General features: G+C 65.8%; 56 protein-coding genes and 1 tRNA gene (1 of these 57 cut by a window edge). 35 read left to right on the top strand and 22 right to left on the bottom strand.

Annotated elements, in window-relative coordinates; genetic code table 11:
• Positions 1-22, top strand: partial view of a hypothetical protein gene (locus BMX96_RS17635; RefSeq protein ID WP_073129521.1) — the 3' end only. The gene continues 350 nt to the left of window position 1, outside the view; only the last 22 of its 372 coding nucleotides appear in the window; the start codon falls outside the window, past its left edge; the stop codon is at positions 20-22.
• A gap of 4 nt (positions 23-26) precedes the next feature.
• On the opposite strand, the gene BMX96_RS17630 is transcribed toward BMX96_RS17635, so the two are convergent.
• Positions 27-701: an SDR family oxidoreductase gene (locus BMX96_RS17630; protein WP_091846672.1), complete on the bottom strand. Its 675-nt coding sequence runs from the start codon at positions 699-701 to the stop codon at positions 27-29.
• 163 nt (positions 702-864) lie between these two features.
• Between BMX96_RS17630 and nrdR the strand changes: the two genes are divergently transcribed.
• Together nrdR and ribD are read left to right on the top strand one after the other, a co-directional pair.
• Positions 865-1,332 carry a transcriptional regulator NrdR gene (gene nrdR / locus BMX96_RS17625; protein ID WP_073129519.1) on the top strand — a complete coding sequence of 156 codons (468 nt, stop codon included), beginning with the start codon at positions 865-867 and terminating at the stop codon, positions 1,330-1,332.
• 14 nt (positions 1,333-1,346) lie between these two features.
• The gene (gene ribD / locus BMX96_RS17620) at positions 1,347-2,414 is read left to right on the top strand and encodes a bifunctional diaminohydroxyphosphoribosylaminopyrimidine deaminase/5-amino-6-(5-phosphoribosylamino)uracil reductase RibD (RefSeq protein ID WP_091846704.1); all 1,068 of its coding nucleotides are present in this window, start codon (positions 1,347-1,349) and stop codon (positions 2,412-2,414) included.
• On the opposite strand, the gene BMX96_RS17615 is transcribed toward ribD, so the two are convergent.
• From BMX96_RS17615 to BMX96_RS17605, 3 genes are all read right to left on the bottom strand, one after another.
• Positions 2,411-4,426, bottom strand: coding sequence for a capsular polysaccharide biosynthesis protein (locus BMX96_RS17615; RefSeq protein WP_236737123.1), 2,016 nt, complete (start codon positions 4,424-4,426; stop codon positions 2,411-2,413). The two genes, ribD and BMX96_RS17615, sit on opposite strands and share 4 nt — an antisense overlap.
• A gap of 4 nt (positions 4,427-4,430) precedes the next feature.
• On the bottom strand, positions 4,431-5,561 hold the full coding sequence (locus BMX96_RS17610; protein ID WP_236737122.1) for a polysaccharide biosynthesis/export family protein: 1,131 nt from the start codon (positions 5,559-5,561) through the stop codon (positions 4,431-4,433).
• Between the two features lie 87 nt (positions 5,562-5,648).
• Positions 5,649-6,962, bottom strand: a complete 1,314-nt coding sequence (locus BMX96_RS17605) for a capsule biosynthesis protein (protein ID WP_091846671.1) — start codon at positions 6,960-6,962, stop codon at positions 5,649-5,651.
• Between the two features lie 134 nt (positions 6,963-7,096).
• Between BMX96_RS17605 and BMX96_RS17600 the strand changes: the two genes are divergently transcribed.
• The 5 genes from BMX96_RS17600 (at position 7,097) to BMX96_RS17580 (ending at position 11,290) form a co-directional block, all read left to right on the top strand.
• A complete protein-coding gene (locus tag BMX96_RS17600) occupies positions 7,097-7,699 on the top strand; it encodes a riboflavin synthase (RefSeq protein ID WP_091846670.1) in 603 nt (200 codons plus the stop codon).
• A gap of 87 nt (positions 7,700-7,786) precedes the next feature.
• Entirely contained in the window at positions 7,787-8,191 is a 405-nt protein-coding gene (locus BMX96_RS17595) for a DUF4864 domain-containing protein (protein WP_091846669.1), read from the top strand.
• A gap of 107 nt (positions 8,192-8,298) precedes the next feature.
• Entirely contained in the window at positions 8,299-10,590 is a 2,292-nt protein-coding gene (locus BMX96_RS17590; protein ID WP_091846668.1) for a glycosyl hydrolase family 28-related protein, read from the top strand.
• A 55-nt stretch (positions 10,591-10,645) separates the two neighbouring features.
• Entirely contained in the window at positions 10,646-10,921 is a 276-nt protein-coding gene (locus BMX96_RS17585) for a GlsB/YeaQ/YmgE family stress response membrane protein (protein WP_073129513.1), read from the top strand.
• A gap of 84 nt (positions 10,922-11,005) precedes the next feature.
• Positions 11,006-11,290: a hypothetical protein gene (locus BMX96_RS17580; protein ID WP_091846667.1), complete on the top strand. Its 285-nt coding sequence runs from the start codon at positions 11,006-11,008 to the stop codon at positions 11,288-11,290.
• A gap of 70 nt (positions 11,291-11,360) precedes the next feature.
• Here the strand turns inward: BMX96_RS17580 and katG are convergent, their stop codons facing one another.
• Positions 11,361-13,565 (bottom strand): catalase/peroxidase HPI, encoded by a 2,205-nt coding sequence (gene katG / locus BMX96_RS17575; protein ID WP_091846703.1) that lies wholly within the window; start codon positions 13,563-13,565, stop codon positions 11,361-11,363.
• A 123-nt stretch (positions 13,566-13,688) separates the two neighbouring features.
• On the opposite strand from katG, the gene BMX96_RS17570 reads away from it, so the two are divergent.
• Both BMX96_RS17570 and BMX96_RS19420 read left to right on the top strand, forming a co-directional pair.
• Entirely contained in the window at positions 13,689-14,600 is a 912-nt protein-coding gene (locus BMX96_RS17570; protein WP_091846666.1) for a hydrogen peroxide-inducible genes activator, read from the top strand.
• Positions 14,601-14,625: 25 nt separating this feature from the next.
• On the top strand, positions 14,626-15,396 hold the full coding sequence (locus tag BMX96_RS19420) for a HEPN domain-containing protein (RefSeq protein ID WP_139210139.1): 771 nt from the start codon (positions 14,626-14,628) through the stop codon (positions 15,394-15,396).
• Here BMX96_RS19420 and uvrB read toward each other — a convergent pair whose 3' ends face one another.
• Positions 15,397-17,595, bottom strand: coding sequence for an excinuclease ABC subunit UvrB (gene uvrB, locus BMX96_RS17565; RefSeq protein ID WP_091846665.1), 2,199 nt, complete (start codon positions 17,593-17,595; stop codon positions 15,397-15,399).
• A 391-nt stretch (positions 17,596-17,986) separates the two neighbouring features.
• On the opposite strand from uvrB, the gene BMX96_RS17560 reads away from it, so the two are divergent.
• Positions 17,987-18,298 (top strand): ETC complex I subunit, encoded by a 312-nt coding sequence (locus BMX96_RS17560; protein ID WP_091846664.1) that lies wholly within the window; start codon positions 17,987-17,989, stop codon positions 18,296-18,298.
• A 72-nt stretch (positions 18,299-18,370) separates the two neighbouring features.
• On the opposite strand, the gene BMX96_RS17555 is transcribed toward BMX96_RS17560, so the two are convergent.
• Positions 18,371-18,895 (bottom strand): superoxide dismutase family protein, encoded by a 525-nt coding sequence (locus BMX96_RS17555; RefSeq protein ID WP_091846663.1) that lies wholly within the window; start codon positions 18,893-18,895, stop codon positions 18,371-18,373.
• 99 nt (positions 18,896-18,994) lie between these two features.
• Here BMX96_RS17555 and BMX96_RS17550 point away from each other — a divergent pair.
• Positions 18,995-19,071: transfer RNA gene (locus tag BMX96_RS17550), tRNA-Arg, on the top strand.
• A 43-nt stretch (positions 19,072-19,114) separates the two neighbouring features.
• Here BMX96_RS17550 and BMX96_RS17545 read toward each other — a convergent pair.
• Entirely contained in the window at positions 19,115-21,001 is a 1,887-nt protein-coding gene (locus tag BMX96_RS17545) for a bifunctional sugar phosphate isomerase/epimerase/4-hydroxyphenylpyruvate dioxygenase family protein (protein WP_091846662.1), read from the bottom strand.
• A 60-nt stretch (positions 21,002-21,061) separates the two neighbouring features.
• Complete coding sequence (locus BMX96_RS17540) at positions 21,062-21,922, bottom strand: shikimate dehydrogenase (RefSeq protein WP_091846661.1); 861 nt, start codon at positions 21,920-21,922, stop codon at positions 21,062-21,064.
• Positions 21,923-22,064: 142 nt separating this feature from the next.
• Between BMX96_RS17540 and BMX96_RS17535 the strand changes: the two genes are divergently transcribed.
• Together BMX96_RS17535 and BMX96_RS19715 are read left to right on the top strand one after the other, a co-directional pair.
• Entirely contained in the window at positions 22,065-22,718 is a 654-nt protein-coding gene (locus tag BMX96_RS17535) for a TetR/AcrR family transcriptional regulator (RefSeq protein WP_091846660.1), read from the top strand.
• A 268-nt stretch (positions 22,719-22,986) separates the two neighbouring features.
• The gene (locus tag BMX96_RS19715) at positions 22,987-24,684 is read left to right on the top strand and encodes a calcium-binding protein (RefSeq protein WP_175481784.1); all 1,698 of its coding nucleotides are present in this window, start codon (positions 22,987-22,989) and stop codon (positions 24,682-24,684) included.
• 96 nt (positions 24,685-24,780) lie between these two features.
• Here BMX96_RS19715 and BMX96_RS17525 read toward each other — a convergent pair whose 3' ends face one another.
• The 3 genes from BMX96_RS17525 to BMX96_RS17515 form a co-directional block, all read right to left on the bottom strand.
• Positions 24,781-25,842, bottom strand: a complete 1,062-nt coding sequence (locus BMX96_RS17525) for a YeeE/YedE family protein (protein ID WP_091846701.1) — start codon at positions 25,840-25,842, stop codon at positions 24,781-24,783.
• Positions 25,843-25,860: 18 nt separating this feature from the next.
• A complete protein-coding gene (locus tag BMX96_RS17520) occupies positions 25,861-26,190 on the bottom strand; it encodes an ArsR/SmtB family transcription factor (protein ID WP_236737121.1) in 330 nt (109 codons plus the stop codon).
• Between the two features lie 98 nt (positions 26,191-26,288).
• The gene (locus BMX96_RS17515; RefSeq protein ID WP_091846658.1) at positions 26,289-26,669 is read right to left on the bottom strand and encodes a thioredoxin domain-containing protein; all 381 of its coding nucleotides are present in this window, start codon (positions 26,667-26,669) and stop codon (positions 26,289-26,291) included.
• A gap of 75 nt (positions 26,670-26,744) precedes the next feature.
• Between BMX96_RS17515 and BMX96_RS17510 the strand changes: the two genes are divergently transcribed.
• From BMX96_RS17510 to hemA, 14 genes are all read left to right on the top strand, one after another.
• Positions 26,745-27,485 (top strand): cytochrome c biogenesis CcdA family protein, encoded by a 741-nt coding sequence (locus tag BMX96_RS17510; RefSeq protein WP_091846657.1) that lies wholly within the window; start codon positions 26,745-26,747, stop codon positions 27,483-27,485.
• Between the two features lie 11 nt (positions 27,486-27,496).
• The gene (locus tag BMX96_RS17505; RefSeq protein ID WP_091846656.1) at positions 27,497-28,087 is read left to right on the top strand and encodes a thioredoxin family protein; all 591 of its coding nucleotides are present in this window, start codon (positions 27,497-27,499) and stop codon (positions 28,085-28,087) included.
• Between the two features lie 108 nt (positions 28,088-28,195).
• A complete protein-coding gene (soxX, locus tag BMX96_RS17500; protein ID WP_091846655.1) occupies positions 28,196-28,678 on the top strand; it encodes a sulfur oxidation c-type cytochrome SoxX in 483 nt (160 codons plus the stop codon).
• A gap of 4 nt (positions 28,679-28,682) precedes the next feature.
• The gene (gene soxY, locus BMX96_RS17495; protein WP_091846654.1) at positions 28,683-29,099 is read left to right on the top strand and encodes a thiosulfate oxidation carrier protein SoxY; all 417 of its coding nucleotides are present in this window, start codon (positions 28,683-28,685) and stop codon (positions 29,097-29,099) included.
• Positions 29,100-29,124: 25 nt separating this feature from the next.
• A complete protein-coding gene (gene soxZ / locus BMX96_RS17490) occupies positions 29,125-29,454 on the top strand; it encodes a thiosulfate oxidation carrier complex protein SoxZ (protein WP_091846653.1) in 330 nt (109 codons plus the stop codon).
• Between the two features lie 28 nt (positions 29,455-29,482).
• Positions 29,483-30,319 carry a sulfur oxidation c-type cytochrome SoxA gene (gene soxA, locus BMX96_RS17485; protein WP_091846652.1) on the top strand — a complete coding sequence of 279 codons (837 nt, stop codon included), beginning with the start codon at positions 29,483-29,485 and terminating at the stop codon, positions 30,317-30,319.
• A 93-nt stretch (positions 30,320-30,412) separates the two neighbouring features.
• Entirely contained in the window at positions 30,413-32,107 is a 1,695-nt protein-coding gene (soxB, locus tag BMX96_RS17480; protein ID WP_091846651.1) for a thiosulfohydrolase SoxB, read from the top strand.
• Positions 32,108-32,123: 16 nt separating this feature from the next.
• The gene (soxC, locus tag BMX96_RS17475; RefSeq protein WP_407944683.1) at positions 32,124-33,374 is read left to right on the top strand and encodes a sulfite dehydrogenase; all 1,251 of its coding nucleotides are present in this window, start codon (positions 32,124-32,126) and stop codon (positions 33,372-33,374) included.
• Positions 33,358-34,776, top strand: a complete 1,419-nt coding sequence (locus BMX96_RS17470; protein ID WP_330220656.1) for a c-type cytochrome — start codon at positions 33,358-33,360, stop codon at positions 34,774-34,776. Before soxC ends, BMX96_RS17470 begins: the two co-directional genes overlap by 17 nt.
• A gap of 28 nt (positions 34,777-34,804) precedes the next feature.
• The gene (locus tag BMX96_RS17465; RefSeq protein ID WP_175481783.1) at positions 34,805-35,110 is read left to right on the top strand and encodes a c-type cytochrome; all 306 of its coding nucleotides are present in this window, start codon (positions 34,805-34,807) and stop codon (positions 35,108-35,110) included.
• A gap of 33 nt (positions 35,111-35,143) precedes the next feature.
• Positions 35,144-36,418, top strand: a complete 1,275-nt coding sequence (locus BMX96_RS17460; protein WP_091846648.1) for an NAD(P)/FAD-dependent oxidoreductase — start codon at positions 35,144-35,146, stop codon at positions 36,416-36,418.
• Positions 36,419-36,495: 77 nt separating this feature from the next.
• Positions 36,496-36,954 carry a DsrE family protein gene (locus tag BMX96_RS17455; RefSeq protein WP_091846647.1) on the top strand — a complete coding sequence of 153 codons (459 nt, stop codon included), beginning with the start codon at positions 36,496-36,498 and terminating at the stop codon, positions 36,952-36,954.
• Between the two features lie 91 nt (positions 36,955-37,045).
• Entirely contained in the window at positions 37,046-37,480 is a 435-nt protein-coding gene (locus BMX96_RS17450) for a DUF302 domain-containing protein (protein ID WP_091846646.1), read from the top strand.
• A complete protein-coding gene (hemA, locus tag BMX96_RS17445; protein WP_091846645.1) occupies positions 37,477-38,700 on the top strand; it encodes a 5-aminolevulinate synthase in 1,224 nt (407 codons plus the stop codon). The genes BMX96_RS17450 and hemA overlap by 4 nt, the downstream gene beginning before the upstream one ends.
• 3 nt (positions 38,701-38,703) lie before the next feature.
• Here hemA and BMX96_RS17440 read toward each other — a convergent pair whose 3' ends face one another.
• The 7 genes from BMX96_RS17440 to BMX96_RS17410 all read right to left on the bottom strand — a co-directional run bounded on the left by BMX96_RS17440 (position 38,704) and on the right by BMX96_RS17410 (position 45,142).
• Positions 38,704-39,612 carry an MBL fold metallo-hydrolase gene (locus tag BMX96_RS17440; RefSeq protein ID WP_091846644.1) on the bottom strand — a complete coding sequence of 303 codons (909 nt, stop codon included), beginning with the start codon at positions 39,610-39,612 and terminating at the stop codon, positions 38,704-38,706.
• Positions 39,613-39,874: 262 nt separating this feature from the next.
• Complete coding sequence (locus tag BMX96_RS17435) at positions 39,875-40,807, bottom strand: branched-chain amino acid ABC transporter permease (RefSeq protein ID WP_091846699.1); 933 nt, start codon at positions 40,805-40,807, stop codon at positions 39,875-39,877.
• A 70-nt stretch (positions 40,808-40,877) separates the two neighbouring features.
• Positions 40,878-41,765 carry a branched-chain amino acid ABC transporter permease gene (locus BMX96_RS17430; protein ID WP_091846643.1) on the bottom strand — a complete coding sequence of 296 codons (888 nt, stop codon included), beginning with the start codon at positions 41,763-41,765 and terminating at the stop codon, positions 40,878-40,880.
• A gap of 4 nt (positions 41,766-41,769) precedes the next feature.
• Positions 41,770-42,474, bottom strand: coding sequence for an ABC transporter ATP-binding protein (locus tag BMX96_RS17425; RefSeq protein ID WP_091846642.1), 705 nt, complete (start codon positions 42,472-42,474; stop codon positions 41,770-41,772).
• Entirely contained in the window at positions 42,467-43,255 is a 789-nt protein-coding gene (locus BMX96_RS17420) for an ABC transporter ATP-binding protein (protein ID WP_091846641.1), read from the bottom strand. Before BMX96_RS17420 ends, BMX96_RS17425 begins: the two co-directional genes overlap by 8 nt.
• Positions 43,252-43,851 carry a glutathione S-transferase N-terminal domain-containing protein gene (locus BMX96_RS17415; RefSeq protein ID WP_175481782.1) on the bottom strand — a complete coding sequence of 200 codons (600 nt, stop codon included), beginning with the start codon at positions 43,849-43,851 and terminating at the stop codon, positions 43,252-43,254. Before BMX96_RS17415 ends, BMX96_RS17420 begins: the two co-directional genes overlap by 4 nt.
• A gap of 85 nt (positions 43,852-43,936) precedes the next feature.
• Positions 43,937-45,142, bottom strand: a complete 1,206-nt coding sequence (locus tag BMX96_RS17410) for an ABC transporter substrate-binding protein (protein ID WP_091846639.1) — start codon at positions 45,140-45,142, stop codon at positions 43,937-43,939.
• A gap of 432 nt (positions 45,143-45,574) precedes the next feature.
• Here BMX96_RS17410 and citF point away from each other — a divergent pair, with 432 nt between their 5' ends.
• Together citF and BMX96_RS17400 are read left to right on the top strand one after the other, a co-directional pair.
• Positions 45,575-47,071, top strand: a complete 1,497-nt coding sequence (gene citF / locus BMX96_RS17405; RefSeq protein ID WP_091846698.1) for a citrate lyase subunit alpha — start codon at positions 45,575-45,577, stop codon at positions 47,069-47,071.
• Positions 47,072-47,078: 7 nt separating this feature from the next.
• Positions 47,079-48,575 carry a fumarate hydratase gene (locus BMX96_RS17400; RefSeq protein ID WP_091846638.1) on the top strand — a complete coding sequence of 499 codons (1,497 nt, stop codon included), beginning with the start codon at positions 47,079-47,081 and terminating at the stop codon, positions 48,573-48,575.
• A gap of 2 nt (positions 48,576-48,577) precedes the next feature.
• Here BMX96_RS17400 and BMX96_RS17395 read toward each other — a convergent pair whose 3' ends face one another.
• Genes BMX96_RS17395 through BMX96_RS17385 form a run of 3 tightly spaced genes read right to left on the bottom strand, consistent with a single transcriptional unit; the run spans position 48,578 to position 50,758 of the window.
• Positions 48,578-49,381 (bottom strand): HpcH/HpaI aldolase/citrate lyase family protein, encoded by an 804-nt coding sequence (locus BMX96_RS17395; RefSeq protein ID WP_091846637.1) that lies wholly within the window; start codon positions 49,379-49,381, stop codon positions 48,578-48,580.
• Positions 49,381-49,806, bottom strand: coding sequence for an ester cyclase (locus tag BMX96_RS17390; protein WP_175481781.1), 426 nt, complete (start codon positions 49,804-49,806; stop codon positions 49,381-49,383). Before BMX96_RS17390 ends, BMX96_RS17395 begins: the two co-directional genes overlap by 1 nt.
• A 25-nt stretch (positions 49,807-49,831) precedes the next feature.
• Positions 49,832-50,758, bottom strand: coding sequence for a glutathione S-transferase family protein (locus BMX96_RS17385; protein WP_091846635.1), 927 nt, complete (start codon positions 50,756-50,758; stop codon positions 49,832-49,834).
• A gap of 265 nt (positions 50,759-51,023) precedes the next feature.
• Between BMX96_RS17385 and BMX96_RS17380 the strand changes: the two genes are divergently transcribed.
• The 5 genes from BMX96_RS17380 to BMX96_RS17360 form a co-directional block, all read left to right on the top strand.
• Positions 51,024-51,902 carry a LysR family transcriptional regulator gene (locus BMX96_RS17380; protein WP_330220655.1) on the top strand — a complete coding sequence of 293 codons (879 nt, stop codon included), beginning with the start codon at positions 51,024-51,026 and terminating at the stop codon, positions 51,900-51,902.
• A 108-nt stretch (positions 51,903-52,010) separates the two neighbouring features.
• On the top strand, positions 52,011-52,808 hold the full coding sequence (locus tag BMX96_RS17375; RefSeq protein ID WP_091846634.1) for an SDR family NAD(P)-dependent oxidoreductase: 798 nt from the start codon (positions 52,011-52,013) through the stop codon (positions 52,806-52,808).
• A gap of 30 nt (positions 52,809-52,838) precedes the next feature.
• The gene (locus BMX96_RS17370; protein WP_091846633.1) at positions 52,839-54,287 is read left to right on the top strand and encodes an aldehyde dehydrogenase family protein; all 1,449 of its coding nucleotides are present in this window, start codon (positions 52,839-52,841) and stop codon (positions 54,285-54,287) included.
• A 191-nt stretch (positions 54,288-54,478) separates the two neighbouring features.
• Positions 54,479-55,774, top strand: a complete 1,296-nt coding sequence (locus BMX96_RS17365; RefSeq protein WP_091846632.1) for an ABC transporter substrate-binding protein — start codon at positions 54,479-54,481, stop codon at positions 55,772-55,774.
• A 119-nt stretch (positions 55,775-55,893) separates the two neighbouring features.
• On the top strand, positions 55,894-56,146 hold a 253-nt coding region (locus tag BMX96_RS17360; RefSeq protein WP_175481780.1), incomplete at its 3' end, for a transposase.

Below are 56,146 nucleotides of genomic sequence, written 5' to 3'. Positions count from 1 at the left end.
CAGCCCGGCCGCGCGACGCTAGGGCTTCAGTTCTGCGGCATGAGGAAAATCTCGCGCACCGCCGCGCGCGGATCGGCCTTGATCGCGTGCATCACCGCGTCGGCCACGTCCTCGGGCTGAAGCTTGTCGGGCTTTCCTTCGTCGAAGAAGGGCGTATCGACCATGCCCGGCGCGATGACGGTGCAGCGCCCGCCCCATTCGCGCATCTCCTCGGCCATGTTGCCGGCGTAGCCGTGCACGAACCACTTGGTCGCGCCGTAGATCGAGCCCGAGATGTGGCGCCGCCCGGCGGCCGAGCCGGTCAGGATCAGCGTGCCTTTCGTCTTCTTCAGGGCCGGGATGACCGCGCGCGCGGTCCAGAGCAGGCCCATGACGTTCACGTCGACCATGCCGCGCATGTCGTCGGCGTCGCCTTCGACGGTGCCCGCTTTCTTCATGCCGCGCCCGGCATTGGCGAAGCCCGCATCGATGCCCCCGAAATGCGACTCGGCCCTGGTCACCGCGTCTTCCAGCGCCCCCAGGTCGGTCACGTCGCCGGGCAGGGCCAGGGCCGCATCGCCCAGCTCGTCCACGAGCACGCCAAGCTTGTCCTCGGACCGGGCGAACAGCGCCACGTTCCAGCCGCCCGCGACCGCCGCGCGGGCCGTCGCCGCGCCGATGCCCGAGCTTGCGCCGGTGATGAACAAGGTCTTATTTGCCATGGGTCGCTCCTGTGATGTTGTCTGTCTGCGCACGGGCAACGCGGGGCCCAGGGCACCGGTTCACGGAAGCCTATCTAGCGACGGAAATTCCGGGCTACCCAAGCTCTGCGGGGCTGCCTATAGTGGTCGTGTCCAACGGCTGACCGAACCCAAGGAATTCCGCATGCGCTGTCCTTTCTGCGGCAATATCGACACCCAGGTTAAGGATTCGCGCCCGGCCGAAGACCACGTGGCGATCCGACGTCGCCGGTTCTGCCCGGCTTGCGCGGGACGGTTCACCACCTACGAACGGGTGCAGCTGCGTGATCTGGTCGTGGTCAAGACCAACGGCCGGCGCGAGGATTTCGACCGCGACAAGCTGGAACGCTCGGTCCGGATTTCGATGCAGAAACGCCCGGTCGAGCCCGAGCGGGTGGACCAGATGATCTCGGGCATCGTGCGGCGGCTGGAATCCATGGGCGACACCGACATCCCGTCGAAGGTCATCGGCGAGATCGTAATGGAAAGCCTCGCCCGCATCGACACGGTCGCTTACGTGCGGTTCGCCAGCGTTTACAAGAATTTCCAGGCGCCCGACGATTTCGACAAGTTCGTCAGCGAACTGCGTCCGCCCGCACAGCCGGAAGAGTGATCGACGCGGCCTTCATGGCGCACGCGCTGTCCCTTGGACGGCGCGGTCTTGGTCAGGCGTGGCCGAATCCCGCCGTGGGCTGCGTCGTGGTCAAGGACGGGCGCGTCGTCGGCCGCGGCTGGACCCAGCCCGGCGGCCGCCCTCATGCGGAGACCATGGCGCTGGAGCAGGCCGGCGACGCCGCGCGCGGCGCCGATGTCTTCGTCACGCTCGAACCCTGCGCCCATCACGGGCGGACGCCGCCTTGCGCCGACGCGCTGATCCGGTCGGGCGTCGCGCGCGTCATCACCACCATGCAGGATCCCGATCCGCGCGTGGCGGGGCGGGGGCATGCGCGATTGCGCGAGGCGGGGATCGAGGTGGAGATCGGTGTCGGCGAAGCGGCGGCACGGGCCGACCAGGCGGGCTATCTCACGCGGATCGGGCAGGGGCGGCCGCGCCTGACGCTGAAGCTGGCGACATCGTTCGACGGACGCATCGCCACGGCCAGCGGTGAGTCACGCTGGATCACCGGACCCGGCGCGCGGCGGGCCGTTCACGCCCAACGGATGATCCATGACGCGGTGCTCGTCGGGGGCGGCACGGCGCGTGCGGACGACCCGATGCTGACCGTGCGGGATCTGGGCGTGGCTCGCCAGCCCGTGCGCATCGTCGCCGCTCGGCGGCTCGACCTGCCACTGGGCGGGCGGCTCGAAGGCAGCGCGAATGACGGTCTGTGGCTTTGCCATGGCCCCGACGCGCCGCAGGACCGCCGCGACCACTGGGCGGGACTTGGCGCGCGCCTGATCGAGCTGCCGCTGGACCGGGGGCGGGTCGACCCCGCGGCCTTGCTGAACGCCATGGGCAACGCGGGGCTGACCCGCGTGTTTTGCGAAGGCGGCGGCAGCTTCGGCGCCGCCCTTTTGCAGGCTGGGCTGGTGGACCGGCTGGTGGGGTTCACCGCCGGCGTCGCCCTGGGCGCCGAGGGCCAGCCGTCGCTGGGCGCGCTGGGCCTGTCGGCCCTGGCCGATGCACCACGGTTCGCGCTGGAGGATGTGCGCCCGGTGGGCGGCGACGTCATGGCGACCTGGACCCGCGCCTAGCGCCAGAGATGCGCCTGTGACGCCAGCGCGCCCTGGGCCTTGGCCAGCAGGCGGTTCAGCGGCGAGCGGGGCAGGGCCTTTCCCGCGGCCAGCCGGTCGACGGCGACCTCGACGGGACAGGGTGTGCCGGTCACCGGATCGTGGTAGCGCGGGTAGCCGATCAGCACCGCGTGAACCAGTTGGGCGAGGCTCGGACGCGCCACGCGCCGGGCGGGCACGCGCCCCAGGTCGGTCGTCAGGCCCCAGCCCGCGTAGAACGGCGTGCCCAGGCAGGTGACCGGCACGCCGCGCAGCAGCGCCTCGAACCCGACGGTGGATGTCATGGTCCATACGGCGTCCACGGCCCGCAGAAGCGCGGCCGCATCGGTGCCCGCCAACACAAGGTCGGCGTCTTCGGCCGGTATTGCGCCCTCGCGCAGGCCGGGCTCCACGTCCGGGTGTGGCTTGTAGACCAGGAAGGCATCCGGGTTCTCGGCCCTGGTCCGCGCGAGCAGAGCCGCGTTGTCCGAAACCGCGTCGGTGCCGAGGCGGATCGAGGCGTCGTCGGCCACCTGGCCCGGCACCAGGATCACGTGCCGGTCGCGCGGGAGGTCTGGGAGGGCGTTGCTGCCGATATTGTACTTGGTCAGCCCCTCGGCCGTCAGGCGCGCAATCAGACGCCGCGCGCGTTCGACCTCGGCGGGCTTCAACTCGACGCTGCGGGCGATGAGATGCTCCAGCCGCGAGGGGCGGGTGGGGTCGTAGTAGATGCCCTCGGGATCGACGACCAACGACAGCGGGGGCACCAGGTCCGCGCCCAGCCCGCGCGAGCGCAGAAGCCCGTCCTCGACCCGGTGGATCGCCGCAGTGGCCAGCGACGGCGGCAGTTTTCCCGCCCAGCACATGACGCGCCGTCCGGTCTCGTCCGCGCGGGGGATCAGGCGGTCCGGATTGGGTTCGAAGACCATCGCGCGGTGGCGGCCGAAGACCTGTTGCAAAGGTCCGCGCTTCCACAGCCGCATGCCGCCCGCGACCCATCCGTGGCGATCCTCGCGCCAGGCCCGCGCCTCGGCGGCCAGCGCATCAAGCGTATCCTCGATCTCGCACAGCCGGTCGCGATGGGGGTCATACCAGAGCGGATACTCGATCAACGCGCCCGCCACGAGCTGTGCGCGGGTCAGCTTGCGTTCCCGCCGGGGCTGGGGGTTCTCGTCCTGCGTCAGGCCCCAGCCGCCGTAGAAAGGTTGTCCGAAGATGCGCGGTCGATGGCCCGCCAGGATCGCCTCGAATCCCATCTGGCTGGTCACCGCGTAGACCGCAACGGCGCCCTCAAGCAGGCTCCAGGGCGACACGGGCGTGTCCAGGAGGGTGGTCTTGCCGTCCTTGTCCTTTTCCGAGAAATGTCCGTCGCGGAAGCCTTGGATCGTTTCGGGATGGGTCTTGATGACGATGCGGGCGCCAGGGTTCTCGATCCGGGCGAAGGCCAGCATCTCGGCGAACAGCTCCTCGGATCCGGCCCCGTGGGTGATCGATGCGTCGCCGCGCGTCTGGTCAACAACCAGGACGTAGCCCGGGTCGGGCAGGGGCAGGTCGGGGTCCACGGCGCAGTATTTCGTCAGGTGATCGCGGCGGAGGCGGTCGATCACGTCGCGCGCGCGGTCCAGCAGAACGGTGTCGTCCAGTGCGGCACTCGCCAGCATGGTTTCCAGATCGGATGGCTGACTACTGTCGAAATGAACGCCGCTGCGATCCAGCAGCAGGCCCAGGGGCGGCGCGCCTGTGCGACCGGGGTGGAGCGATCGCAGGAAGGCATCCTCGACCCGAACCAACGGCACGCCGTAGCGGGCCGCCATGGCCTCGCCCCGGTGGGCGGTGGGCGAGCGGCCCCACATGGCCACGGCGTCGCCGTCCCCGGGCAGCCCAGTGGTCAGGCGAAGGCCGGCCAGGGTCAGGATGCGGCGCACGCGCGCGTTCAGGAACCCGCCATTATAGGCGAACAGCCTTTGGCCCCGCTCAGACGGCCCGTCGGCCACGCTCCTACCCGCCGAGCGAGTCGATGTTGCTGGCGGTCGCGGCGGTGCCGGTGATGGCCGACAGCGTCTTCTGCCACTGGGTATAGGGCGCTTCGGTCACGTAGACGGTGTCGCCATCGCGAATGGCGAAATCGCGCGCCTCGAACATGCCGTTCGGCGCGGTGAGATCCAGGACGTAGACCATGCGCTGGGTGCCCCGCAGGTCATCGCGGGCCAGCACCTGTTCGGCGATGACCTCGGCCTCGTTGCGGAAGACGAAAACGCCGGTGGGGTCGGCCAGGTTGGTGTTCAGTCCGCCCACCAGCGCGATAGCCTCGATGGCCGAGATCGTCTGCCGGTCGAAGGGCACCAGCTGCTGGGTGCCGGTGGCACCCAACGCGCTGAAGCTGCGCTGGTCCTGTTCGACAAGGATCTTGTCGCCGCCGCGCAGGGCGATGTCGAAATGCGGGTTCTCGTAGAGATCCTGGAACCAGACCTTTTCCTGCCGGCCGTGGCGCACCACGGTGACTTGCGCGGTCTCGTTCGGGATGGCGATGCCGCCCGCCCGGGCCAGCATGGCTGTCAGCGTGCGGGTGGGACGTTCAATGGCATAGACACCCTGTGCGCCGACGCCGCCGGTGACTGAAACGGTGGTGCCATCGCCCTGGAGACGCCGGACCAGCACCTGCGGCTCGGGCGTCTGGCTGTCGAGCCGGTCGGTGATGATGCGCCGGATGGCCTCGGGCGTGTTGCCGGCGGCCCTGACCCGGCCCGCGTAGGGCACGAAGATGAAGCCATTGCCATCGACCTGCACCTCTTCCAGCACCGCTGAAGGCGCCCCTTCGGGCACCAGAAGGCCGTCCTCGACATTCTCATAGATCGTCAGACCCAGCGTGTCGCCCGGCCGGATTGTGTCGGATCCCAGAACGCCTGCATTGACGAAGGCGCTGGTGAAACCCAGCGAAGGATAGACTGCCGTTGCCCGGGTGACCCTGGAGTTGACGGAAACGATGAAGGCGTCACCTTCGCGCTGGACGGATCCGGCGAAGATTTCGCGTTTGGTGGGGCCGCTGCGCGGCAGGCCGCACCCGGCCAGGACGGCCAGCACGGCAAGCGCCGCAACGGGCTTGCCCCAGCGGGAATGTTGAATCTTCACTGCCCGGTCTCCTCGACCTGTTTATTCTGGCTCGGCTTTTTGGGGCCGAGCCTAGACCGGTTGTCGTATTATTAAAAGTCTGGTGGCCTATTGCGCTCTGGTCACGACGCGCAACTGTTGCCTTGGGGCCGCGCGACCCTTCTGCAAAAGCTCATAGGGGTCGTCGCGCGCCAGCATGAGATCGACAACCTGGCGCAGCAACTGCTGCCGTCCTTTGGCCGAGTAGAAGGACCCTGGGATCTGGCTGGTTTCCAGCAGGAAACGGCGGTAATCGCGATAGGCGCGGGCATCCGGGCTGTCGGGCCAACGGAAGAAGTCCGCCAGCGGCTGGTCTGAGACGAATTCGGGCTTGGCGTAGACGGCCGCGCCGAACACCTTCAGCGGCAGGCCCCGCCACAGGACCTGCTGCGCGGCGGTCGAGTTCACCGTCACGGCCGAGCGGGCATGGTCAAGCAACTGCGCGAGCTTGCCACCGCGCAGGAAATGCACCCGGTTCGACACGCCGCGATCGGCGGCGCGGCGGCGGATATGGGCGCGCAGGTCGACCCGTCCGTCTTCGAGCGGGTGGGCTTTGATCACGAGGTGGTGGTGACCGGGCGCACCGGCGGCAAATCCGTCGATCAGCAGGTCCAGGAACTCGGTCATGGTGCCAAACGGAGAATGCGACTGGAAGTTGCTGTCGTGTTCCAGCTGCAGAAGCGCCACGTGGTAGGGATAGCCGCCGCCGCGCACCCGCGCGGTCGCGATGACCCGGTCGGCCCAGAGCGCCGGCATCAGCAGAAGCCGCTTCAGATACAGCCGGAATTCTTGCGCGACGCTGAGCGCGCGATGCGGGCGGAAGTTGCGATAGCGCCGGTTCATCAGCAGCACGAAGGCGTGGTAGGCGGCGCCGTAGAAGATGTGCTGGCGCATGTCGCCCCAATGGGCAGGGGCCTCGGGCTGCTCGCCCGCCGAAGCGGCCAGCGCCTGCTGCATCCCCGTGACGTCCATCCCGGTCAGCGCCGAGTTGCCGTTCGAGCCGCCCCGCTCGTAAGTGACCCAGTACGGCCTCAGGTATCCTTCCTCAAAAACGTGGATGGTCAGGCCAAGCGTGCGGGCGGCGACGATGGCCTCGGCGTGGATCGCGCGCGCTTCGCCGTAAAGGACGATATCGGTGATTCCGTGCTGCGCCACGAGATCGCGGAAGGTCCGCGGCCAGGCCTCGGGCGGATCGCGGTAGGCGATGTAGCGGTCGGCGTCGGGCCAGAACGCCTGGTCCCCGCGGTTGAAGCCCACGCGCCAGCAACGCGCGCCGGCCAGCGACAGCATCCGGCCCAGCCGACCGAAAAAGGGTCCGTGCGGCCCCTGCAGGAACAGGAACCGCCTTTGGCCCGGGACGTGGATATCACCGCTCATCTTCATGGTTCCCGCCACTCAATCACCGGGATCGTGGCGTGGAAAGGTGGTTATTTAATGTCCCGGATGGTGCAGCCCTTGTCACCGCTGCCCCGCGCGGGCCATATCCGCGGCAGGACCCCACCACGAAGGAGCGGCGCATGTTCACCGGACTGATCACCGATATCGGCGAGGTTCTGAAGGTCGAGCGTCCCCATGACCTGCGCGCGCGCATCGCCACCTCCTACGACATCGCGACCGTGCCGCTGGGCGCGTCCATCGCCTGCGACGGCGTCTGCCTGACCGTTACCGACACCGGCACCGACCCGCGCGGATGGTTCGAGGTCGAGATCAGCGCCGAGACCGTGTCGAAGACCAATATCGGCGACACGGGCTGGGCGCCCGGCACGCGGCTGAACCTGGAACGCAGCCTGCGCGTGGGCGACGAGCTGGGCGGGCACATCGTGTCGGGCCACGTGGATGGCGTCGCGACGATCACCGGCATGGAAGAGATCGACGGCTCGACCCGCTTCACCATCGAGGCGCCCGAGGCGCTGGCCAGGTACATCGCGCCCAAGGGCTCGATCGCGCTGGACGGCACCTCGCTGACCGTGAACGCCGTCGACGGGGAGTCCTTCGACGTGAACCTGATCCCCCACTCCAAGCAGGTCACGACCTGGGGCGCGCGCAAGGTGGGCGACCGGCTGAACCTCGAGATCGACACGCTGGCCCGCTACGTGGCGCGCCTGTCACAGATGAGCTGACAGGCACCCCGACACCAATCGTCGCATGGGCAGATCCGAAACTTGCGCCATCATCCTTGCGTGTCTCTGAGCGTAGGAGGATCGCCCATGAAACCGCTGTTTACCGCCTGTCTCGCCGCCGCGCTGGTCGTGCCCGTGGTCGCACCGGCCGAGGATGCCGCCATCGAAGGGGTCATCAGCGCCCAGATCGATGCCTTCCGGGCCGATGATTTCGCCACCGCTTTCACCTATGCCTCGCCCATGATCAAGGGCATGTTCGGCACGCCCGAACGGTTCGGCCAGATGGTGCAGCAAGGCTATCCCATGGTCTATCGGCCCGAGGACGTGACCTTCCTCGATGCCCGGCCGCTGGGCGACCGGGTGCAGCAGCGGGTGATGATGCGTGACACGGGCGGCGCGCTGCACGTCCTGGAATATGAGATGATCGAGACCGCGGACGGGTGGCAGATCAACGGCGTGCGCCTGCTGCGCGCCCCCCAGGTTGGCGCCTGAGCCCACCGCACGCAGGTCGCAGGCCGCATTAACGCCCGCCTGCCTATCCCTTGTCCCCGATGCGGCCCGGTCTTCCCGGGGCGCGCGCCATTCACGCGGGGACCACCATGAACAAGACCATCACCGACGGCATCGTGCTGATGCCGACGCCTTTCGCCGCCGGGCTCGACGTGTGGTCCAGCGGGAACGGCACCGCCGGATCGCCCACCTATGAAAATGCGTCCAACGCGGCCTTCGTCCCCGCCGACCAGGATTTCGGCGGCGCGCTGGAACTTCTGAAGACCCAAGCCACGCAGTGGCTGCGCTACATGATCCGCACCCCGATCGAGCCGGGCTGCTACCTGCGCATCACCGCGCGGGTGAAGGCGGTGTCGGGCAACCTTCCCTCCGTGCGCATCGCCGGTTGGGCGGGGCGCGGCAATGATGTGGCCGTGGACGGCATCCCCGAAACCGGGCCGTCGGTGCCGTTGACCAGCTACGGCGAGGTGGTCGAGGTCTCGGCCATCGTGGGGCCAGGCGCGCGTGGCGGCGTCGATATGGTCTGGGGGGGCGCGCCCACCTACGGCTATTTCGGGCTGGACCTGATCGGGCCGTCGGGCGGCGTGGTGCGCATCGACGACCTGGTGATCGAGGACATCACCGGCGCCTACCTGCGCAAAGTGATCCCCGTGGTCGATGTGGTCGATTTCGGGGCCAAGGGCGACGGGGTGACCGACGACTCGGCCGCGTTCGAGGCCGCCGATGCCGCGTCGGCAGGGCGCGAGATCATCGTGCCTGCCGGGACCTACTACCTCGGGCAGGACGTGACCATCGACACCCGCATCCGGTTCGAGGGCATGGTGACCCAACCCCGCAACCGGCGGTTCCTGCTGCGCAAGAACTTCGACCTGGCAAGCTATATCGACGCCTTCGGGGACGAGGTGGAAGCCTTCAAGAAGGCGTTCCAGGCCTTGCTGTCCAACGCGGATCACGAGTCGCTGGACTTGGGCGGACGTCGCATCGACGTGTTCGGCCCCATCGACATGGCCGAGGCCGCGAACGAGACCGTGTTCGAGATCCGGCGCGTCATCCGCAACGGCCAATTCAACGTCAAGTCCGGCACCGGCTGGAACTTGGGTACCGTCACCGCCACGGCGCAATACAACCCGGCCTCCAATCCAACGCGCCTCTCAAATGTGAGCAACCTCGCCACGATTGAGGTCGGCGCGCGGGTCGAGGGCACGGGCGTCGGCCGCGAAGTCTTCGTCCGGTCCAGAAATCTGAGCGCGGGCACGATCGAGTTGTCGGCGCCGCTTTGGGGTGCGGCGGCCAACCAGAGCTATACCTTCACGCGTTATCGCTACGTGCTCGACTTCTCGGGCTTCACCAAGATGTCGAAATTCACCATCGACGACGTGGATTTCCAGATGGACGGCAAGGCCAGCGGCATCCTGCTGCCGCCCCTGGGCGAGACCTTCCAGATCCGGGACGTGTCGATGACCAAGCCCAGCCATCGCGGCATCACCAGCCACGGGCGGGGCTGCCAGGACCTGATGGTCGACCGCTGCCTGTTCGTGTCCGACGAACAGCCCGTCGCCGCGCCGCAACGCATCAGCGTCGGCTTCAACGTGAACGCCAACGACGCCAAGATCCGCGACAGCCGGTTCCAGCGGTTCGGCACGACCATGGTGCTGAACGGCTCGGGCCACATCATCGTCGGCAACCACTGGTTCCAGGGCGACAACACCCCCGACGGGCCCCTGACGGCGGGTTGCGTGTTCACCCAGACCAACCCGAAAACGATCATCACCGGCAACTACATCGACAATTGCCACATCGAGATGTCGAACCAGTACGAGCCGTTCCCGGATTTCGCGAACCAGTTCAGCTTTGGCGGGCTCAGCCTGACCGGCAACATCTTCAACGCGCTGAACGCGGCCGACTGGTTCACCTTCATCGTGGTGAAGCCCTTCGGCACCGGTCATTTCATCCAGGGGCTCAGCGTCACGGGCAACACGTTCCGGTCGATCAACGGTCCGCTGAACCGGGTCGAACGGGTGGACGACTCGATCGCGCCGCTGGACGCGTCGCGGCACAGGGTGATCGACTTCTCGGCCAACAGCTTCAACAACATCCTGCAGGAAACCATCAACCCGGTGACGCTGGAATTCACCCAAGGCTCGGCCGCGCAGAACTGGACGCTCGATCCCGGCCCGTGGCTGCCCTTCGGCGCCTGGAGCCGGACGGTCCCCGGTGTGGCCGCGCAGGGCAGCATCACCGACAGCGGCGGGTCTGCCGTCTACGACATGCCAGCCGCCACGCCGCTGGAGGGACCCGCCAACAACCGCGTGCGCCTGCGCTGGAGCAAGGCGGTGAAGGGCAAGGTGCAACTGACGGTGCGCTGCGACAGGCCCTATTGAGGGAACCCGGAACACCCCTCGTGCGCTGTGCGAACGGACGCATGAGGGGACCGCTATGGAACAGATCCTGGACGTGATCGGCGCGACGGCGCTGATCCTGCTTGTTGTCATCGGCGCGGTGGCAGGGCTCATCGCCGGCGCCTTGGCCGGCCGGCAACGGCTTCTCTACCTGATCGCCGGCATCGCGGGGGCGGTCGCGCTGCCGTTCATCCTGGCCGCGCTGGGCCTTGGCATCCTCGCGGCCGGTGGATTGCTGGTCATCCTGATCACGGCGCTGATCGGGGCGGTGGTGGTCCTGGCGCTGGTGCGGGCCTTGCGCGGCAAAGATTAATTCGCATCGCGCGAGACTTTTTGGAACATCCCGTGCTTCCGCGCGTAATTGCCGCAGATGTTATAACCAAAAGGTGAGAGCGTTATGAAACGCGGAGTTCTTGCCGCCCTCCTTGTGGCGGTCATCGTGGCCCTGTTGGCCTTCTACTTCATCGACGTGGACGTGACCGACGAGGGCGCGTTGCCAGATGTCGACGTGGACGTCTCGGCCGAGCCGGGCGAAATGCCCGAGGTCGATGTTCAGACCGGCTCGGTCGATGTGGGCACCGAGACCGAAACGGTCGAGGTTCCCGACGTGGATGTCGAGGTTGATACCGAAGAGGCCGAAGTCACCGTGCCGTCGGTCGATGTCGAGCCCGCGCCGGAGTAATCTCGGCACAGATATCAATCAAAAAAAGGCACCCCGCGGGGTGCCTTTTTCATTTTCGAAGGCGTGGCGATCAGGCCGCCAGGTCGAACCGGTCGGCGTTCATCACCTTGACCCACGCCGCCACGAAGTCGCGGACGAAGCGCTCGCCCGAGTCCGCCTGGGCATAGACCTCGGAGATCGCGCGCAGCTGGCTGTTCGAGCCGAACACGAGGTCGCAGCGGGTGCCGGTCCAGCGGTCGGCGCCGGTCTTGCGGTCGCGGCCTTGGTAGGTGCCCGCCGCCTCGTCGGCCACGGCCCACTCGGTGCCCATGTCCAGCAGGTTGACGAAGAAGTCGTTCGTCAGCTGGCCGGGACGGTCGGTCAGCACGCCATGCGCCGTGCCGCCGGTGTTGCCGCCCAGCACCCGCAGGCCGCCCACCAGCACCGTCATTTCGGGCGCGGTCAGCGTCAGCAGTTGTGCACGGTCGACCATCAGCTCCTCGGGGGACGAGGTGAAGGCCCGCTCCTGGTAGTTGCGGAAACCGTCGGACTTGGGCTCGAGCGGCTCGAAGCTTTCGGCGTCGGTCTGCTCCTCGGTGGCGTCACCGCGGCCCGGAGCGAACGGCACCTCGATGTCGAAGCCCGCGTCGCGCGCGGCCTTTTCCACCGCGGCCGAGCCACCCAGCACGATGAGGTCGGCCAGCGACACGTCGCCGTCGAAGCCGTCCTTGATGCCTTCCAGCACCGGCAGCACCTTGTCGAGATTCGCGGGGTCGTTCGCGGCCCAGCCGCGCTGGGGCGCCAGCCGCACGCGCGCACCGTTGGCACCGCCGCGCTTGTCGGACCCACGGAAGGACGAGGCCGAGGCCCAGGCCGCCCGCACCAGTTCCGACACCGACAGGCCGCTGTCCAGGATCTTGCCCTTCAGCTCGGCCACCTGCGCGTCCGTCAGGCTGGGGCCGGCGGGGATCGGATCCTGCCAGATCAGGTCCTCGTCCGGGACTTCGTCACCCAGGTAGCGGACCTTCGGACCCATGTCGCGGTGCGTCAGCTTGAACCACGCGCGGGCATACGCATCGGCGAACTTGTCGGGATTGGCCAGGAAATCCTCGCTGATCTTGCGATAGGCGGGATCCACCTTCATCGCCATGTCGGCGGTGGTCATCATCGGCGCGTGGCGGACGTTGTCGCGATGGGCGTCGGGCACGGCGTCGGCCATGGCGTCGCCCTTGGGCTTCCACTGGTGCGCGCCGGCGGGCGACTTGGTCAGTTCCCACTCGTTGCCCAGCAGCGTTTCGAAATAGCCCATGTCCCACTTGATCGGGTTGGGGGTCCAGGCGCCCTCGATCCCGCTGGTGGTGGTGTGCTCGGCCATGCCGGTCTCGAACGCGTTCTTCCAGCCGAAGCCCATCGACTCCATGGGTGCGCCCTCGGGCTCGGAGCCGACGAGCCCCGCGTCACCCGCGCCGTGCGCCTTGCCGAAGGTGTGGCCGCCGGCGGTCAGCGCGACGGTTTCCTCGTCGTTCATGGCCATCTTGGCGAAGGTCTCGCGGATGTCCTCGGCCGATTTCATCGGGTCCGGCTCGCCGTTGCGGCCCTCGGGGTTCACGTAGATCAGGCCCATCTGCACGGCGGCCAGCGGGTTTTCCAGGAACCGCCCCTCGCCGTCATGCGAGGTATAGCGGATGTCCTTGGTGCCCAGCCACTCGTCTTCCATGCCCCAGTAGATGTCTTCCTCGGGCTCGAAGATGTCCTCGCGACCGCCGCCGAAACCGAAGGTCTTGAAGCCCATGGTCTCCATCGCGACGTTGCCGGTCAGGATGAACAGGTCGGCCCACGAGATCGCGTCGCCGTATTTCTGCTTGATCGGCCACAGCAGGCGGCGGGCCTTGTCGAGGTTGCCGTTGTCGGGCCACGAGTTCAGGGGCGCGAACCGCTGGGACCCGCTGGACGAGCCACCGCGCCCGTCGGCCGTGCGGTAGGTGCCGGCGCTGTGCCAGGCCATGCGCACGAAGAAGGGGCCATAGTGGCCATAGTCCGCAGGCCACCAGTCCTGGCTGTCGGTCATCAGGTCTGCCAGGTCCTTCTTCAGCGCCTTCAGGTCCAGCGCCTTGAACTTCTCGGCGTAGTTGAAGCTGGGCGCATAGGGCGTCGTTTCCGGCAGGTTCTGGTGCAGGATCCGCAGGTTCAGCTGGTTGGGCCACCAGTCGCGGTTGCTGCGCGCCTTCTGGTTCGACTGGGTGCCGTGGATCACGGGGCAGCCGCCGTTGCCGCGCGGGCTGTCGCTTCCGTCCATCATGGGGTCTCTCCGCTCTTGTTGATCGTTCGGGGCAGGGGGCCTGCCTGTCTGGAATCGTTCTAACAGGCGTGGGCCATGAGGGAAACTTGTGCTTTGCTATATTTCCCATAACTTCAAGTTATGAAGAACCTGACCCTCAAGCAGTTGCGCTATTTCGAGGCGCTGGCCGACCAGGCCCATTTCGGCCGCGCGGCCGATGTGACGGCGATCTCGCAGCCCGCCCTGTCGGTCCAGATCCGCGAGCTCGAGACGCAGCTGGGCGGGCCGCTGTTCGAACGCGGCGGCCGGTCCGTGACCCTGACCGCGCTGGGCGAGGCGCTGCGCCCCCGCATCCGCGCCGTGCTGCAATCGGTGGACGATCTGGGCGACGCGGCGCGCGGGGCAGGGGGCGGCCTGCGCGGGCGGCTGCGGCTGGGGATCATCCCGACCATCGCGCCCTACCTGCTGCCGCGGCTCATGGGGCAGCTGGCGCGCGGCTGGCCGGACCTGGCCATCGACATCCGCGAAACGGTGACCTCGGCCCTGCTGCGCGAGTTGTCCGAGGGCCGGATCGACTGCGCCATCGTGGCCCTGCCCATCGGCGAGCCGGCCTTTACCGAGGTGCCGTTGTTCTCCGAGCCCTTCGTGCTGGTCCGCCCCGAGGCCGACGCGGACCGCCCCATGCCCGGCCGGGACGAGCTGCGCGAGATGCGCCTGCTGCTGCTGGACGAAGGCCACTGCTTCCGCGACCAGGCGCTGTCCTTCTGCGATCTCGACCGCGCCCATACCGCGCTGGGCCTCGACGCCACGTCGCTGTCGACGCTCGTGCAGATGGTCGGCGCGGGCATGGGCGTGACTTTGATCCCCGAGATGGCGGTGGAGGTCGAAACCCGCGCCGCCCCGGTCTCGGTGGGCCGGTTCAACGAGCCCCAGCCCGCGCGGACGGTGGGCATGATCTGGCGCAAGACGACCCCGCTGGCGGGGGCGTTGGAGGAGATGGCGGGAGATTTGTTCCAACAAAAATGGATGCGTTTTGTTGAAACTGGCCGCTAAGGATTTTTTCGGTTAATCTCGAATTATGAACGGACAATTGACTTTATTTGCGAGCTTGGAGCAAGCCGAAGCCCCCGCGAGCAACCTGGCCATTCCACAAATCGCCGGAGAGCAAGTAGGTGGCTCCGATGCCGGTAGCCAAGCTTTCCGTCAGTTTGGGAAGAACGAGTCCGACATCAAGAGGCTACTAGATCTTCACCGAAAGGAAGGGGGTAAAGGCCCCGGGCGCAGACGTGGGTTGGAAGTTTTGAACAAGTCAGCAATCGTTTTGATTACAGCGTTTTGGGAAGCATACTGTGAGGACGTTTTATCGGAAGCACTTCTGTACCTTACTGAGCACGCAAGCAACGCGTCACTGCTGCCCAGAGACATTCGCAATCGAGTCGCAACTGAGTTGAAAAGGGAGGAAAATCATCAGGCGGTTTGGAGTTTGTCAGGAGATGGGTGGCGGACCCACCTCTTGGAGAGATTCGATCTGATGAAAGAGCAGCGCGCCCGCAAGCTGAACACTCCGAAGGCGACGCAAATCGATGATCTTTTCCTGACCGGTCTTGGATTGAAAAATATCTCAGAGTCTTGGCTGATTGCTCCGGGGAAAGATGCTAATTGGAGTCGAGAAAAGCTTGACAAATTCGTGAGCCTTCGCGGCGCCATCGCTCACAGAGGAGTGGATGGCGACAGTGTTACAAAAAAGTTGGTCGACGAATATTTCTCCGTAATCCGCAGACTTGTGGCCAAGACGGATGACGCAGTGAAGGAGCACATTGAAAAAGCTCTTGCCTCCAATCCTTGGTGATTACTTCTTCCGCCGCTTCACATTCCCCCCGCGTTGCCCCGGTCGCCCCGCCGTACTCCGCCCGGACGCCTTCGTGGACGCCTCCGACGCGGCCTCGACGGCGGATTGGCGGGCCATGGGGTCGTCGGATACGGCGAGGTCCACGGCCTCCAGCCGCTTGACCTCGTCGCGCAGGCGGGCGGCTTCCTCGAATTCCAGGTTCTCCGCCGCCTTGCGCATGTCGGCGCGCAGGCCGTCCAGCACCGCCTGCAGGTTCGAGCCCTGCGCCTTCGGGTCGATCTTTGCCGTCACGCGGTTCATGTCCACGTCGCCCTTGTAAAGCCCGGCGAGGATATCCTCGACGTTCTTCTTCACCGTGGCGGGCGTGATCCCGTGCTCCTCGTTATAGGCGATCTGCTTCTCGCGGCGGCGCTCGGTCTCGCGCATGGCGCGCTCCATCGAGCCGGTGATGCGATCGGCATACATGATGACACGGCCGTCGGCGTTCCTCGCGGCGCGGCCGATGGTCTGGATCAACGAGGTCTCCGATCGCAGGAAGCCCTCCTTGTCGGCATCCAGGATCGCCACCAGCCCGCATTCGGGAATATCCAGCCCCTCGCGCAGCAGATTGATGCCGATCAGCACGTCGAACGCGCCGAGACGCAGGTCGCGCAGGATCTCGATCCGCTCGATCGTGTCGATGTCCGAGTGCATGTAGCGGACCTTGATGCCCTGCTCGTGCAGGTACTCGGTCAGGTCCTCGGCCATGCGCTTGGTCAGCGTGGTGCAGAGCGTGCGCATGCCCTGCTCGGTCACGCGGCGGATCTCGTCCAGCAGATCATCGACCTGGGTTTCGACCGGCCGGATCTCGACCTGCGGGTCCAGAAGACCCGTGGGGCGGATCACCTGTTCGGTGAAGACACCGCCGGTCTGTTCCAGCTCCCACGCGGCGGGGGTGGCCGACACGAACACCGACTGGGGCCGCATGGCGTCCCATTCCTCGAACTTCAACGGGCGGTTGTCCATGCAGCTGGGCAGGCGGAACCCGTGCTCGGCCAGCGTGAACTTGCGGCGATAGTCGCCCCGGTACATGCCGCCGATCTGCGGCACGCTGACGTGGGATTCGTCGGCGAAGACGATGGCATTGTCGGGAATGAACTCGAACAGGGTGGGGGGCGGCTCGCCCGGCGCGCGACCCGTGAGATAGCGCGAGTAGTTCTCGATCCCGTTGCAGACGCCGGTGGCCTCCAGCATCTCGATGTCGAAATTGGTGCGCTGTTCCAGCCGCTGCGCCTCGAGCAGCTTGCCGTCGCCCACCAGCTGGTCCAGCCGCTGCTTCAGCTCTTTCTTGATGTTGATGACCGCCTGCTTCATCGTCGGCTTCGGCGTCACGTAGTGGCTGTTGGCATAGACGCGGATGCGGTCGAAGCTGCCGGTCTTCTCGCCGGTCAGAGGATCGAACTCGGTAATGCTTTCAAGCTCTTCCCCGAAGAAGCTCAACTTCCACGCCCGGTCCTCCAGGTGCGCCGGGAAGATTTCCAGGCTGTCGCCCCGCACGCGGAAGCTGCCGCGCTGGAACGCCTGGTCGTTGCGGCGGTATTGCTGCGCCACGAGGTCGGCCATGACCGCCCGCTGGTCGTAGGATTTGCCCACGTGCAGGTCCTGGGTCATGGCGCCGTAGGTCTCGACCGAGCCGATGCCGTAGATGCACGACACGGAAGCCACGATGATCACGTCGTCCCGTTCGAGCAGCGCCCGGGTGGCCGAGTGGCGCATCCGGTCGATCTGTTCATTGATCTGGCTTTCCTTCTCGATGAAGGTGTCGGACCGCGGCACGTAGGCTTCGGGCTGGTAGTAGTCGTAGTAGCTGACGAAGTACTCGACGGCGTTGTCTGGGAAGAATCCCTTGAATTCGCCGTAAAGCTGTGCGGCCAAGGTCTTGTTCGGCGCCAGGATGATCGCGGGGCGCTGAGTTTCCTCGATAATCTTGGCCATGGTGTAGGTTTTGCCGGTGCCTGTCGCGCCCAGCAGCACCTGGTCGCGCTCGCCGTCCCGCACGCCCTGGCTGAGCTCGGCGATTGCGGTGGGCTGGTCGCCCGCCGGCTGGAACTCGGAATTCATGCGGAAGGCGATGCCGCCTTCCAGCTTTTCGCGGGTTTCCACGGGCGGCGCGGGGGCGGTCAGCTGTGCGTCGGACTTGTCGGAATGGGCGTAGGGCATGGGCAACCTCGGGCTGGTCGCCCATAACTTGGGCCTTTCCACGTCACCCACAACCCCGCTTGGGCGGGATGCTGCCATCCGCGGGGCCGCGACCTGCGGCATTTTCGCTCAAACTCGCCAAAAGGTTGAATCGCCTCTTGCGGCTCGCCGATTTTCGGAGTTGAGTGGAGATGCAAGCAGCAATCCCAAGCGGTCGGGTCCTGCATTCCCCACCCATTTACCGGGGCCTGATCGCACCCCCTCATTCTCTTGCAGCGGGCCACCTGTTCAATTTCGAACAGGTGGCCTTTCCTTTGCCGACCAACCGTGCATGGACCCGGCTTGTGATCTTGCCACGCGGACCTTTTGCCGCCATTTAGACGCCAGTGATCTGACTTCACCGGAGGAGCCCATGCCCGCCCGCATCTATCGCCCCGCAAAGACCGCCATGTCGTCGGGCACCGCCAAGACACTGGAGTGGGTGCTGGAATACACGCCAGACGAGGCGCGCGCCGTCGACCCGCTCATGGGCTGGACCAGTTCCCGAGACACGCAAAGCCAGGTTCGACTGCGCTTCGCCACTGAACAGGACGCCCGCGATTATGCCGAATCCAACGGTATCGACGCCATCGTGACCAAGCCCAAGACTCGCCGCGCGAATATCCGGCCCGGCGGATACGGCGAGAATTTCGCGACATCGCGGCGTGGTGCCTGGACTCACTAATCGGTCCTCGAGCCCCCAATAGGAAAGGGCAGCCCGCGGGCTGCCCTTTTGCGTTTCTCATGATCCATTGCGTCACTCGGCGGCGGCGAAGGTGCCGCAGGCAATCCGCTCGCCCGCGTCGCCGGCGGGTTGCGACATGTAATCGTCGGCGCGCGCATGGACGATGAAGGCCGCTCCGTCCTCGTCCATCATCATCTCTTCGACATCGAGAAGCGGCGCGAAGACCTCGACATTCAGATCGCCGTCTTCCCCGACGATTCCGTTGGGCAGATCGCCGGGATGCGGCCCGCCCGCATCGAAGACACCGTGCTGCGCGTCGCCTGCGATATGGCCGCCCGCGCTGGTGAAATCGTCGGCCGAGCAATCGCCGGTCTCGTGCAGGTGGATGCCATGCGCGCCTTCGGGCAGGTCCGTCAGTGCGACGATGACCAGGGGCGTGCCCGATGCGGTCTGGTTGACGGTGACGGTTCCGATGGAATTGCCGTCCCGGTTCTGCACTTCGGCCCGCGTTTCGAGCATCACGTGCTCTTCGGCGAAGACAGGGGCGGTGAATGCGGCAGTCACGGCGAGGGCCGCGGCGGTGGTAAAGCGTTTCATACTGAACTCCGGTTTGAAGGTTTGGCGGCACAACGGAGGTCTGCCCGCGCTTGTTCCGCTTGCCCGCCAGGGCAGATCGACGCTACACCGCGCTGCAGCGGTCCCTTAGCTCAACTGGATAGAGCAGCTGACTTCTAATCAGCAGGTTCGGGGTTCGAGTCCTCGAGGGATCGCCAGACAATTCAAAGAGCCAGGGCCGCGCCGCGTCGCGATGTGCCCTTACTGCCGCGGCATGTTCAGCGGCCGCGCGAGCCGCTTTTGCGCCGCTATGCGGAATGGCGCGTTGGCTTCTCCGTAACGGTGATAGCCGGGCTCTCGCTGGACAATCTCGACGAACAAGCCGCCGGGCAGGGCGTGGGAATACATCTGGAAGAAGGATGCGTCGCCGATGCGGTCGTAAAGGATGTTGGCCCCGCGCAGCCGGTCCAGAAGGCCCCGCGGCAGATCGAACCGGGCGTCGAGATCGTCGTAGTAGTTCGCCGGGATCGGCAGCGGGTTGAAACCGCGGGCGGCCAACGCGTCGGCGCTCGCGAAGATGTCGTCGGTCGCCAGGGCGATCTGGTGGACCGATGCGCCGAAACTGTCGGCGAGAAAGCTGCCCGCCAGTGTCCGGTGGCTTTCGGTGGCGTTCAGCGTCACGCGCAGACCGCCGCTTCGGCTGGTCACGTCCTGCGCGCGGATCACGCCGTTCGGGTCGATCACGTCAAGGATGGGCGAGCGGTCCATGTCGAACAATGCGGTATAGAACAGCGACCAGATCAGCATTTCCTCGTGGCTCATCGTTTGGTCAAGATGGTCCACATGCGTCAGGCCCGCGCCAACCTCGTCCTGTCCGGTGGGGACGAATTCGTCCGACCAGACGCGATCCAGGCCGCTGGTTCCGTCCACGAAATGCAGGACCGAGCCCGCGAGCCCGCGGATCGCGGGCAGGGTCAGGACACCGACGCCCAAAGGCTGCTGAAACGGGTCGGCGCCAAGCGCTTGTGCGCGGGCCAGCGCGTCGGCGCTGGACCCGACCATGATTCCGATATCGCAGACATTGGTCCCGCGCATGGTCCAGGCACTTGCGGCATGCCCCTCGGTTTCGGCGTTGACGACGATGCGGATGTCACCCTGCGTCCAGAGGTCGAGCGCCTTGTCGCGATGCCGCCCCGTGCGCGTGAACCCGAGCGTGGAAAGAGCGGAAGACAGCGTCTCGACCTCCGGTCCGCGGGCGGCGACCTCGATGAAACCCACACCCTCGGCCGCGATGCGGGGCGGTATGTCGGGCAGCCCTTGGCCGATTTCGGGCTCGGCCCGCCGCACGTCGTCCATCAGGGCGACCAGGCTGCGATGGCCGTCGCGCGCGATGGGTTTGGGCGCACCGCCGCGAAACTGATCGTTGAAAATCTCCAGCGAAATCGGCCCGGCGTAGCCGGTGGCCATGACGGCCCGCATGAAGCGCGCGACATCGAGATCGCCCTCGCCCGGCATGTTGCGGAAGTGGCGCGACCAGTAGAGCAGGTCCATGTCGATCAGCGGTGCGTCGGCGAGCTGGACGAAGAAGATCCGGTCGCCCGGGATCGCGCGAATGCTTTCGGGGTCGATCTTGCGGCCGAGCGTGTGAAAGCTGTCGAGGATCAGTCCCACCGCCTCGTGGTCGGCGCGGCGCACGATTTCCCACGCGTCGCGATGGTCGTCGATGTGGCGCCCCCAGGCCAGCGCCTCGTATCCCACCCGCAGGCCGCGGGCCTTCGCGATCTCGCCGAGTTCGGCCAGGTCGTCGGCGGCCCGGTCGATCCCGCCCAAGCTGCGCGGATGGGAAGAGGAACAGATCAGCATCAGGTCGGTGCCCAGCTCGGCCATCGTGTCGAACTTGTGCCTGGCGCGGTCGAAGGCTTTCGAGCGCAGCGGCTCGGGCAGGCATTCGAAATCGCGGAAGGGCTGGAACAGCGTGATCTCGAGCCCGTGGTCCCGCACCATCCGCCCGACCTCGCGGGGGCCGCCGTCATGGGCGATGAAGTCCTGCTCGAAGATTTCGACCCCGTCGAACCCGGCCTGGGCGATGGCCTCGAGCTTCTCTTCGAGCGTTCCGGCGATGGAGACGGTGGCGATGGAGGTGCGCATGTCAGGACCTCGGAAGGAAGGGGCGCAAAGTCAGGAACATCGGGCCGGGCGGCATGATCGTCACCTGTCGAAAGCGTCGAAGGTCGCCTTCATCCGATCGGGATCGGCGGGCCTGCCGGTGAAGAGCTCGAATGCGCGCACGGCCTGGAACACCGCCATTCCGCCGCCGGACAGGACCCGGCACCCCTTGGCGCGCGCCGAGGCCAGAAGCTGCGTTTCCAGCGGGAAATAGACGATGTCCGCGACCCATTGATCGGGCGTGATCAGGTCGGTGTCGATGGCTGTCCCGGGCAGTTTCGCCATGCCCATGGGCGTCGCGTTCACCACACCGTTCGGGCGTTTGCCGGCAAACAGGGTGGCGGCATCATTCACGGCGTCGGCAGCGCAACCGGGCCGGTTGCGTGACACCTGGGCCGCCAGCGATGCCGCCCGGTCCCCGTCGCTGTCAAGGATCGACAAGCGCGACACTCCGCAATCGGCCAGCGCGTGGGCCACGGCGACCCCGGCGCCGCCCGCGCCCAGCAGCAGCACATGATCGGTCGCCGCGTCGGGCAGGCCGCGCCGAAAGCTTTCGGCAAAGCCCCACAGATCGGTGTTATGACCGATGCGCCGCCCGCCGCGCAGGATCACGGTGTTCGCCGCACCGACCGCCCGCGCGTTGGGTGACAAATCGTGCAGCAGCGCCATCACCTCGACCTTGTAAGGGTAGGTGACGTTCAACCCGTCAAGACCGTCGGCCTCTGCCTCGGCAAGCACGTCGGCGAGCGGTATATCACCACGCTCATCAAGATCGATGAGGCGATAGTCGCCGGTCATTCCCTGGGCCCGCGCCTCGGCCTCGTGCATGGCGGGGGTGCGGGACAAGGCGATGCCACGGCCCACGAGGCCGGCGCGCAAGCTGCTGTCGGATCTGGGGTGCATGTCATGGGCCACGTTGAATCCTCCCACGAGGGAATTGTTTCATGTCAAAATGAACCATGCGGTTAACATCGTCAAGGAATTTGATCCGGGCGGTTAATTATGGTTCTGTGATGCTGAAACACTGGAAGGATCGAAAGGCGACATGCCGGACAGGGCGCGGAGATGGAAACAGGACCCGGCAGCGGTAAAGGCCGACATCCTGGCCGCCGCACGCCGCGAGTTCGCCGCGAACGGGTTTGCGGGCGCGCGGGTGGAGCGGATCGTGGAGGGCACGAAGACCTCGAAGCGAATGCTGTTTTACTATTTTGGCGGCAAGGAAGGACTGTACCGCGCCGTGCTGGCGGATGCCTACGAGCAGATACGCGCGCAGGAAGAGGCGCTCGACCTCGGCGGGCTGGAGCCCGCCGAGGCGCTTGCCAAACTTGTGCGCTTCACCTTCGACCATCACCGCGCCAATCCCGATTTCATCCGGCTGGTCATGATCGAGAATATCCACCACGGCCGTCATCTGGCCGAGATCCCGCAGATCGGCGACACCAACCGCGCGGTGATCGATCAGCTCGAACGGATCTGCGCGGAAGGTATCGCCAGCGGTCTGTTCCGCGACGACGCGTCGGCCATCGCGCTGCACTGGCAGATCAGCGCGCTCAGCTTTTTCAACGTCTCGAACCGCGTGACCTTCGAGATCAGTTTCGGCGACGCGCTTTTCACCGAAAGCGCGCAGATCGGAATGCGCGAACAGGTCGTCAATTCGATCCTCGGAAGCGTCTTGAACCCTGTCTTGCCCGAAGAATGATCGAGGCGCTGCCGCGCCGGCTGTCTGCATTGAAGGTGCGACGAGATCAGACGGGGAAGTGATGCCTCTCGCAACATCGTGCCGCCTCGAGTGCACCGGGAACCAAGGCGAGCCCGCGCGGGTCCCGGTCGCATGTGCCGAACCGACGTGCTCGAACATGGACGATCTGATCATGTGAGGTGTTGCATACCGAAGGCCGTGGGCTGCCCTGACAGCGGATCCACCAATGTAACCGGGAATCCTCAATCAGGTCTGCCTGGTACCATGAATGCGCGATCAAAGGGGAAGTCGGTCGCCCTTTTTGCAAGTGTGCGCCCGGAGTCGTCTTCCGTTCCAAGGGCCAGTATCCATGACCGCATACACTTTCTCCGCCATCATGGTCCGTTTCGTCCCCGGCAGCGGTCCAGACATCCTCGAGGCCGGCCCCCTCGAAGTGACTTTGGATGTGGGCGAGGGAACGACGTCGTTCTACTACGTGGTGGATTTTGTAACGGCGAACAGCTTTGCTGCGATCACCACCGATCTCTTGATCGAGCAGGTAAGTTTCGTGTCTCAAACAGCAGGTACCGAAACGCTGGGCGCACCTTCCCTGGAGGCCTTCGGTCAAATCCGTCACGACAATGGCGACAATGCAGATCCGAGTGTCTCCCTGGTTTATGGGTTGCAATACGATTGGGGCCCGGCTTCTGACGCATACACTCTGCTATTCTTTCTGATTGATGGGGATCCGCTTCCCAGCATTGACCTCAATAGTGAGATGCTGCCGTTGATCGGCGAATACGGGCGCCCGCCCGAACCCTACGGACAGACGGGGACCATCGACCTTTCGACGGCGGCCGGATTGCTCGGACCGACCGAACCGGGTGGTCCGCTGCTGCACGACGACCCGACCGGGACCGAGGGTCCGGACAGTCTGACCGGCACCGATGCGGCCGACCTGATCGATGGGTTGGGCGGCAACGACACACTGGACGGGGGCGACGGTGATGACGTGATCGTCGGCGGTGCGGGCGACGACAATCTGCGGGACGGCGCCGGCAACGATACCGTGGTCGGCGATGATGGCGAGGACACCTTCTATAATTTCGGCGGCCAGGACGTCTTCGAGGGCGGCGCGGGCCGTGACCGCCTGGTCACCGATCTTACCGGTTTGGCCAACGACATTTTGGCGGTAGATCTCGAAGCGGGCACCCACGGTCGGTACCAAAGCGATATCGGCCAAGATACTCTGGTCGGGATCGAGGACTTCATTGCCATCGGCGATTGGGATGTGCGGGCGGCGGGCTCCAGCGTCGCGAACCTCCTGGAGACCGATGCCGGCAACGACTTTCTGAATGGACGTGGAGGCGACGATAGCTTGCGCGCCGGTGACGGCCAGGACACGCTTGTCGGCGGCGCGGGCAACGACACGATCCTGGGTGGCGCGACGGCGGCCGATCTGCGCGACGTGGTCTACGGCGGCGACGGCGATGACATCATCGACGGCGGCTACGGCAATGACGAGCTGCGGGGCGACGCCGGCAACGACGATATCGCCGGCGGCTTCGGCGCCGATACGGTGATCGGCGGGACCGGCGACGACACGCTGACCGGGTCGGCTTTCGGCGACGAGATCTTCGGCGGCGACGGGTTCGACTTCATCAATGGCGGGTTCGGCAGCGACCGGGTCAATGGCGGGGCCGGCGGCGACCGGTTCTTCCACCTCGGGATCGCGGATCACGGCAACGACTGGATCCAGGATTACGACGCGGCCGAGGGCGACGTCCTGGTCTATGGCGGTAGCGCCACGGCCGACCAGTTCCAGGTGAATATCGCCACCACCCCCACAGCCGGGGATGCGGGCGTGGACGAGGCCTTCGTGATCTATCGACCCACGGGCCAGATCCTCTGGGCGCTGGTGGACGGCGACGGGCAGGACGCCATCAACCTGAGCCTCGGCGGGCAGGTGTTCGACCTGACGATCTGACGCGCGGGCTCGCATCCTGGGCGGCTCTTGCGGTGCCGCCGCAAACAGGGGGGAACCAGCACCTTCATCGCCGGTGACGTCCGACCACGCGAGCGGTCAGCCCGGTTGGCGTAGGGGCCAGCCTTCGATGACCTGGCGAAGACCAATCGCGGTTCCGATGTAGATCGCCCCGAGTGTCAGTGGCGCCGACACGGCGAGCAACGAGAACGCTGAAAGCCCCTGGCCGATCGAACATCCGGCTGCGGTCACGGCGCCCCACCCCATGAGCGCGGCGCCGAATATCTGGCGGCGCAGTTCGCGCGGGTCGTCACAGGCTTCCCACCGGAACCGGCTATTCGCAAGCGATCCGATGGCCGCGCCGAAGACGATCCCGCAGACCGAGCCGATCCCGAAGCTCAGGCGGCTGCCCGAGGAGGTCATGGCATAAAGGATCGTCTCGCCGACCGGGGCCGAAAAGGTGTGCGAGACGACAGGCAACCCGTCGAAGCCCGCCGTCGCCAACCATTGGGTTCCGGCCCAGGCCGACGCGATGACAAGTCCCACCAGCGCGCCCCATCCGACTTGCGCCATGTTCATTCCGGCCCCGCGCGCGCCGCGCAGGGTCAGGGCAAGGATCATGAGCCCCGCGACCAGCCCGATCGCGACGGGCGACACCCCGGTCACGCCGCCGAGGATCTGGGCGAATCCCTGAGGCTCGGATGCGGCGGGCCGATCAAAGAGCGCGACACGAAAATGCGACAGCGGACCCGCCAGCGTGAAGTAGGCCGAGATCCCCATGACCAGCACGATTACGAACGAGCGCAGTTCCCCACCGCCGAGCCGGGCAAGTGCCCCGAATCCGCAGTTGCCGGACATGGCCATGCCGTAGCCGAAGACGAGCCCGCCCAGGATGGCGGCCGGCAGGCTGAAGCTTTGGGCGATATAGAAGCTCGACATCGGGTCGAACCGGCCGGTTCCGATGAGTGCGAAGCTCGCAAGGACGGCGACGGCGATGGCAACACCCCACATCCGCAAGCGCGCTGAGGAGCCGCCATAGATCTGGTCTTCGATGGCGCCGAGCGTGCAGAACCTGCCGAGACGTGCCGCCAACCCGAGGACGATGCCGCCGCCAAGGCCCATGAGTGCTGCCAGTCCCGGCTCGCCGATCGTGTCGATCATCATTCCCCCCGTGCGAGCCTATTTGCAGAACAGGTCGTACACGACATCCATGATCCGCACGGCGCGTTCGTCCGTCAAGGAGTAGAAGATCTGCTTTCCTTCGCGCCGCGCCTGCACGAGATTTTCTTGCCGAAGCCGCATCAGCTGCTGCGATACCGCGGCCTGCCGCGCCGACAGAAGCTGTTCCAGTTCAGTCACCGACTTCTCGCCGGTGGCGAGATGGCAGAGGATCATCAAACGGCCTTCATGTCCCAACGCCTTCAGAAAGTCGGCCGCGCTGCGCGCGTTACGCGCCATCTCGTCGAATTCCGCGACGGTCGTGTTCTCGCCGAACTTGGGTAGTGCCACAGGAAAGTTCCCCACTCGTGGTCGCAGCGGCGACCCCACTTCCTCCGGGTATAGACGCCGCGGCGCAGAACCGCAATTTCGGTGCGTTGCGAGATCCCTCATCGCGGGTGTTTTTCCGGCGAGCCAGCGACCGGACCGGCGTCGGACAGCATCCGTTCGATCACCGCCCAGAAAAAATCTTCGCCCGGGTAGCCTTCCAGCCGGGCGATCTCGTCGCCGTCATCGATCAGAATGAAGGTCGGTGTCAGTCGCGGGGGCGAAGCGAGCGTCAGGTCAACGGGAACCGGCGCGTTCAGGTCAATCCGGCGCAAGGGGGCTTCGGCCCCGATCTCGGTCTTTGGATAGGCCGGCGCGATCTCGGCGTCCCACCGTTCACACCAGACGCAGCCGTGCTGTTCTACCATTACCAACTCCCGCTCGGCCCAGGCGGGCAGGGCGGTCAGCAGGCCAAGGCACGTGGCAAGCAGAGGCAGACGCATGGCGGAGTTTCCAGATTACACCTTGACGCAATACATATTCTGAATTTTTTATACGTCAAAGCGGGAGGGAGTAAAATGTTCGACGTCAGCGCGGGCGGCGCCCTTTTCGCGGGGCTGCTGTCCTTCCTGTCACCTTGTATCCTGCCCATGGTACCGTTCTACTTGGGATACTTGGCGGGCGGATCGCTGCAGGCCGTGGGTCCCGACGGTCGCGTTCCCGCCGTACTGCGCACGCGGGCGGTGTTCGGTGGGCTGTGCTTCGCGGCCGGGGTGATCACGATCTTCGTGGCGCTGGGGGCGTCAGCTTCGACCGCCGGACAGCTTCTGCGGCAGTGGTTCGACGTGCTCCGCTGGATCGCGGCGGGACTGATCTTCGCCATGGGCCTGCACTTTCTGGGCGTGCTGCGCATCCCCGTCCTCTATCGCCAATTCCGCGCCGAGCCGGGCGATGTGTCGAACCTGTCGCTGGCCGGGGCCTACGTGGTGGGGCTGGCCTTTGCCTTCGGCTGGACGCCCTGCGTGGGCCCGGTGCTGGCCGCGATCCTGTTCACGGCGGCAGGGACCGACAGCGCCGCGCGCGGCGCATTCCTCCTGTTCACATACGGCGTCGGGATGACCGCGCCTTTCGTGCTGGCTGCCGCTTTCGTAGGCCCTTTCACGCGCTTCATGACGCGGTTCCGCCGCCATCTGGGCACCGTCGAAAAGATCATGGGAGCATTGCTCATCCTCTTTGCGGTCCTGATCGCCACCAATTCGGTGAACGCCATCGCCCAGTGGATGATCGAGACCTTCCCGATTTTCAGCCGCTACGGATAAGGAGATTTACCATGCTTCGATACGCGATGACGATCCTGGCCGCGCTGGCGCTGACGACCCTACCCGCCTTGGCCGACGGGCAGCGTGAGCCGGTGCTGGGCGATGACGGCCTGCACAAGGCCCCCTGGATGCAGGATACGTTCCGCGTTCTGCGCGAGGACCTGGAAGATGCCGAAGCGCAGGGCAAGCGCCTGCTGCTCATGATCGAGCAGCGCGGCTGCATCTACTGCAAAAAGATGCACGAAGAGGTTTTCGTCGTGCCCGAGATCGACCGCATGCTGTCCGAGGATTTCTACGTCGTCCAGATCAACATGTTCGGCGATGTCGAGGTCGTCGATTTCGACGGTGCGGCAATGTCCGAGAAGGACGCGGTCCGCCGCTGGGGGGCGATGTTCACGCCGACGCTCATGTTCTTTCCCGAATCGGCCGAAGACATCCCCAGTGACGCCACTGCGAGCGACGCGGCGATCGTGACGATGCCGGGCGCCTTCAGCGCCTCCACGACCCGGAACCTTCTGACCTTTGTTTTGGAAAAAGGCTACGAAACCGACGAGCCGTTCCAGAAGTACCATGCAAGAAAGCTTGAGGAACGAGAGGGTTAGAGGATCCGAACAGATTTTGTATTCGTAATGTGAAATCTGTTCTTGATCCGCGGTGCATCGGTCGAATACCGTTGCACACAAGGTGATCCAACACCCGAGGGAGGAAACATGAAAGCTGGAATCTGCCACGCGGCAGGGGTGGTGGCGCTTGTTCTGGCGCCAATCTCGGCCCCCGCAGCGCCTGCACCTTCGGACGTCGTCTACGACGAATACGGCTCGGTCGCCGAGTCCCTGACCGGCGCGGCCGGCGATCCCGTCAAGGGCGCCGATGTCATGGCCAACCGGGGCCTGGGCAACTGCGTCGCCTGCCACCTGGTCAGTGATCTGGACGAGGTGCCGTTTCACGGCGAGGTGGGGCCGGCACTTGACGGTGTGGCCGACCGCTGGACCGAGGCCGACCTGCGCGGGATCGTTGCGAACGCGAAGATGGTCTTTCCCGGCACGATCATGCCCGCCTTTTACAAGAACGAAGGCTACACGCGCCCCGGCGACGCGTTCACCGGCAACGCCGCGGATGGCCCGCTCGACCCGCTTCTGACGGCCGAACAGGTGGAAGACGTGGTCGCCTATCTCATGACGCTCAAGGAGTAACACCATGAACCTGTCACGCAGACGGACGCTGGCCCTGGGGGCCGCCGCGGCGATCTTCCTGCCGCGCATTGGCTGGGCCGACGCAACCACCGACGCCATCGCCGAATTCACCGGCGGGGCCGATCTGACCGAAGGCGGCGCGCTGAAGCTGACCGCACCCGAAATCGCCGAGAACGGCAACACCGTTCCGATCGAGGTCGATGCGCCCGGTGCCGAGGCGATCCTGATCCTGGCCACCGGCAACCCGAACCCTGATGTGGGAACGTTCCATTTCGGCCCCCTGTCCGGCGCCCAGATGGCATCGACCCGCATCCGCCTTGCCGGAACCCAGGACGTCGTCGCGGTGGCCAAGATGGCCGACGGCACGTTCCAGCGCGCCAGCCAGGAAGTCAAAGTCACCATCGGCGGCTGCGGCGGCTGACCCGCGCACGCGAAGGAGAATTATCATGGCAGACAACGTCACCCCCCGCGTCCGCGTGCCGTCCAGCGCGTCGGCCGGCGAGGACATCACCATCAAGACCCTGATCTCGCACCCGATGGAGTCGGGACAGCGCAAGGACAAGGAAGGCAACACCATCCCGCGGTCGATCATCAACCGCTTCGTGACCACCTTCAACGGCGAGACCGTCATCGACGTCACGATGGAGCCCGCGATCTCGACCAACCCGTATTTCGAGTTCGTGTCGAAAGTGCCCGAATCCGGCACCTTCGAGTTCACGTGGTACGATGATGACGGATCGGTCTACACCGAGTCCAAGGACATCACGGTCGAATAAGCCGCATGGGCAGAAGGGAGGAGGACCGATGTTGTTCAGAACGATGACCGCCATGGCGCTGGTGCTTGGCGCCACGACCGCACAGGCCGAAGGCCCCGAACTCGTCATCAACGGCGAGATCCCGATCACGACCCGGGCACCCGCGCCGGAGCATATGGAATACGTGCGCGAGGTGATGTCTGGATGGGAATTCCGTTCGCCCGAAACGCAGGCCTTCGAGGCCGACGATTTCGAGAATCCCGGCATGATCTTCGCCGAGGACGGGCGCACGGCCTTCTCGCAGCCGCTCGGCGACACTGACCAATCCTGCGCGTCGTGCCACGAAAGTCCCGAGACATTGGCCGGAGCTCGCGCAGTCTATCCCAAATGGGATCCCGAGCGCGAAGAGGTCCAGACCATCGAGATGCAGATCAACGAATGCATCACCGAGCGGGCAGGGGCCGAGGCCTGGGGTTACACGTCGCAACCCATGACCAACATGTCGGCGCTTCTCGCGTCGGTGTCGCGGGGCATGCCGGTGAATGTCGCCATCGACGGCCCCGCCCATGACACCTGGCTTCAGGGCAAGGAGATCTACTATACCCGGTACGGCCAGCTCGAGCTCAGCTGTGCGAATTGTCACGAAGACAATTATGGCAACATGATCCGCGCCGATCACCTGAGCCAGGGCCAGATCAACGGCTTCCCGACCTACCGGCTGAAAAACGCCAAGCTGAACTCGGTGCATGACCGGTTCAAGGGGTGCGTGCGCGACACCCGTGCCGAGACTTTCAGCCCCGGAAGCCCCGAGTTCATCGCACTCGAGCTCTACGTTGCCTCTCGCGGTAACGGGCTGAGCGTCGAAGGCCCCGCGGTCCGCAACTAGTTCGACGAAACGCCCCGGCGGTTCGCCGTCCGGGGCATATTTCTACAAAATCGCATTCTGCAATTAGAATGTGACAGAACGGAAGGATCCCCGATGATCTCGCGCCGTGATTTTCTTCAAGCGGGTCTTGCCACCTCGGCGTTGTGGGGTCTGTCGGCCACCGGCAACTGGGGCCGCCTTGCCGCCCAGCAGTCGCTGACGCAGGACGGGCTGATCGGCGCGCCTCGGGCGGGCGATGTGACCGTTGTCCACGTCACCGACATCCATGCGCAGACCCAGCCGATCTGGTTCCGCGAGCCGTCGATCAACCTTGGTGTCGGACAGGTCGAGGGCAAGCCGCCGCATATCACCGGGCCTGAGTTCCGCGCGGCCTATGGGATCGAACAGGGATCCGCTCTGGACTACGCTCTGACCTACCAGGACTTCGTGGCGCTGGGCCGGGAATACGGACGCATGGGCGGGCTCGACCGTATCGCCACCGTGGTCCGAGCGATCCGCGATCAGGCGCCGGGCGCGATCCTGCTGGATGGCGGCGACACCTGGCAGGGATCGCTGCCCTCGCTGCGCACGAATGGCGGCGACATGGTACGGCTTTTCAACGCGCTGGGTGTCGAGGCCATGACCTCGCACTGGGAATTCACGCTGGGCATCGACCGCGTGACCGAGATCGTCGAGAATGAGCTCGGTTGCCCCTTCCTGGGCGCTAACATTTTCGACGCCATGTGGGACGAACCGGCCTACGAGCCGATGACCCGGTTCGAGCGGAACGGCACACAGGTCGCCGTGATCGGCCAGGCCTTCCCCTATCTTCCCATCGCGAACCCGTCGTGGATGTTTCCGGATCTGAGTTTCGGTGTCCGGGCTGAACGCATGGCCGAGGTGGTCGAAGAGGCCCGCGCCGGCGGGGCCGAGGTGGTCGTGGTGCTCAGTCACAACGGCTTCGACGTGGACCGCAAGTTGGCGGCCGAGGTGCCGGGCATCGACGTGATCCTGACCGGTCATACCCATGACGCGCTGCCGGAACCCGTGCGCGTCGGTGACACCCACCTGATCGCCAGCGGTAGCCACGGCAAGTTCGTCAGCCGCGTGGATCTGGACGTTGCCGACGGGCGGGTGGGCGAAGTGCGCCACCGCCTGATCCCGATCTTCGCGGACGTGATCGCGCCGGACCCCGAGATGGCGGCGCTGGTGAGCGAGACCCGCGCCCCCTTCGCCGACGAGATGGCCGAGGTGATCGGCCAGACCGATAGCCTTCTTTACCGCAGGGGCAATTTCAACGGCACCTGGGACGACCTGATCTGCCAGGCGCTGCTCACTGAACGCGACGCCGAGATCGCGCTGTCGCCGGGCTTCCGCTGGGGCGCATCGGTGATGCCGGGCCAGGACATCACGCGCGAGGATATCTTCAACGCGACGGCCATGAGCTATCCGGCGGCCTACCGCACCGAGATGACGGGCGACATGCTGAAGATCGTGCTGGAGGACGTGGCCGACAACCTGTTCAACCCCGATCCCTATTACCAGCAGGGCGGCGACATGGTTCGCGTCGGGGGCCTGGGCTACCGCATCGACATCGCCGCCGAGCAGGGAAGCCGCCTGTCCGACCTCACCATGCTGTCCACGGGCGAGCCGATCGATCCCTCCCGGAGCTACGTCATCGCCGGCTGGGCTTCGGTCAACGAAGGCACCGAGGGCCCGCCGATCTGGGACGTGGTCGAAAGCCACATTCGCAACCAGGGCACCGTCAGCGTGCCCGAGAACACGACCGTCGCCCTGAAGGCCGGTTGACCAACGGAGGATGACCATGAGCGACACGACACGCCGCGCCTTCCTTAAAGGGGCCGCCGTTGCCGGCGCCGCCGTCACCGGCAGCCGCGCGGTGGCCCAGCAGGCCGACCCCGCCATCACCGAGCTTCAGCCATGGATGCGGTATCTGGGCGAGGGCGTGGACGCTCGCCCCTATGGTCATCCGTCCGAGCACGAAGCCCATGTGGTGCGCCGCAACGTTGAATGGCTCACCGCCGATCCGGTATCGTCGGTCAACTTCACGCCGCTGCACGAGCTCGACGGCATCATCACGCCCAATGGATTGTGCTTCGAGCGGCACCATGCAGGCATCGCTGAGGTCGATCCGGCGCAGCACCGCCTGATGATCAACGGGCTCGTGGACACCCCGCTGGTATTCACCATGGCGGACCTCATGCGCTTTCCGCGCGTGAACCGCGTGCATTTCCTGGAATGCGCCGCGAACTCGGGCATGGAATGGGCGGGCGCGCAGCTGAACGGCTGCCAGTACACCCACGGCATGATCCACAACGTCATGTATACCGGCGTGCCGCTGCGGCTGCTGTTGGAAGAGGCAGGCGTAAAGACCGGGGGCAAGTGGCTGCTGGCCGAGGGCGCGGATGCGTCCGCCATGACCCGTTCGATCCCCATGGAAAAGGCGCTGGACGATTGTCTCGTCGCCTTCAAGATGAACGGCGAGGCGCTTCGCCCCGAGCAGGGGTATCCCGTCCGGCTGGTCGTTCCGGGCTGGGAAGGCAACATGTGGGTGAAATGGCTGCGCCGCCTCGAAGTGGGCGATCAGCCTTGGGAGCACCGCGAGGAAACCAGCAAATACACCGACCTCCTGGATAACGGCCGCGCCCGCAAATGGACATGGGAGATGGACGCCAAGTCGGTCATCACCAACCCCAGCCCACAGGCCCCCATCACCCACGGCAGGGGCCCGCTGGTCATCACTGGCGTCGCCTGGTCCGGCCGGGGCACCGTCCCGCGTGTGGACGTGACCACCGATGGCGGCGTGACCTGGCACGAGGCCCGCATGTCCGGCCCATCGATGGATAAGTCCATGCACCGTTTCTACTACGAGATGGACTGGGACGGCGCGCCCCTCCTGCTGCAAAGCCGCGCCATGGACAGCACCGGCTACGTGCAGCCCACCAAGGACATGCTGCGCCAGGTGCGCGGCGAGAATTCGATTTACCACAATAACGGCATTCAGACCTGGGCCGTGAATGCCAACGGGGAGGCCGAGAATGTCGAGATCTCTTAACACCGTGCAGATCCTGATCCCGGCCCTCGTCGGGACCGGCGCGGTCCTGGGCGCGGCAGTGATCGGTGCGGACAGCATGATCTTCCGCCCCGTCGACGGTGCTTACCGCGTGTCTCAGGCAACGACCGTCGCGCAGCCCGAAGCGTTGGCCGAGGTTGCAGCGGACATCGTCGAGGGCGCCGAACATGTCGCCACGGCCTCCCTGGTCACGCCCGCTCATGCGGACGAGAACACGGCCGATACGGCGCCGATGGAAGGCAACAGCGACGCTGCCGCAGGGACCGATGTCGTGCAGGCCGCCGCCGACGCCCTTGAGGCGACCGGCACCCAACTGTCGCGCGAGGGCGGGTTCGGTTTGGGCCGTCGCGCATTGGAAGCGGAAGTCGCGGCGTGGGACATTGACATCCGCCCCGACGGAACCGGCCTGCCCGAGGGGTCGGGCGATGTCTGGACGGGCGAAGAGGTCTGGGTCGAGAACTGCGCCATGTGCCACGGCGATTTCGGCGAGGCGGTGGGCCGTTGGCCGGTGATCGCGGGTGGCTGGGACACGTTGGACCGCAAGGACCCGGTCAAGACCGTGGGCAGCTACTGGCCCTACCTCTCGACAGTCTACGACTACATCCACCGCGCGATGCCCTTCGGCAACGCACAGTCGCTGGAGCCTGATCAGGTTTACGCCCTGACGGCCTATATTCTCTATCTAAACAACGTGGTCGAGGATGATTTCGAGCTGTCGCGCGACACGTTCCTGGACGTCGAAATGCCCAACGCCGACGGTTTCTTTCCGGACGATCGCGCCGAGGCCGAATTGGCGCAGTGGCGGACCGAGCCCTGCATGGAAAACTGCAAGGACGCGGTCGAGATAACCATGCGCGCCCGCGTGCTGGACGTGACACCGGAAGGCGAGGCCGACGCGGTCGAGACCGCCGCCGAGGCACCGGCCGAGGCGGTCAGCGCCACCGACATGGCGACCGACGGCAATGCGACCGAGCTTGAGGTCGCCGAGGCCGAAGCCGAGACGCCCCGGGAAGACACCGTGGCCGTTGAAGCGGTGCCCGCCGAAGAGGTCGCGGCGCTGGACCCCGAACTGGTGGCGTCGGGCGAAAAGCTTTTCCGCCAGTGCCAGGCCTGTCACGCGGTGGGTGAGGGCGCGGACAACAAGGTCGGCCCGCAGTTGAACGGCGTGGTGGGGCGCACGGCCGGTTCGGTCGACGGCTTCCGCTATTCCTCGGCCCTGGAGGACGCCAATGCCGAAGGGCTGATTTGGAACCACGAGACGCTCGCGGCCTATCTGGAGGACCCGCGCGGCTACATGCCGGGGACGAAGATGTCCTTTCGCGGACTGCGCGACACGGCCGACCGCGACGCGATCATCGCTTTCCTGGCCAGTCATGGCCAGTGATCGGGGATACAGTTCCGCTTGCGCCGGGATGATGCTGGCATTGGTGTGCGCGACCGGCGTGTCGGCCGAGGACGTGGCGCCGATCGATGCCCTGCTCGAGATCGAGGGCGACGTGGCCTACGGCGAATACCTCGCGACCGAATGCACGGCCTGCCACGGCGGGGGCGGGCGGATCCCGCCCCTTGCGGGACTGCCGCGCGAATACATGCTTTCGGCGCTGCACGACTACAAGTCTGGCGTGCGCGAGAACGCCACCATGAAGAACGTCGCCATGGCGCTGGGCGATGACGAAATGGCGGCCCTGGCCGCATTTTTCGAGACGGAGACACCGTAGATTCATCGCCAAGGCTTTTGGGAGGAAGCACGTATGACACTGAACAGAAGACATTTCATGGGCACCGGCGCGGCGCTGGCCGCGGCGCTGTCGGCCCCGATGGTGATGGGCCAATCCCGTCCACGCGTGGTCGTCGTTGGAGGCGGAGCCGGCGGCGCCACCGCCGCGCGTTATATCGCGAAGGACAGCAACGGTGCCATCGATGTCACCCTGATCGAGCCATCGCGCACCTACTACACCTGTTGGTTCTCGAACCTCTATCTCGGCGGCGTGCGGACGTTCGACAGCCTCGGCCATACCTATGGCGCTTTGGCGGCTGATGGCATCAACGTCGTGCATGACTACGCCGTAGGCGTCGACCGCGACGCAAAGACCGTGTCGCTCGCAGGCGGTGGCAGCTTGCCCTACGACCGGCTGATCCTGTCGCCCGGCATAGACTTCAAGGACGGCGCCATGCCCGGCTGGGATGTCTCCGCTCAAAACGCCATGCCCCACGCCTACAAGGGCGGTAGCCAGACCCAGCTGCTGAAGGCGCAGCTCGAGGCGATGCCCGAGGGCGGCCGCTTCATCATGGTGGCCCCGCCGAACCCCTATCGCTGCCCGCCCGGCCCCTACGAGCGGGTGTCGATGGTTGCCAACTATTTCAAGTACAACAACCCGACCGCCAGCATCCTGATTGTTGATCTGAAGGAAAAGTTCAGCAAGCAGGCGCTGTTCGAGGAAGGCTGGCAGCGGCACTATTCCGGCATGATCGAACGGCTCGGCCCCGATTTCGGCGGCGCGAATGTCAGCGTGAACCCGGCCGAAATGACGGTGGATATCGACGGCGCGGTGGAGAAGGGCGACGTGGTGAACGTCATTCCGGCCATGCAGGCGGGCCGTATCGTGCACCAAGCGGGCCTGACCGAGGGCGACTGGGCGCCGGTGAACGCCGCGGACATGAGCTCGAAGATGGATGCCGACATTCATATCCTCGGCGATGCATCGGCGCAGGGCGACATGCCCAAATCCGGCTTCTCCGCCAACAGCCAGGCCAAGGTTGCGGCGATGGCCGTGCGCGGTGCGCTGACCGACAGCCGCGTTTTCCCGGCCAAGTACTCGAACACATGCTGGTCGCTCATCCACGCGGTCGATCAGCCCGATGGCGTGAAGGTCGGTGCGAATTACGAGGCGACAGAAGAAAAGATCGCCTCGACCGGCGGGTTCATCAGCCAGCCGGGCGAGGATGTCGGTTTGCGCGCGGATACCTATCGCGAAAGCCTCGCCTGGTACGACGCGATTACGTCGGACATGTTCGGGGCCGCCTGAGCTCATCCAAACGATCCCGTCCGGCGGCCTGGTCGCTGGACGGATCTTCGACGTCTGAAAATCGAAGGAGGAACAAGATGCGTGGATTGCTTTTCGGACTGGCCGCGGCGCTTGCCGTGGTCTTGGGGGGGCTGACCGCCGGCGCCCAGACCAGCGACCGTTACGGCGAGCAGCGGGTCGTGTATCACGTCAACTTCCCCGGGGGCGAAGGGAACCGCGCATACAAGGGATCGCTCCGCAACCTGAAGAACCACATGGATGCGGTGGGCGACGCCAATCTGGGTGCGGTTATCGTGGTGCACGGCAACGGCATCGGTCTGGTGCAGGAGGCAAACAGCGATCTGGACCTTCAGAACCAGCTTCTGGGCCTCAAGTCGCGCGGCGTCGAGGTTCGGGTCTGCAACAACACTCTGGTGGGCCTCGACATCGACCCCGTTTCGCTGTTCGAGGTCTATGACGAAGACATCGTGCCCTCGGGCGTTGCTGAACTGTCGTACCTGCAGCAGCAGGGCTATACCTACATCCGCACGCACTGAGGCGCGAAATGGCCGCTGGATTGAGCCCGATCAATGCGCGGCCCGGCGCAGTCCGGGATCCTGAGGTCAGACCATCACGAGGAGAACCACCATGTCCGTCCGCCACACCCTCTGGATCGCCTTGATCGCCCTGACGCCAGGCCTTTCAGCCGCGCAGGATGTCGTGACCTACGATTACGGCGGCAGTTTCGATGATGCGACCTTCGGGGTGGAAAACGCCATCGTGAACCGCGGGCTGGTCGTGGATTACGTCAGTCACGTGGGCGATATGCTGAACCGCACGCGCGAGGACGTGGGCGGCGACCAGATCTTTTCCGCGGCGGACATCTACATCTTCTGTTCGGCCGTCATCAGCCGCGAGGTGATGGAGGCCGATCCGATGAACATCGCCTTTTGCCCCTACGGTGTCTTCGCGGCCGAGCGGGACGGGCAGGTGATGATCGGCTACCGGACCTATCCCGACGGTCCGATGGACCAGGTCGAGACACTGCTGGACGACATCGCGCGCGAGGCCGCCGGGCAATGAACTACGACGCCGCCTTCACGGCCGCGCTGGACGACCTGCGCGACGAGGGAAACTATCGTACCTTCGCCGAGCTCGAGCGGCATCGCGGCGCGTTCCCGCGCGCGACCCGCCACGGCCACGATGGCGCGGACGAGGTCACGGTCTGGTGTTCGAACGACTACCTCGGCATGGGCCAGCATCCAGAGGTGCTGTCCGCCATGCACGCCGCCATCGATGGAGCGGGCGCGGGAGCGGGGGGGACACGCAACATCTCGGGCAACACCAGATACCACGCCGAGCTCGAGGCCGAGCTTGCGGACCTGCACGGCAAACCCGCCGCGCTGGTCTTCACCTCGGGCTATGTCGCCAATTGGGCGACGCTGGGGACGCTGGCGGCAAGGTTGCCGGGCTGCATCGTGCTGTCGGATGCCAAGAACCACGCCAGCATGATCGAGGGCATCCGTCACTCCGGCGCCGAGAAGCGGATCTGGGCGCATAACGAACTGGCCGATCTCGAAGCGCAGCTGGCGGCGGTTCCGCACGGCCGGCCCAAGATCGTGGCCTTCGAGAGCGTCTATTCCATGGATGGCGACATCGCCCCGATCGCCGAAATCTGCGACTTGGCCGAACGCTACGGCGCGCTGACCTACCTGGACGAGGTGCACGCGGTTGGCCTTTACGGTCCCCGGGGCGCGGGCATCGCCGAGGCGCGCGGCCTGATGCACCGGGTCGACGTGATCGAGGGTACGCTTGGCAAGGCCTTCGGCGTCATGGGCGGCTATATCGCGGCCTCGGCCCCGCTGGTGGATTTCGTCCGCAGCTTTGCCAGCGGGTTCATCTTCACCACCGCGCTGCCTCCGTCTGTGGCCGCCGGCGCGCTGGCGGCGATCCGGCATCTGAAGACTTCGGCTGCCGAGCGCGCGGGGCAACAGGCCCGGGTGGCCGAACTGCGCTCGCGGCTTGATGCCATCGGCGTGCCGCATTTGAAGAACTGCAGCCACATCGTCCCCGTCATGGTCGGCGACCCGGTCAAATGCCGCTATATCTCGGATCTGCTGCTGGACGAGTTCGGTATCTACATCCAGCCGATCAACTATCCCACCGTGCCGCGGGGGACCGAGCGGTTGCGCATCACGCCGTCGCCCGTCCACACCGACGCCGACATGGACCGGCTGGTGGCGGCGCTGGGTGAGCTGTGGGCGCGTTGTCAGCTGGCCCGCCGACCCATGGCCGCCCAGTAGCGCTCAGGCGGGCGACCACGCGTAGGCGTCGCCGTCGCGGATGATCCGGCCCAGCCCGTCACCGGGCAGATGGAAGCCCACCGACAGCGTTTCCGCTTCGGCGATACGCTGAAGAAGCGCGATGCGCGTCGCGGCCCCTGTCTCGGGGTCCTGATCGGCGGGCGCGTGCCATTCAGGGCGCCGCAATGCAACATGGCCATTGCCGATGGCGTCGCCGATCAACAGAACGCGCCCGGTCTCGCCGGTGACCTCGAACGACATGTGTCCCGGCGTATGGCCCGGCGTCGCGATCGCGGTCACACCGGGCAGAACGGTATCGCCGCCCCTAAACGTCTCGATCCGCCCTTTGCGCAGGCCGAGACGGCGCGATGCTCCCGCGGCGAAACTCTGCCGTTCGGGCGCGATGGTCTCCAGCGTGTCGGGATCGGTCCAGTAGGCCAGTTCCTCTTCGCCCATCAGGTGGGTGGCATTCGGAAAGAACGGCTCGTCGAAATCGTCGAGCACCCCCCAAAGGTGATCGGGATGCCCGTGGGTAAATATCACGTGGGTGATCTCGTCGGGCGAGACGCCGGCCGCGCCAAGCGCCTCGGGCAGCTTGCCGGCGGTCGGCATGAAGCTCGGACCGGAGCCCGCGTCGAACAGCACCAGGGCGTCGCCACGTCGGAACAGCGTCAGGTTGCAAGGGGGTTCGAGCCCGCCCGCCGCCGCATTCGCGGCGGATAGCACCGCGTCGACCTGATCGGTCGCAAGATCGCCGTATAGGAAGCTTTCGGGAAGCACCAGGTGACCGTCGCTGAGCGTCATGATTTCGGCCGATCCGATGTCCGCCTGCGCCGAAGCCCATGCGCGACACGCATGATTGGAGGCAATGGATGCCGTGGCGCTGACGATGAACTGGCGTCTGGTGATCATTCCGAAACCTCCCTGCAATACACATTCTTATTTCTGCATGGAAAGGTGCCAGTGTCACGGGATTTCGGCCATCCACCGGGGTTCGCGCGCGCAAAACGTGGATGCTGTATTCACGCGGGAAGGATCGGCCTGGTTCTCCGCGCTTCCGGGTGGGGCCCAGGCCTTGGGGGCTGGATGCGGACCGTTGCGGTCAGGCCGAAGAGTTTCGGCACGAGACTGATCCTCGCCGAATACCTGGCTTGTGCGCGCCGGGCAGGTTGGATCACTCCTTGGCGCCTGGATCGCGCCGTGTCTGCCGCAGGTACTGACCTAGCGTTCCGACGATGCCCTTGCGGAACAGCATCACGCAGATAACGAAAATGGCGCCCATGATGACAGAGACCGGAAAGCCGGTCGTGGCGAACATGTTCTGGATCGCGACGATCACGCCCGCGCCGACGATGGGGCCGAGCACGGTGCCCACACCGCCCAGCAAGGTCATCAGGATGACTTCGCCGGACATGTGCCAGGCCACGTCGTTCAGTGTCGCGATCTGGAACACCAGCGCCTTGGTCGAACCGGCCAGCCCCGTCAGCGCGGCCGACATCACGAAGGCCCCCAGCTTGTAGCGATCCACGCGGTAGCCAAGCGAAATCGCCCGCGCCTCGTTCTCGCGGATGGCTTTCAGCACCTGCCCGAAGGGCGAGTGGACGATGCGCCAGATCACCGCCATGCCCACCAGGAACACCGCGCAGACAAGGCCGTACATGGCCATGGTCTCGCCCAGATCGATCATCCCCAGCAGCCTGCCGCGCGGGACGTTCTGGATGCCGTCCTCGGCATGGGTGAAGGGCGCGCGCAGGAACAGGAAATAAGCCATCTGCGAAAGCGCCAGGGTGGTCATCGCGAAATAGATGCCTTGCCGCCGGATCGCCACGATGCCCATGGCTGCCCCCATGGCGGCGGCGCAGATCGTGCCGAACAGGATCGCGGTCAGCGGCTCCAGCCCCCAGACCTTGGCCGCGTGGGCGGTGGCATAGGCCGCGCCGCCGAAGAAGGTGGCGTGCCCGAAGCTGAGCAGGCCGGTATAGCCCAGAAGCATGTTGAAGGCCGAGGCGAACAGCGCGAAGCACAGCAGCTTCATCACGAAGATCGGGTAGGCGACGAAGGGCGCCACCACCATCAGCCCCAGCAGGACGGCGATGGCCACGGGCATCTTCCAATCGATGCTCCGGCCCGCGCCGCGATCGGCGAAATCCGTGTTGTCGGTAATGCTCATCTCAGCCTCACACGGTTTTGCCGAACAGGCCGCTCGGCCGGAAGAAGAGGACGATCGCCATGATGACGAAGACGACGATGTTTGACGCCTCGGGATAGATCACCTTGGTTAGCCCCTCGGCGAGCCCCAGCAGGAAGCCCGACACGATGGCCCCGCCGATGGATCCCATGCCGCCGATCACCACCACGGCGAAGACGACGATGACGATGTTCGATCCCATCAGCGGGCTGACCTGAAACACCGGCGCAGCCATGACCCCCGCGAAGGCCGCGAGGAACGCGCCGAAGGCATAGGTCGCGGTCAGCAGCAGCGGCACGTTCACCCCGAACGCCTCGACCAGCGGGCGGTTCTCGGTCGCCGCGCGCAGGAGCGCGCCCAGTTTCGTGCGCTCGATCAGAGCCCATGTGGCGAGACAGACGATCAGCGACACCACGATCACGAACGCGCGGTAATGCGGCATGATCATGAAACCGAGGTTCGATGCCCCCGACAGGGCGGCCGGCGCCGAGAAATTCTGTCCCGCGACACCGAACTGGTACTGGGCAAGCCCCTCGACGATCAGGGCGACCCCGAAGGTCAGAAGCAGGCCGTAGAGCGGATCGAGTCCCTGCAGATGGGTCAGCAGGCCCCGTTCGATCACCGCGGCGAAGGCGGCGACCACCAGCGGGGCCACCACCAGCAACAGCCAGAACGGCAAGCCCAGCCATTCGCCCAGCAGGAAGGCCACGAAAGCGCCCAGCATGTAAAGCGCGCCATGGGCGAAGTTGATGATGCGCAAAAGCCCGAAGATGATGGCCAGCCCCAGCGACAGAAGCGCGTAGAACGCCCCGTTGAACAGCCCGATCAGAAGCTGTCCGGCGAGGACGGGCAGGGCGATTCCGAATACGGTCATCATGATGTCAGACCCCCACGACTTCGGTGATGGCGCTGGCGTGAGCGTCGAACTCGTCGCGGGCGAAACTGCCCGCGATCTGCCCGTTCTCGATCAGGAAGAACCTGTCGGCCAGCGACTTGGCGAAATGGAAATTCTGCTCGACCAGCAGCATGGTCATGCCGCTGTCCTTCAATGCGCGCAGCATCTCGGCGATGCGCTGCACGATGACCGGAGCGAGGCCCTCGGTCGGCTCGTCCAGAAGCAGAAGCTTCGAGCCCGTGCGCAAGACGCGGGCGATGGCCAGCATCTGCTGCTCGCCGCCCGACAGCGTCCCGCCGCCGGCGCGGCCGCGCTCCTTCAGGTTCGGGAAGAACCGGTAGATGTCGTCGTCGCGCATCCCGTCCGGGCCGGTCTGCGGCAGCAGGCGCAGGTTTTCGGTCACGCTGAGCGAGTGGAAGATGCCGCGCTCCTCAGGCACGAAGCCGAGACCCTCATAGGCGACGCGGTGGCGCGGCACGCCCATGATATCGCGCCCCGAAAAGCGGATCTGCCCTTCGCGCCGTGACAGCAGGTTCATGATGGCCCGCAGGGTGGTAGTCTTGCCCGCGCCGTTGCGCCCGATCAGCGCGACGGTCTCGCCCGCCTGCACCGACAGCGACACGCCGTGCAACACGTGGCTTTCGCCGTACCAGCCGTGCAGGTCTTTGACGTCCAGAAGCGGCTCAGTCATGGCCGGCCCCCATATAGCTTTCGCGCACTTCTTGGCTGGCGCGGATCTCGTCGAAGCTGCCCTCGGCCAGCACCGCGCCGCGGGCGAGCACGGTGACGCGGTCACAAAGATCCTCGACCACGTCGAGGTTGTGTTCGACCATGATGATGGTCCGCCCCTCACCCGAGCGGCGGATCAGGTCGGCGATCGTGCCGATATCGGCCGAGGCCATCCCCGCCATGGGCTCGTCCAGCAGCATCACCTGCGGATCGAGCGCCAGCGTCGTCGCCAGTTCCAGCGCACGCTTTCGGCCATAGGACACCTCGGAGGCGAGACGCCCGGCCAGGTCGCTCAGCCCGACCTTGTCGAGCAGCGCGTCGACCTCGCCGTTCAGCGCGTTAAGGCGGCGCTCGGGCAGCCAGAACTGCCGGTCGAGCCCGTGCTTGTGCTGCAGCGCGACGCGAACGTTGTCGCGCAGGCTCAGGTGCGGGAACACGGCGGAGATCTGGAACGACCGCACCATGCCCTGTCGCACGACTTCCTCGGGCTTGAAGCGCGTGATGTCGGTGCCGCCCAGCGTGATGGTGCCGCTGGTGGGCGGAATGAACTTGGTCAGCAGGCCGAACAGCGTTGACTTGCCAGCGCCGTTGGGGCCGATCAGGGCGTGGATCGTGCCCTCGGCCACTTCAAGCGTCACGTCGTCTATCGCCTGGAAATCTCCGAAACGCTTGGACAATCCTCGCGCCGATAGGGCCGCGCGCGCCGCGACTGGCTGTTGCAGCGTGCGGTCGTGGGCGGTCATGACGGGATGGTTTCGCTGACCGAACGATGTTCGTGGGCCCGCTCGATCCACGCGTCGAGCCTGGGGATCTCGGGGCGCCAGTCGCTGTCGGGGAAGCGGAAATCCATGTATTGCACGGCGTCCACGACCAGAAGCTCGGCGAGGCCGAGCCGGTTTTCGGACAGCCGGTCCACCAGCGCCTCGATGCGGCCGAGGCCGACGATCATGGCGTCGCGGCGGCGCTGGGCGACGGGGTGGGTCCTGTCGAATTCGTCCACCCCCAGATCGTCCGAGAACAGCTTGCGGCCCGTCATCATGTAGACGGCGGCCTCGATCACGCCGAAGGCCAGGCCGCAGATCTCGTAATCGTGGGAGGTGTTGCTTTTCAGGTGCGAGCCTTCGGGCGCGATGTCGGCGGCATACATGGCGATGACCATGGCCTCGGTCAGCACGGTCCCGTCATCCAGCTGCAGGCACGGCACGCGCTTGGAGGGATTCAGGGCGACCAGCTGTTCGGGGTCGGCCCAGGGGTTCAGCAGTTCGATCTCGTATTCCGCCTCGGCCTCGATCAGGGCCATATGCGCCAGCCGTGCGAAGGGCGATGTGGTGCTTTTCATCAGCTTCATGGAACAGTCCGCCTTGGCATTGGAAATGGGAAAGGCAGGGGCCGGACATGCCGGCCCCCGAGGTGGGGAGATGCGATTAGTTGGTGGCGTCGGCCGTCAGCGGGCAGCCGCTTTCGGCCGCCGAGAGGAACAGGCTGTCACCCGGGATGGTCGCCACGATCTCGTAGATGTCGGCGGGGCCGGTGGACTCGTCGGGCGTGTTCACCTCGGCCAGCAGCATGTCGTAGACGACGCGGCCATTCTCGCGGATCGACGCGTTCTGGTAGAAGCCGTCGCTCAGCGGCATTTCCTTCATCGTCGCGGTCACGGTATCGGCGTCGACGGTGCCGGCTTCCCGGACGGCGTTCAGGTAATGGGTCACCGCGCTGTAGGCGCCCGCGTGGCCCATGGTCGGAACCTCGCCGCCGTTCATCTCCATGATCCGCTCGCCGAAGGCACGGGTCTCATCGTTGAGATCCCAGTAGAACGAGGTCGCCATGCGGATGTTCTGCGCCTGCTCCAGCCCCAGCGCCTGCACGTTGTTGGCGAAGACCAGCATCGCGGCAAGATGGTCGGACAGGCCGAAATTGCCCGCCTGCTTGATCGTCGTCTCCAGATCGGTGCCCGCATTGGCCAGGCCGAAAACCTTGGCACCGGATCCTTGCGCGGACAGCAGGGCCGAGGCCATGTCGTTGGTGTTCAGCGGGTGCACCGTTTCACCCACGACCGAACCGCCGGCGGCCTCGACGGCCGCGGTGGCATCGGCGGCCAGGGCGTGCCCGAACACGTAGTCGGGCGTGATCAGGTACCAGCTGTCGCCGCCCTGTTCGACCACGGCACCGGCGACGCCGCGGGCCAGTTCCCGCGTCGTGGGCGCCCAGTGGAAGCTGTAGGGCGTGCACTGATCGCCCGAGAAGTTCGGCGCGTAGCCGCCCGAGACCAGGGTGATGACGCCTTCCTCACCGGCGCGGGCCTGGGCGGCGAGACCGACGGCAGAGGATCCGCCGAGCGTCATTGCGACCACGTTCTGCTCGTCGATGAACTGCTGCGCGAGCGCGGAGCCCACGTCGGGCTTGTTCTGGTGGTCGGCCGAGATCACCTCGATGGGGCGGCCCAGAACCTCGCCGCCAAAGTCTTCGACGGCCATTTCGACGGCGCGAAGCGTGTTCGGCCCGCCATTGCCGGAATAGATGCCGGTCATGTCGTCGAGCACCAGAAGGCGCAGCGGTTCGTCCTGCGCGAGGACGGGCGACATGGCGGTGGTGGCAAGCGCGACGGCGGCGAGCGTGGTCTTCAGGGTCATGGTCTCTCCCTTTCCGTGGGGTGCGCGGTCGGCTCAGCGGCCGCGGTGATGTCCTCCCGACGCTTCGGGTCCGGTCGGGACTCTGGCGTCTTGGCCTTCAGTATGGCGGGGAAGGCGGCGGTGGCGGAAATACGAAAGCCAGATTGAACCCATAGGTTTTGCGTATATCGAGTGCAGTTGATTGAAATTGATACGCGACACTTGGCTTTTACTGCGGCTTGCTCGGCAGCGTGCCGCGACAGATTCGGCGCAATCGAGCTGGTTTCCTTACGCCATTCCAGGGCCGCGGATTGCCAAGCGGGCGATGCGGACGGTTCCGGCACCGCTTATTGGGATGGCTAGAGGTGTATCCTATGGCATGCCCAAGATTATTCTATTTCCGCGCCTTCGGCCCCCATGGTCAGATGCCGCAAAACCATGGCAGGTGACACCATGCTCGACCGGCTCCATTTTCCCAGCCGCATTGACGGTCTCGGCAGCATCCGCATCGCGCAGCCGGCGGCCATCACGAAGACCGCGCGGCGGGGACACGAGCTGGTCGTGCCAGACCTTGCCGCAGCGATCCGGGCGCTGGGATTGGAGGACGGTGCCGTGCTGTCCTTCCACCATCACCTGCGAAACGGGGACGCCGTTCTGTGCGCCGTCGTCGACGCCTGCGCGCGGCTGGGCCTGCGGAACCTGCACGTCGCGGCGTCTTCGATCTTCCCGGTTCACGCTCCGCTGGTCCCGCACATGGAAACGGGTGTGGTCACCGGGCTGTGCACCAACTTCCTGTCGGGCCCCGTCGCGCAGGCCGTCTCGCGCGGTGCGCTGCAAAAGCCGGTTGTGCTGCGCACCCATGGCGGGCGGGCGCGGGCCATCGCGGCGGGCGAGCTGGTGATCGACGCGGCCTTCATCGCGGCCCCCAGCGCAGACGCCTTGGGCAATATCAGCGGAACGGAGGGCCCGCGCGCCTGTGGTGTGCTCGGGTATCCCCAGTGCGACGCGATCCACGCCCGCAAGGTCGTCGCCGTAACCGATACGCTGGCGGATTACCCGGTGCGCAATATCCAGATCGGGCAGGACCGGGTGGATCTCGTGGCCCTTGTCGACAGCCTCGGCGACCGGGAGGGCATTCTGTCCGGCACGACACGACCCAGCGAGAAGCCCGCCGACCTGGAAATCGCGCGCCTCGCGACCGAGGTGATCGACGCGTCCGGCCTGCTGGTGGACGGCTTCTCGCTGCAGAACGGGGCCGGCGGCGCGTCGCTGGCGACCGCAAAGGCTGTGGGCGAGAGGATGACCGAAAAGGGCGTAACCGGCGGGTTCGCCAGTGGTGGCATCACCGGATTTCACGTGGACATGCTGGAGGCCGGGCTGTTTCGAATCCTCATGAACGTGCAGTGCTTCGATCTTCGGGCGGTGGAAAGTTTCGGTCGCGACGATCGGCACCAGGGCATGTCGGCGTCCATGTATGCCAACCCGCACGATCGCGGGGCGGTGGTGGACCGGCTCGACGCCGTGGTTCTTGGCGCGACCGAGATCGACCTCGACTTCAACGTGAACGTCACGACCCAGTCCGACGGCACCATTGCCGGCGGCTCGGGGGGCCACGCCGACACGGCCGCTGGCGCGAAACTGGCCATTGTCACCTCAAAGCTGACCGCGGCGGGATTTCCGAAACTGGTCGACCGGGTGGGCACGTTGACCACGCCGGGGCCGACCGTGGACGTGCTGGTGACCGATCACGGCATCGCGGTGAACCCGGCGCGCCCGGATCTGCACGACCGGTTGGTGCATGCCGGGCTGGCCCCGAAAGCGATGGCCGAGCTGCACGCGCTGGCGCAGTCCCAGGCCGAACGTGCCCCGACCAGATCGGAAGACGCTGACATCGTCGCGGTCAGCGAATATCGTGACGGCGCCATTACCGATGTCATCCGCCGCACCTGAGGACCGAATGCCCCCGATCACCGAGGCCCACGTCACCGACAGCATCGCCGACGCGCTGCAATACGTCGCCTGCTATCACCCCGTCGACTTCATCGAGGCCATGTCCGACGCCTATGCGCGCGAGGAAAGCGCGGGCGCCCGCAATGCCATCGGCCAGATCCTGACCAATTCGCGGATGTGCGCGCTGGGCCGCCGTCCGATCTGCCAGGATACCGGCAGCGCGAATATCTTCGTCGAGGTGGGGGTCGAGGCCGTCACATCGTGGAAACGTCCCCTGCAGGACATCGTCGACGATGCCGTGCGTCGGGCTTACCTGCTGGACACCAATCCGCTCCGGGCCTCGGTCGTGCGCGACCCGTTCGGGATACGCAAGAACACCGGCGACAACACGCCGGCCATGCTGCATGTCGAGATGGTCGCCGGCGACAAGGTCGACATCACCGTGTCCGCCAAGGGCGGCGGGTCCGAGAACAAGACGAAATTCGCGGTGCTGAATCCCTCGGGCTCGGTGGCCGACTGGGTGGTGAACACGGTCGAGACGCTGGGCGCGGGCTGGTGCCCGCCGGGTATGCTGGGCATCGGCGTTGGCGGCAGCGTCGACAAGGCGATGGCCATGGCGAAGATGTCGTTGAACGATGCCATCGACATGCACGAGCTGCTGAAGCGCGGACCATCCGATCCGGTCGAGGAGCTGCGTCTGGAGATATACGAGCGGGTGAACGCGCTGGGCATCGGCGCGCAGGGGCTGGGCGGTCTGACCACGGTCCTTGACGTGAAGGTGCGCCACTTCCCGACCCATGCCGCGTCGCTTCCGGTCGCGCTGATCCCCAACTGCGCGGCCACGCGGCACGTGCATTTCCAGCTGGACGGCTCTGGCGCGGCAAGTTTCGATCCGCCGGATCTGAGCCTCTGGCCCGAAGTGACGCTTGACGCGGCGGCCGCCGACGCGCGGCGCATTGATCTCGACGCATTGGACGACGCGCTGCTGGCCTCGCTCAAGCCCGGCGACACGCTTCTGCTGTCGGGCACGCTCTACACGGGCCGCGACGCTGCCCATAAGCGCATGGTCGAAACGCTGGATCGTGGCGAAGATTTGCCGGTCGATCTGCGGGGCCGCGCGATTTACTACGTGGGTCCGGTCGATCCGGTGGGCGACGAGGTTATCGGCCCTGCCGGTCCCACCACGTCGACCCGGATGGACAAGTTCACCGATCGTGTGCTGGCAGATACGGGCCTGAAAGTGATGATCGGCAAGGCCGAGCGCGGACCGGAGGCCCTGAAGGCCATCGCCAGGCACGGGGCGGTCTACATGATCGCCGTGGGCGGCGCGGCGTACCTGGTGTCCAAGGCCATCCGCGAGGCCGAGCCGGTGGCCTACCAGGACCTTGGCATGGAAGCGATCTACAAGCTGCGGGTCGAGGATATGCCGGTGACGCTGGCCGTGGATAACGAAGGCAATTCGGTTCACGAGGCCGGTCCCAAGCTCTGGCGCCGCAGCGCCTGAGCTCAACCTCGGTCGCCCGCGCGCGCGAGAATCCGGCGCGCGGCGTCTTCCACCGGCTTGTCGATCATCTTGCCGTCCAGCGATAGCGCCCCCGAGCCGCCCGCCTCGATGGCCGCGATGACGCGCCGGGCCCATTCGACTTCATCGGAGGTTGGCGCGAAAGCCCGCGCCACCGGGCCAACTTGCGCCGGATGGATCAACAGCTTGCCGCCAAGGCCGAAGCGGCGGGCGTCGGTGGCCTCGCGCTCCAGCAAATCGGTGTCCTTCAGATCGACCGTCACGCTGTCGATGGGCGGCAGCGCCCCGGCGAGCCGCGATTGCATCACCAGGCGGGAACGGAAATACGCCAGCGCGTCCCAGTCGGTCGCGATCCCCAGATCCAGCGCAAAATCCAGGTGCCCGAACGCCGCGCGCGTGGCTCCGGGCACGGACAGGAGCGCCTTGGTCCGGTCAAGCCCGCGCGCGGTCTCGATCTGCGGGATCAGCTCCACGGGGCGCCCCACGGCAAGCCGCACACGGTCGAGCGTATCCGGGTTTTCGGTCTTGGGCACGACAATGGCGCCGGCCCGGGTCCATGCCAGCCACGCCAGGTCGTCGCTGAAACAGGGCGAGGCCGCGTCGTTGATGCGGATCGCGACCCGGTCCCAGTCGAGCTCGGCCCGCAGGATGGCATCGCGCGCTGACTGCTTGGCATCGGGCCGCACCGCGTCCTCGAGATCGAGGATCACGCAGTCCGCGCCCGAGGCCAGCGCTTTTGCGAACCTTTCGGGCCGGTCGCCCGGCACGAAAAGAAATGTCACATCCATCAGGCCGGGATCATGCCGATCTGCTGCTGAAGGCCCAGGTTGTCGATGGCGGGCCACTGCTCGGCGATCTTGCCGTCCTCCATCCGGAAGAAATCCAGCACCATCACGTCGAAGCGTTTGCCGCTGGCCGGGTGATCGCCGAAGGGCCCGGATTGCACGCCGCGGAATTGGAGGCGCACCAGCACCTTGTCGTCTTCTTCGATGATGTCCTGGATATCCAGCTCGACCTCGGAAAACGCGCCCAGCAGCACGTCGCCCAGTTTCAGCACGCCCTCGGGGCCCACGACCTCGAAGGGCAGGGTGGTGTCGTTACGGGTGTAGGTCTTGGCGACATTGGCTTCGAGCCAGTCGCGGTCTTGCGTCGCGAACGCCTTGAAGTAGTCGGCGGCGCGCTGCTTGTTCGGGGTGTTGGTCAGGTCTTTCATCTGCGTCTCCTCCAGAAAGGACGGGTCAGGCCGGCAGGGTTTCGAACCCGGCGCGGGGGAAGTGGATGTGAAGGGTGCCGGTCGCGTCGCCATCGACCGCGACGACGACTTCTTGCCCATTGGCGGCCACCAGCGTGCCGGTCACCGGGACGCGGGCGTTGTCGTCGGGTGTCACGGTGACGCGGGTGCCCTTGGCGATGCCGCTGGGGTCTTCGCCCTGCGGCAGATGCGCTTTGTCTGGCTCGGCCTCCTTGGCAGCCTCCAGCGCGGCCGACGTGCTAATCTCGGTCGAGTTGCCGTGGCCCACGGCCGCGACGCGATCCATCCAGCCGGTGATATCGCTGCCCAGGCCCAGCTGGCTGTCGATGATCTCGGCCCCCGCATTGGCGCGCAGCAGCCACAGGGAATGATAGCAGGTCAGGTCGGCCGCGCTGATCGTGTCGCCGGTCAGGAACGGTCCGTTCTGCGCCAGCATGGAGGACAGCCATTCCTTCACGGCCACCAATTGCTGCACATAGGCGGGCAGCATGGGCGCCATGCCCTCTTTCGAGATGTCGTAGCCCAGGTAATGATCCCGGCGGTCGTCCAGAAATTCCTGCGGCAGATGCTCGCCGATATGCGCGACCAGAACCCCGATGGCCGGTTTCCAGGTCGTCCGGTCCCACCAGAGCGACAGGGCCTTGGCGATGCCTTCACCCTGCGGGTAGAGCGTGGGCGCGGGTTTGATCCGCTCGAGCGCGCGGAAGATCACTTCGGTATCGCAGAACACATCGGCGCCGACCTGCAGCACCGGCAGGCGGCGGTAGCCCCCCGTAAGCGCGTCGAGATCAGGGCGCGGCGGCACGGCCTCGACGGTGACCGAGTGCCAGTCCAGACTCTTCACGCCCATGGCGAGCCGGATCTTTTCCGAGAATGGCGACAGGTCGTAGTGATGCAGGATGATGTCGGACACGGCGCCGGTCCCTCCTCGAATGGCGATGCTGAGGGTTCCTAGCACCGGGGCGGTCGGCGCGGGTAAGACGGCTTTCCGGTGGAGCCGATAGGGAAATCTTCTAGCGCTCTTCCCGATACGGAGTCGAACAGCCCCTTTCCAGCGACGTCGTGCGGCCTTAGGGTCCTCGTCGGGGAGGACGCTTGATCATGGATATCAAGCAATTACGCTACTTTATTGCCATCGCCGAAGAGGGTCGCTGTCGGCCGCGGCCCTGCGCGTATCGGTGGCCCAGCCGTCGCTGTCGCAGCACGTTCTCAGCCTCGAGCGGGAGCTTGGCGTGAAGCTGCTGGAGCGGTCGCCGCGGGGGGTATCGCTGACTGCGTCGGGCGAGGTCCTGCTCTCCCACGCGCAGCGCATCACGGACGCCCTGGAAGTCGCGGTCGAGGCGGTGCGCCAGTCGGGGTCGGAACCCATGGGCGAGGTTACATTCGGCCTGCCATCTTCGGTTTCGATGGTCCTTTCGGTGCCATTGGCCGAAACGGTGCGGCTCGAGCTGCCAAAGGTCCGGCTGCGCGCCATCGAGGCGATGAGCGGGTTCATCCAGACATGGCTCGAGGATCAGAGCATCGACCTCGGGTTGCTTTACGACATCTCGTCGGTTCGGCACCTGCATCACACCAAGCTGATGACCGAAGAGCTGTGTTTCTTCTCCGCCCCCGACGCTTGGCCGTTCGACACACCGCCCGGGACCGAGGTCAGATTGGCCGATCTGGCCGAGATCGACCTGATCCTGCCCTCGCAGCACCACGGCCTGCGAACCATGATCGACCGCTTCACCCGGTCGAGCGGCGTGGCGCTGACCGTAGGCACCGAAATGGACGCGCTGAGCCAGATCAAGATCATGGTGTCGCGCGGATCGGCGTTCACCATTCTCGCGCCCGCCGCCGCGCAGGATTTCCTGGAACGCGGCGAGCTGGTGATGGCGCCGATCATCGAGCCGAAGATGGTGCGCCCGATCTACCTGGTGCGCAATCCGGCCAAGCCCGTCACCAAGGCCAGCCGCGAGCTGGAACGCACCACGATGCTGGTCATTCGCGACCTGGTCGACCGCGGCATCTGGCGGGCCGACGACGCCGTGCTCGACGCGGCCACCGGCGCCTGAGCGCGGGTAGAGCCTGCGCCTATATTGATCAGAACGGATCGGTATTTGTGACCGGACCGCCCGGGTGACATCGTTTGGCAAACGAGCTCCAGGGCGAAGGACCGGATCATGGGCGAGAGACTGAAGGACAAGGTGGTTTTCATCACCGGTGCGGGTTCCATCGGGGAAGGGTGGGGCAACGGCAAGGCGGCCGCCGTCCAGTTCGCCCGCGAGGGCGCCAAGGTCTATGCGTCGGATATCAATCGAGAAGCGCTGGACGACGTCATTCAGATCATCCGCGATGAAGGCGGCACCGTCGAAGGGCGGATCTGCGACGTGTCGAAGGCCGCCGAAGTCGAGGCGACCGTACAGGCCTGCATGGACGCATTCGGCCGCATCGACGTGCTGCACAACAACGTGGGCGTCATCGACCCCGGCACGCCCGAGCAACTGACCGAGGAGCAGTGGGACCGGCTGATGGCGATTAACGTCAAGTCGATCTACCTGACCTGCCGTCACATCCTGCCGATCATGGTGAAGCAGGGTAAAGGCTCGATCATCAACGTGAGCTCGATCGCCTCGACCCACTCGCTGGGCTATCCCTGCATCAGCTACACGGCATCGAAAGGCGCGGTGAATGCCTTCACCCGCGACATCGCGCTGAACTACGGGCCCAAGGGAATCCGCTGCAACACGATCCTGCCGGGTCTGATGAACACGCCGCTGATCCATCAAAAAAACGTCGTTTCGGTCTACGGCTCGGCCGAGGAAATGGTGCGCCAGCGCGACGCGCTCGTGCCCATTGGCCATATGGGCGACGGTTGGGACGTGGCCCATGCGGCGGTGTTCCTGGCCTCGGACGAGGCCAAATCGATCACCGGCATCGAGCTGCCCATCGACGGCGGCATCACCCTGAAGATCAAGTGATCGCGACTCGCTATACAGACGAGGTATGACATGAACACGCAGACAAAGATTGACGCGGGCGAACTCGAGAAGCTCGACCATTGGATTGGCGGCAAGTCGGTCGCCGCGGCGGAGGACTATCTCGAGATCACGAACCCGATGACGGGCGCGCCCGGGCTGCTGGTGGCCTCGGGCGGAAAGTCCGAGGTCGACGCCGCGGTGCAGGCCGCGAGCGCGGCGGCCAAGGGCTGGCGCAAGATGGCGGCGGCCGAGCGCGGACGCCTGATGCTGGCCCTGGCCAACAAGATCCGCGAAAACTCCGAACTGCTGGCCGAAATGGAGCGCGCGGATACCGGCAAGCCCATGGCCGGCGCCCGCGCCGAGATCGAGGGCAGCGCCGCCTATTTCGAATTCTACGGTAGCCTTGTCTACCTGCCCACGGGCGACATCCTCGACGTTGCACCCGATCAGCACGTCTTCACCAAGCGCGAGCCCTACGGCATCGTCGGTGTCATCACGCCATGGAACCTGCCCATGAACCAGGCTGCGCGCGCGATTGCTCCCGCGCTCGTGGCGGGCAACGTCACCGTCGCGAAGCCGTCCGAGATTACCTCGCGCACGACGATCGCGCTCGCGCAGATGGCGACCGAGGTCGGCTTCCCGGATGGGGTCATCAACATCGTCCTTGGCACCGGCCAGGCGGTGGGCGAGGCCATCGTCAGCCACGACCGTATCCGCAAGGTCGCCTTCACCGGATCGGTGGGCGTGGGCCGCGCCATCGGCCGTATCGCCGCCGAACGGATCATCCCGCTGACGCTGGAGCTGGGCGGCAAGTCCGCCAACATCGTGTTCGAGGATGCCGACCAGGACATCGCCGCTGCCGAGGCCGTCAAGGGCTTCACCCTGAACGCGGGGCAGGTCTGCTCGGCCGGGACGCGGCTTCTGGTGCAGCGGTCGATCTACGACGCGTTCATGAAGAAGGTCGTGGCCGAGGCGCAGAAGGTGAAGCCGGGCGAGGGTCTGGGCCCGATCATCACCCCGGCGCAGTTCAAGCGCGTTCAGGAATACTTCGACGTGGCCGACAAGGACGGCGCCGAATGCCTGACCGGCGGCGCGGTCGCCACTGTCGAGGGGCACGAGAACGGCTTCTACATCCAGCCCACCGTCTATGGTCACGTCGACAATGACATGCGCATCGCCCAGGAAGAGATCTTCGGCCCGGTTCTGGTGGCCATTCCCTTCGACGACGAGGAAGACGCCATACGCATAACCAATGACAGCGACTACGGGCTGATCGGGACGCTCTGGACCCGTGACGTGTCGCGTGCGCTGCGGGTGGCGGACGAGATCGAGGTGGGCCAGGTCTTCGTCAACGTCTGGAACACCATGTCCGTGCAGACCCCGTTCGGGGGCCACAAGAACAGCGGCTACGGTCGTGAGAAGGGGATCGAGGCGATCGAGCATTACTCGCACGTGAAAAGTGTCTCGATAAAGATCTGACGATTGTCCGACAGGCTGACCAGGCGCGGGCGGCGTCGCTTCGGCGGCGCCGTCTTCGTCTGCGCTCTGCGGCGCGCTAGAGCGAGATCCTATGGCGCCCAACGGGTCTCGGTATTGGACGCAAGGTCACCCGACCCGTTTAATTCCCCAAAGCTCTCGCCATGCCGGCGAGTTTCTGGGGAGGACAGACCATGCTGAAGAGAACACTACTTGGCGCGACGATCCTTGCGGGCGCACTGGCCACCGCCGGCCAGGCGCAGGACAAGCCGGACGAGATCACCATCGGGGTTGCGACGTTCCTGACCGGCCCGGCATCGGTGTTCGGCGTGCCGGCCCGCGACGCGGCCGAGATGCTGGCCGAAGAGCTGAACGCGGCGGGCGGCATCGAAGGTGTCCCGGTCAGCGTCAACTTCATCGACGAGGGTGCTGGCGGCGAGGCCTTCACCGCCGAGTACCGCCGCCAGGTCGAGGAAGAGGGTGCAGACATAATGTTCTCGGGCATCTCGTCCGGAAACTGCATGCAGATCGCGCCGCTGGCCGAGGATCTCGAAGTCATCAACATAATGTGGGACTGCGGCACCCAGCGGGTATTCGAGGAGGGCGAGTACGATTACGTCTTCCGCACGCAGAGCCACGCCACCAGCGACATGCTGGCGCTGGTCCTGTACCTGCTGAAGACCAACCCCGATTTCCAGACCATCGCGGTGGTGAACCAGGATTACGCCTGGGGTCGCGACAGCTGGGAGATCTTCTCGACCGCGCTCAAGGCGATGAAGCCCGATGTCGAGGTCGTGGGCGAATTCTTCCCGGCCTTCGGTGCGCCCGACTTCTCGACCGAGATCTCGCGCCTGTCGGCCATGCGGCCGGACGTGATCCTGTCGACCTCGTGGGGCGGCGATCTGAACACCTTCGTCCAGCAGGCCGCGCAGCGGGGCCTGATGAACCAGAGCCAGTTCGTGCTGGGACTCGGCGAAAGCTCTCTCGAGGCGCTGGGATCGGCCCTGCCGGACGGTGTGATCATCGGCGGCCGCGGGGACCACTATTTCGACCATCCCGAGATGGTCGGCACGGAAGCCTTCGACGGCTTCGTCGCCGACTTCAAGGAGCGGACCGGCGCCTACCCGATCTATTCGGTGTTCCACATGGTCCAGGCCTTCGAGGCGCTGGAGGCGGCCTATTCCAAGGCCATTGAGGCGAACGGCGGGAACTGGCCGGACGAGCAGCAGCTGATCGCGGCCTACGAGGGGCTGGAGTTCCAGGGACTTGGCCGTCCCGTCACGATCCGCGCCGAGGACCACCAGGGTGTCGAGGCGCAGCTTGTCGGCACCACGGTCCAGAGCGGGGACTATTCCTTCGCCACGCTGACGGACATCATGATCTTCGACGGCGAGCAGATCATGACGCCGGTTGGCGAGAACTCGATCGACTGGGTCTCGTCGCTGACGCCGGACTTCGTTGATGAAGTCCAGCCCACGACCTTCGACTGAGACTGATCGACCGGGGCCCGGTCGTGTCGCGGAGGTGGTGGAAATTCGAGGGCGGCGTAATCTCCGGGTGAACTGACACCCACCCAACCGGCGGCGGCAACCGCCAGGGAGATCACGCCATGAACCAGATTACCGACACCGCGAGCTTTGCGCTACTGGCCGAAGAGGCCGGGTTCGATCTGATCGAAGAGCGGCTTCGAGCCAACGTGCGCGCGACCATCGAAGCCGTGTTCGAAGAGGAGCTGGCCAGCTTCCTCGGCCGGCTTCGCTACCGTCGTGGGGACGGCCCGGCAAAAGGCTATCGCCACGGTCACCGGAAGCGACAGCTCACCGGCACCTTTGGCACCGAGACGGTGCGGGTGCCGCGGGCCC

Source organism: Palleronia pelagia, assembly GCF_900110115.1.
Taxonomy (GTDB): domain Bacteria; phylum Pseudomonadota; class Alphaproteobacteria; order Rhodobacterales; family Rhodobacteraceae; genus Palleronia; species Palleronia pelagia.
This window is presented reverse-complemented; position numbering and strand designations above follow the sequence as displayed.

Bases quoted from the DNA above. Each gene is read 5' to 3' on its own strand.
- BMX96_RS17455 (WP_091846647.1), top strand. From the start codon at position 36,496: ATGCGTGGATTGCTTTTCGGACTGGCCGCGGCGCTTGCCGTGGTCTTG.
- BMX96_RS17365 (WP_091846632.1), top strand. From the start codon at position 54,479: ATGCTGAAGAGAACACTACTTGGCGCGACGATCCTTGCGGGCGCACTG.
- soxZ (WP_091846653.1), top strand. From the start codon at position 29,125: ATGGCAGACAACGTCACCCCCCGCGTCCGCGTGCCGTCCAGCGCGTCG.
- BMX96_RS17415 (WP_175481782.1), bottom strand. From the start codon at position 43,851: ATGAAAAGCACCACATCGCCCTTCGCACGGCTGGCGCATATGGCCCTG.
- BMX96_RS17510 (WP_091846657.1), top strand. From the start codon at position 26,745: ATGTTCGACGTCAGCGCGGGCGGCGCCCTTTTCGCGGGGCTGCTGTCC.
- soxC (WP_407944683.1), top strand. From the start codon at position 32,124: ATGAGCGACACGACACGCCGCGCCTTCCTTAAAGGGGCCGCCGTTGCC.
- BMX96_RS17505 (WP_091846656.1), top strand. From the start codon at position 27,497: ATGCTTCGATACGCGATGACGATCCTGGCCGCGCTGGCGCTGACGACC.
- BMX96_RS17390 (WP_175481781.1), bottom strand. From the start codon at position 49,806: ATGAAAGACCTGACCAACACCCCGAACAAGCAGCGCGCCGCCGACTAC.
- soxB (WP_091846651.1), top strand. From the start codon at position 30,413: ATGATCTCGCGCCGTGATTTTCTTCAAGCGGGTCTTGCCACCTCGGCG.
- BMX96_RS17545 (WP_091846662.1), bottom strand. From the start codon at position 21,001: ATGCGCACCTCCATCGCCACCGTCTCCATCGCCGGAACGCTCGAAGAG.
- BMX96_RS17470 (WP_330220656.1), top strand. From the start codon at position 33,358: ATGTCGAGATCTCTTAACACCGTGCAGATCCTGATCCCGGCCCTCGTC.
- BMX96_RS17395 (WP_091846637.1), bottom strand. From the start codon at position 49,381: ATGGATGTGACATTTCTTTTCGTGCCGGGCGACCGGCCCGAAAGGTTC.
- hemA (WP_091846645.1), top strand. From the start codon at position 37,477: ATGAACTACGACGCCGCCTTCACGGCCGCGCTGGACGACCTGCGCGAC.
- soxA (WP_091846652.1), top strand. From the start codon at position 29,483: ATGTTGTTCAGAACGATGACCGCCATGGCGCTGGTGCTTGGCGCCACG.
- BMX96_RS17375 (WP_091846634.1), top strand. From the start codon at position 52,011: ATGGGCGAGAGACTGAAGGACAAGGTGGTTTTCATCACCGGTGCGGGT.
- BMX96_RS17430 (WP_091846643.1), bottom strand. From the start codon at position 41,765: ATGATGACCGTATTCGGAATCGCCCTGCCCGTCCTCGCCGGACAGCTT.
- BMX96_RS17435 (WP_091846699.1), bottom strand. From the start codon at position 40,807: ATGCCCGTGGCCATCGCCGTCCTGCTGGGGCTGATGGTGGTGGCGCCC.
- BMX96_RS17540 (WP_091846661.1), bottom strand. From the start codon at position 21,922: ATGCACCCCAGATCCGACAGCAGCTTGCGCGCCGGCCTCGTGGGCCGT.
- BMX96_RS17555 (WP_091846663.1), bottom strand. From the start codon at position 18,895: ATGAAACGCTTTACCACCGCCGCGGCCCTCGCCGTGACTGCCGCATTC.
- soxY (WP_091846654.1), top strand. From the start codon at position 28,683: ATGAACCTGTCACGCAGACGGACGCTGGCCCTGGGGGCCGCCGCGGCG.
- BMX96_RS17605 (WP_091846671.1), bottom strand. From the start codon at position 6,962: ATGAAGATGAGCGGTGATATCCACGTCCCGGGCCAAAGGCGGTTCCTG.
- BMX96_RS17515 (WP_091846658.1), bottom strand. From the start codon at position 26,669: ATGCGTCTGCCTCTGCTTGCCACGTGCCTTGGCCTGCTGACCGCCCTG.
- BMX96_RS17410 (WP_091846639.1), bottom strand. From the start codon at position 45,142: ATGACCCTGAAGACCACGCTCGCCGCCGTCGCGCTTGCCACCACCGCC.
- BMX96_RS17420 (WP_091846641.1), bottom strand. From the start codon at position 43,255: ATGACCGCCCACGACCGCACGCTGCAACAGCCAGTCGCGGCGCGCGCG.
- BMX96_RS17570 (WP_091846666.1), top strand. From the start codon at position 13,689: ATGAAGAACCTGACCCTCAAGCAGTTGCGCTATTTCGAGGCGCTGGCC.
- BMX96_RS17460 (WP_091846648.1), top strand. From the start codon at position 35,144: ATGACACTGAACAGAAGACATTTCATGGGCACCGGCGCGGCGCTGGCC.
- BMX96_RS17590 (WP_091846668.1), top strand. From the start codon at position 8,299: ATGAACAAGACCATCACCGACGGCATCGTGCTGATGCCGACGCCTTTC.
- BMX96_RS17370 (WP_091846633.1), top strand. From the start codon at position 52,839: ATGAACACGCAGACAAAGATTGACGCGGGCGAACTCGAGAAGCTCGAC.
- BMX96_RS17630 (WP_091846672.1), bottom strand. From the start codon at position 701: ATGGCAAATAAGACCTTGTTCATCACCGGCGCAAGCTCGGGCATCGGC.
- nrdR (WP_073129519.1), top strand. From the start codon at position 865: ATGCGCTGTCCTTTCTGCGGCAATATCGACACCCAGGTTAAGGATTCG.
- BMX96_RS17585 (WP_073129513.1), top strand. From the start codon at position 10,646: ATGGAACAGATCCTGGACGTGATCGGCGCGACGGCGCTGATCCTGCTT.
- ribD (WP_091846704.1), top strand. From the start codon at position 1,347: ATGGCGCACGCGCTGTCCCTTGGACGGCGCGGTCTTGGTCAGGCGTGG.
- katG (WP_091846703.1), bottom strand. From the start codon at position 13,565: ATGGACGGAAGCGACAGCCCGCGCGGCAACGGCGGCTGCCCCGTGATC.
- BMX96_RS17400 (WP_091846638.1), top strand. From the start codon at position 47,079: ATGCCCCCGATCACCGAGGCCCACGTCACCGACAGCATCGCCGACGCG.
- BMX96_RS19715 (WP_175481784.1), top strand. From the start codon at position 22,987: ATGCGCGATCAAAGGGGAAGTCGGTCGCCCTTTTTGCAAGTGTGCGCC.
- BMX96_RS17465 (WP_175481783.1), top strand. From the start codon at position 34,805: ATGATGCTGGCATTGGTGTGCGCGACCGGCGTGTCGGCCGAGGACGTG.
- BMX96_RS17600 (WP_091846670.1), top strand. From the start codon at position 7,097: ATGTTCACCGGACTGATCACCGATATCGGCGAGGTTCTGAAGGTCGAG.
- BMX96_RS19420 (WP_139210139.1), top strand. From the start codon at position 14,626: ATGAACGGACAATTGACTTTATTTGCGAGCTTGGAGCAAGCCGAAGCC.
- BMX96_RS17525 (WP_091846701.1), bottom strand. From the start codon at position 25,842: ATGATCGACACGATCGGCGAGCCGGGACTGGCAGCACTCATGGGCCTT.
- BMX96_RS17440 (WP_091846644.1), bottom strand. From the start codon at position 39,612: ATGATCACCAGACGCCAGTTCATCGTCAGCGCCACGGCATCCATTGCC.
- BMX96_RS17595 (WP_091846669.1), top strand. From the start codon at position 7,787: ATGAAACCGCTGTTTACCGCCTGTCTCGCCGCCGCGCTGGTCGTGCCC.
- BMX96_RS17450 (WP_091846646.1), top strand. From the start codon at position 37,046: ATGTCCGTCCGCCACACCCTCTGGATCGCCTTGATCGCCCTGACGCCA.
- BMX96_RS17560 (WP_091846664.1), top strand. From the start codon at position 17,987: ATGCCCGCCCGCATCTATCGCCCCGCAAAGACCGCCATGTCGTCGGGC.
- soxX (WP_091846655.1), top strand. From the start codon at position 28,196: ATGAAAGCTGGAATCTGCCACGCGGCAGGGGTGGTGGCGCTTGTTCTG.
- citF (WP_091846698.1), top strand. From the start codon at position 45,575: ATGCTCGACCGGCTCCATTTTCCCAGCCGCATTGACGGTCTCGGCAGC.
- BMX96_RS17535 (WP_091846660.1), top strand. From the start codon at position 22,065: ATGCCGGACAGGGCGCGGAGATGGAAACAGGACCCGGCAGCGGTAAAG.
- uvrB (WP_091846665.1), bottom strand. From the start codon at position 17,595: ATGCCCTACGCCCATTCCGACAAGTCCGACGCACAGCTGACCGCCCCC.
- BMX96_RS17425 (WP_091846642.1), bottom strand. From the start codon at position 42,474: ATGACTGAGCCGCTTCTGGACGTCAAAGACCTGCACGGCTGGTACGGC.
- BMX96_RS17580 (WP_091846667.1), top strand. From the start codon at position 11,006: ATGAAACGCGGAGTTCTTGCCGCCCTCCTTGTGGCGGTCATCGTGGCC.